The 44,336-nt window shown below is 46.8% G+C and carries 38 protein-coding genes and 1 tRNA gene; 22 read left to right on the top strand and 17 right to left on the bottom strand.

What is annotated here, in order from left to right:
- Positions 1–250 precede the first annotated feature (250 nt).
- Positions 251–547: a hypothetical protein gene (locus Q0394_RS01290; RefSeq protein WP_298945165.1), complete on the bottom strand. Its 297-nt coding sequence runs from the start codon at positions 545–547 to the stop codon at positions 251–253.
- On the opposite strand from Q0394_RS01290, the gene Q0394_RS01285 reads away from it, so the two are divergent.
- Positions 537–1,235 carry a hypothetical protein gene (locus Q0394_RS01285; RefSeq protein WP_298945163.1) on the top strand — a complete coding sequence of 233 codons (699 nt, stop codon included), beginning with the start codon at positions 537–539 and terminating at the stop codon, positions 1,233–1,235. The two genes, Q0394_RS01290 and Q0394_RS01285, sit on opposite strands and share 11 nt — an antisense overlap.
- A 131-nt stretch (positions 1,236–1,366) precedes the next feature.
- Here the strand turns inward: Q0394_RS01285 and Q0394_RS01280 are convergent, their stop codons facing one another.
- The 5 genes from Q0394_RS01280 to folE all read right to left on the bottom strand — a co-directional run bounded on the left by Q0394_RS01280 (position 1,367) and on the right by folE (position 7,033).
- Entirely contained in the window at positions 1,367–2,359 is a 993-nt protein-coding gene (locus Q0394_RS01280) for an iron-sulfur cluster assembly scaffold protein (protein WP_298945161.1), read from the bottom strand.
- A gap of 415 nt (positions 2,360–2,774) precedes the next feature.
- Positions 2,775–3,953 (bottom strand): NifS family cysteine desulfurase, encoded by a 1,179-nt coding sequence (locus Q0394_RS01275; protein WP_298945159.1) that lies wholly within the window; start codon positions 3,951–3,953, stop codon positions 2,775–2,777.
- Positions 3,954–4,339: 386 nt separating this feature from the next.
- Entirely contained in the window at positions 4,340–5,011 is a 672-nt protein-coding gene (locus Q0394_RS01270; protein WP_298945157.1) for a hypothetical protein, read from the bottom strand.
- Positions 5,012–5,126: 115 nt separating this feature from the next.
- Positions 5,127–6,431, bottom strand: coding sequence for a flagellar protein export ATPase FliI (gene fliI, locus Q0394_RS01265; protein ID WP_298945155.1), 1,305 nt, complete (start codon positions 6,429–6,431; stop codon positions 5,127–5,129).
- The gene (gene folE, locus Q0394_RS01260) at positions 6,431–7,033 is read right to left on the bottom strand and encodes a GTP cyclohydrolase I FolE (RefSeq protein WP_298945153.1); all 603 of its coding nucleotides are present in this window, start codon (positions 7,031–7,033) and stop codon (positions 6,431–6,433) included. Before folE ends, fliI begins: the two co-directional genes overlap by 1 nt.
- Before the next feature lie 139 nt (positions 7,034–7,172).
- Here folE and tig point away from each other — a divergent pair, with 139 nt between their 5' ends.
- From tig to purN, 7 genes are read left to right on the top strand one after another with little or no spacing between them, the layout of a single operon-like run.
- Positions 7,173–8,489 (top strand): trigger factor, encoded by a 1,317-nt coding sequence (gene tig, locus Q0394_RS01255; protein ID WP_298945151.1) that lies wholly within the window; start codon positions 7,173–7,175, stop codon positions 8,487–8,489.
- Positions 8,489–9,079 (top strand): ATP-dependent Clp endopeptidase proteolytic subunit ClpP, encoded by a 591-nt coding sequence (clpP, locus tag Q0394_RS01250; RefSeq protein ID WP_298792736.1) that lies wholly within the window; start codon positions 8,489–8,491, stop codon positions 9,077–9,079. The genes tig and clpP overlap by 1 nt, the downstream gene beginning before the upstream one ends.
- Before the next feature lie 10 nt (positions 9,080–9,089).
- A complete protein-coding gene (locus Q0394_RS01245) occupies positions 9,090–10,142 on the top strand; it encodes a diguanylate cyclase (protein WP_298945147.1) in 1,053 nt (350 codons plus the stop codon).
- On the top strand, positions 10,139–10,651 hold the full coding sequence (gene def, locus Q0394_RS01240) for a peptide deformylase (protein ID WP_298945144.1): 513 nt from the start codon (positions 10,139–10,141) through the stop codon (positions 10,649–10,651). The genes Q0394_RS01245 and def overlap by 4 nt, the downstream gene beginning before the upstream one ends.
- A complete protein-coding gene (locus Q0394_RS01235) occupies positions 10,648–12,168 on the top strand; it encodes a YifB family Mg chelatase-like AAA ATPase (protein WP_298945142.1) in 1,521 nt (506 codons plus the stop codon). Before def ends, Q0394_RS01235 begins: the two co-directional genes overlap by 4 nt.
- Positions 12,165–13,586, top strand: a complete 1,422-nt coding sequence (locus Q0394_RS01230) for an NAD(P)H-hydrate dehydratase (protein WP_298945141.1) — start codon at positions 12,165–12,167, stop codon at positions 13,584–13,586. Before Q0394_RS01235 ends, Q0394_RS01230 begins: the two co-directional genes overlap by 4 nt.
- A complete protein-coding gene (purN, locus tag Q0394_RS01225) occupies positions 13,568–14,149 on the top strand; it encodes a phosphoribosylglycinamide formyltransferase (protein WP_298792726.1) in 582 nt (193 codons plus the stop codon). The genes Q0394_RS01230 and purN overlap by 19 nt, the downstream gene beginning before the upstream one ends.
- A gap of 763 nt (positions 14,150–14,912) precedes the next feature.
- Here the strand turns inward: purN and Q0394_RS01220 are convergent.
- The 5 genes from Q0394_RS01220 to ccoG all read right to left on the bottom strand — a co-directional run bounded on the left by Q0394_RS01220 (position 14,913) and on the right by ccoG (position 22,764).
- Positions 14,913–16,289 carry an efflux transporter outer membrane subunit gene (locus Q0394_RS01220; protein ID WP_298945139.1) on the bottom strand — a complete coding sequence of 459 codons (1,377 nt, stop codon included), beginning with the start codon at positions 16,287–16,289 and terminating at the stop codon, positions 14,913–14,915.
- A complete protein-coding gene (locus Q0394_RS01215) occupies positions 16,282–19,419 on the bottom strand; it encodes a multidrug efflux RND transporter permease subunit (RefSeq protein ID WP_298945138.1) in 3,138 nt (1,045 codons plus the stop codon). Before Q0394_RS01215 ends, Q0394_RS01220 begins: the two co-directional genes overlap by 8 nt.
- Complete coding sequence (locus tag Q0394_RS01210; RefSeq protein ID WP_298945136.1) at positions 19,419–20,597, bottom strand: efflux RND transporter periplasmic adaptor subunit; 1,179 nt, start codon at positions 20,595–20,597, stop codon at positions 19,419–19,421. Before Q0394_RS01210 ends, Q0394_RS01215 begins: the two co-directional genes overlap by 1 nt.
- 119 nt (positions 20,598–20,716) lie before the next feature.
- Positions 20,717–21,349, bottom strand: a complete 633-nt coding sequence (locus tag Q0394_RS01205; RefSeq protein ID WP_298945134.1) for a TetR/AcrR family transcriptional regulator — start codon at positions 21,347–21,349, stop codon at positions 20,717–20,719.
- Positions 21,350–21,411: 62 nt separating this feature from the next.
- Positions 21,412–22,764 carry a cytochrome c oxidase accessory protein CcoG gene (gene ccoG, locus Q0394_RS01200; RefSeq protein WP_298945132.1) on the bottom strand — a complete coding sequence of 451 codons (1,353 nt, stop codon included), beginning with the start codon at positions 22,762–22,764 and terminating at the stop codon, positions 21,412–21,414.
- A 136-nt stretch (positions 22,765–22,900) separates the two neighbouring features.
- On the opposite strand from ccoG, the gene rpsU reads away from it, so the two are divergent.
- The 10 genes from rpsU (at position 22,901) to Q0394_RS01150 (ending at position 34,566) form a co-directional block, all read left to right on the top strand.
- Positions 22,901–23,113 carry a 30S ribosomal protein S21 gene (gene rpsU / locus Q0394_RS01195; protein ID WP_002951513.1) on the top strand — a complete coding sequence of 71 codons (213 nt, stop codon included), beginning with the start codon at positions 22,901–22,903 and terminating at the stop codon, positions 23,111–23,113.
- Between the two features lie 109 nt (positions 23,114–23,222).
- The gene (locus Q0394_RS01190; protein WP_298945130.1) at positions 23,223–23,876 is read left to right on the top strand and encodes a DNA-binding protein; all 654 of its coding nucleotides are present in this window, start codon (positions 23,223–23,225) and stop codon (positions 23,874–23,876) included.
- Positions 23,873–24,514 (top strand): UPF0323 family lipoprotein, encoded by a 642-nt coding sequence (locus Q0394_RS01185; RefSeq protein WP_298945127.1) that lies wholly within the window; start codon positions 23,873–23,875, stop codon positions 24,512–24,514. Before Q0394_RS01190 ends, Q0394_RS01185 begins: the two co-directional genes overlap by 4 nt.
- A gap of 2 nt (positions 24,515–24,516) precedes the next feature.
- Complete coding sequence (locus Q0394_RS01180) at positions 24,517–25,695, top strand: glutathionylspermidine synthase family protein (RefSeq protein ID WP_298945125.1); 1,179 nt, start codon at positions 24,517–24,519, stop codon at positions 25,693–25,695.
- Between the two features lie 9 nt (positions 25,696–25,704).
- The gene (locus Q0394_RS01175) at positions 25,705–26,634 is read left to right on the top strand and encodes a D-2-hydroxyacid dehydrogenase (RefSeq protein WP_298945123.1); all 930 of its coding nucleotides are present in this window, start codon (positions 25,705–25,707) and stop codon (positions 26,632–26,634) included.
- 2 nt (positions 26,635–26,636) lie between these two features.
- Positions 26,637–27,134, top strand: a complete 498-nt coding sequence (locus tag Q0394_RS01170) for a YajQ family cyclic di-GMP-binding protein (RefSeq protein ID WP_298945121.1) — start codon at positions 26,637–26,639, stop codon at positions 27,132–27,134.
- Between the two features lie 5 nt (positions 27,135–27,139).
- Positions 27,140–28,678 (top strand): hypothetical protein, encoded by a 1,539-nt coding sequence (locus tag Q0394_RS01165; protein WP_298945119.1) that lies wholly within the window; start codon positions 27,140–27,142, stop codon positions 28,676–28,678.
- Between the two features lie 264 nt (positions 28,679–28,942).
- Positions 28,943–30,307, top strand: coding sequence for a coproporphyrinogen III oxidase family protein (locus Q0394_RS01160; protein WP_298945117.1), 1,365 nt, complete (start codon positions 28,943–28,945; stop codon positions 30,305–30,307).
- Between the two features lie 154 nt (positions 30,308–30,461).
- Positions 30,462–32,726: a dynamin family protein gene (locus Q0394_RS01155; RefSeq protein ID WP_298945115.1), complete on the top strand. Its 2,265-nt coding sequence runs from the start codon at positions 30,462–30,464 to the stop codon at positions 32,724–32,726.
- Complete coding sequence (locus tag Q0394_RS01150) at positions 32,719–34,566, top strand: dynamin family protein (protein ID WP_298945113.1); 1,848 nt, start codon at positions 32,719–32,721, stop codon at positions 34,564–34,566. The genes Q0394_RS01155 and Q0394_RS01150 overlap by 8 nt, the downstream gene beginning before the upstream one ends.
- Positions 34,567–34,576: 10 nt before the next feature.
- Here Q0394_RS01150 and Q0394_RS01145 read toward each other — a convergent pair whose 3' ends face one another.
- The 6 genes from Q0394_RS01145 to Q0394_RS01120 form a co-directional block, all read right to left on the bottom strand.
- Positions 34,577–34,828 carry a hypothetical protein gene (locus Q0394_RS01145; RefSeq protein ID WP_298793172.1) on the bottom strand — a complete coding sequence of 84 codons (252 nt, stop codon included), beginning with the start codon at positions 34,826–34,828 and terminating at the stop codon, positions 34,577–34,579.
- 185 nt (positions 34,829–35,013) lie between these two features.
- Positions 35,014–36,741, bottom strand: coding sequence for an ATP-binding protein (locus tag Q0394_RS01140; protein ID WP_298945111.1), 1,728 nt, complete (start codon positions 36,739–36,741; stop codon positions 35,014–35,016).
- Positions 36,741–38,285, bottom strand: coding sequence for a fatty acid--CoA ligase (locus Q0394_RS01135; protein ID WP_298945110.1), 1,545 nt, complete (start codon positions 38,283–38,285; stop codon positions 36,741–36,743). Before Q0394_RS01135 ends, Q0394_RS01140 begins: the two co-directional genes overlap by 1 nt.
- A gap of 9 nt (positions 38,286–38,294) precedes the next feature.
- A complete protein-coding gene (locus Q0394_RS01130) occupies positions 38,295–39,542 on the bottom strand; it encodes an OmpP1/FadL family transporter (protein ID WP_298945109.1) in 1,248 nt (415 codons plus the stop codon).
- On the bottom strand, positions 39,543–40,382 hold the full coding sequence (nfo, locus tag Q0394_RS01125; RefSeq protein ID WP_298945107.1) for a deoxyribonuclease IV: 840 nt from the start codon (positions 40,380–40,382) through the stop codon (positions 39,543–39,545).
- Positions 40,379–40,858, bottom strand: a complete 480-nt coding sequence (locus Q0394_RS01120; RefSeq protein ID WP_298945104.1) for a hypothetical protein — start codon at positions 40,856–40,858, stop codon at positions 40,379–40,381. Before Q0394_RS01120 ends, nfo begins: the two co-directional genes overlap by 4 nt.
- A 69-nt stretch (positions 40,859–40,927) precedes the next feature.
- Between Q0394_RS01120 and Q0394_RS01115 the strand changes: the two genes are divergently transcribed.
- The 4 genes from Q0394_RS01115 (at position 40,928) to Q0394_RS01100 (ending at position 44,156) form a co-directional block, all read left to right on the top strand.
- Positions 40,928–41,002: transfer RNA gene (locus Q0394_RS01115), tRNA-Glu, on the top strand.
- 295 nt (positions 41,003–41,297) lie between these two features.
- Positions 41,298–42,035, top strand: a complete 738-nt coding sequence (locus Q0394_RS01110) for a TerC family protein (protein ID WP_298057560.1) — start codon at positions 41,298–41,300, stop codon at positions 42,033–42,035.
- A 130-nt stretch (positions 42,036–42,165) separates the two neighbouring features.
- Positions 42,166–42,834 carry a DNA alkylation repair protein gene (locus Q0394_RS01105; RefSeq protein WP_298945102.1) on the top strand — a complete coding sequence of 223 codons (669 nt, stop codon included), beginning with the start codon at positions 42,166–42,168 and terminating at the stop codon, positions 42,832–42,834.
- A complete protein-coding gene (locus Q0394_RS01100; RefSeq protein WP_298945100.1) occupies positions 42,831–44,156 on the top strand; it encodes an MATE family efflux transporter in 1,326 nt (441 codons plus the stop codon). The genes Q0394_RS01105 and Q0394_RS01100 overlap by 4 nt, the downstream gene beginning before the upstream one ends.
- The last annotated feature ends 180 nt before the right edge of the window (positions 44,157–44,336 follow it).

Below are 44,336 nucleotides of genomic sequence, written 5' to 3'. Positions count from 1 at the left end.
ATTATCGGAATTTTAGGTATTTTGATAAATGAAGTAGAAAAATTTAATTTCGTAAGTTGGGGTTTGGGGGAAATAGATTTTGGTGATGATATAGTTAAAATTTAGGCTAAAATAACAAAAAAGGAGGAGAAAATGCAAACTCAAAAAGATAAAATCGCCGTCGACATCAGTCAAATTCCGCAAGACGCTTTAAAAAGTTACGATAATTGGCGTTTTGGTAAGAATTTATTTATCGGGCTTTCCGCAACTTTTATAATGCTTCTTTTTCCTTTCTTGATAGATCCTGCGCACCCATCATCACCTTTTTTATTTGCTGTGGCGTTTGGCATGTCTGCTGCATTAATACTCTTTTCGTTAAGTCGCCTAGGCGCAAGCGATATAGCGTGTTTTTGTTTAGCGACGAAGGCAAAGCCTTTACCTTGATATGTACTGAAACTATCGCGCTCTTTTTCATTGCGGTGAGCTTATATGCGTTGTTTTTGGATGCGGCTTTTAGCACGCCAACGACCGTGCAGGCGATCTTTATCACGACAATTATGCTCCCCATCGCAATAATAGCCCACAATGCTAACGACGAATTTGCTGCCGATGAGACCGTGTATCTGCCGCAAAGAGTACTAAAATCGCAAGAGAAAATCAACGAGCTAGTCGCGGACGAAACGACTAATGGGCAAAATTTAAGCCAAGTGCAAGCCAATCAAAGCAACACAACCGAATCTGAGCCGAAATTTGAGTGCGCGAGCCATGAATCCGAGCCAAGCCAAAGCGACGACGAGGCCGAAGCGCTAGAATACGGCAAAGCTCTAGCTCAAATCCCCGAAAATTTAAAGCGCAGATATCAGCTTCATCGTTTGGTTAGATTTGCCTTCGTGAGCTTTGCGGCGATGGCTTTTTTGATTTTATTTTCATCTAATGTTGATAAATTATACTGGGTATTCATAGTTAGCGCCATTTGCGTAGGCGTATTTTTTATTTCGGAGCGCAGGTATAGCAAACTTTTCGTCGAAAATCCCGAAAAAAGCAATACGATTTTCGCGATAGAAAATTTTGCGATCATGACGCTGGTTTTGTATTATCCAGTGGGTTCGTTGTTTTTGGAAGGCAAGGCTGTTCATAGTAGTGATGCAGCAGCGACTTTTGTTTATTTGTATTTGCCACTGATACCGATACTGTTGATAACGACCGTTGTTTGTTTGGCTCGTAATTTAAGCTTTTATAAGGAAATAAAAGAGTGAAATTTAAAATGGCGAGACTAAATTTGGCGTTTAAATTTGTAAACAAGTAGAGCAGGGGCGGCTAAAATAACCGCCCGAATTTAATGCAAATTTGAGCCCTAAGCCGCGTCAAATTTGCCGTCTAAAGCAAATCAGATAGGTAGGACGCGGATATTTGGGCTGAGGTTTTCTTGAAGCACGTTTTCGATCGCGTATAGCGTGCCGGTCGCACCGCTCGCGCAGCCGCTGCAAGCACCCATATAGCGGATATAGACGTCAAATTTACCCTCGGCGTCTTTTTGCAAATCGAGGATTTCCATATTTCCGCCGTCCATCATCAGCATCGGGCGAACATCTCTATCTATGACGCTCTCGATGGCTTTTAGCTGGCCCACGACGGTCATATTTTCAAAGCTCACATCGTCAAATTTGCCAGAAACTTGCGCGTCGATGATGGCTTGCTTTTTCTCCTGCTCCATCTCGGCTCTGGTGTCTGTGAGGATGTCCACGAGATAATACTCGCGCTTTTCGTGTCCGCCCGGGCGTACGCAGGACTTGCAAAAGGCGCCTGCTTTGGTGTATTGCGTGATTTCTTCGACCGTGTGTAGATCGTTTAGGCGGATGACCTCTTTGATCGTGCCTAGGCTCACGCGCGCACACTCGCACACGATGATCTCGTCCTCGAAATGCTCAGGATCCACGCCCTTGTACTGCGCTGCGGCTGCCTTGATGACGTCGTAGGCCATGACCGAACAGTGCATCTTTTGCGGCGGGACGGCAGGGACGTCCGGGGTATCGCGCATGGCTTTTTCCACGTCGATGTTGGTGATTTTGACCGCTTCGTCCACGGTCTTACCGATGCAAAGCTCAGCCATCGTATCGGAGCTCGCCACCGCCGTACCGCAGCCAAAGCTCTTAAATTTAGCGTCCATGATGCGGTCGGTTTTCTCATCCACGAGCCAATATAGCCTCACCGCGTCGCCGCAACTCTCTGCGCCAAAGTCAGCTACGATGAGCTTGCCACCTCTTGCTTTTGCCTCGTCCTCGGTGATCTCGCCCATAAATTTGGGATTGTTCATGCGGTTTTGGACGTTTTGGGAGTATTCGTCCCAGATGGAGCCGCCGATTAAATTATTTTTTGCCATTTTATTTCCTTTTTAGAGGCGTTGTCTCGCGAGCGTCTTTGAATGAGTTTGCAAAAATATCGTTGCTGCAACCTACGTGGTTAGCTTTGCTCATTTTTGCTTTACACCATTCAAATCCATCTCGCGATACGGCCGCCTGCTTCCTTTTAAATTTAACTCAAATTTGGGCTTTCAAAGCTCAAATTTCAATTAAATTTAATCTTAAATTTGAACGCAAAACATTCAGGCGAAGTATTTTTCTTTTTACTTCGCGCAAGCGCTCGTAACGAGACTTCACTACGAAGAGACGAGGCGGAAATAAGCCGAGCGAGGGCGCGTATACGAAATACGTAACCGAGCTTCGGCGAAATTTCCTTCTGCTTGCAGTTGCGAGTGCAACGAAGCAAAGCGACGTATAAAGGAAAAAGACAAGCCGTTACTTGCCGTTAGGGTTGTAAGCGTACGTGCATGAAATAGCTCGCAACCTCACTACCGCCTTTTTGATATGCTCTATCGCATAGTCGATCTCTTCTTCGGTGTTAAACCTCGATAGCGACAGCCTTAGCGCCGTATGCGCCAGATCGCTGCTAGCTCCGATGGCTTCCATTATCGGGTTGCTTTCTAGAGTCTCGGACGCGCACGCCGAGCCCGTAGATGCCGCGATACCGGCCTGATTTAGATCCCACAGCATCGCCTCGCCCTCGACGCCTTTTATAGCGGCTAGGATGGTGTTTGGTAGCCTGTGAGCGCGCTCTCCCACGACCGAGACGTCGGGTAGCTGTAGTAGAGCGTCCTCGAGCTTGTCGCGCAGGCGTCTAACGTGCAGATTTTCAAACTCGATTAGTTTATTGCTATTTTCCAGTGCTTGCGCCATGCCGACGATGCCCGCGACATCGAGCGTTCCGCTGCGTCTGCCGCCCATGTGCTCACCGCCATGAAGCAGACTAGTTAGCTTTTGTGAATCCTTGATGTATAGGCCGCCTACGCCCTTTGGTCCGTGAAATTTATGCGCCGAAAAGCTCATAAAGTCCATGCCCATCTCGCGCACGTTTATCTTGATTTTGCCCACGGTTTGCGTCGCGTCGGTGTGAAACAGTGCGCCGTGCTCGTGAGCGATTGCCGCGCACTCTTTTATCGGGAAAATGGTGCCCGTTTCGTTATTTGCCCACATGATGCTAACGAGCGCGGTTTTGTCGTCGATTAGCTTTCTTAGGTCGTTTGGATCTAGCAGGCCGTTTTCGTTTACGGGCACGCGGCTAACGCGCACGCCGTATTTTTTGAGAAACTCGAATGTCGCCGAGATCGCCGGGTGCTCGACGGCGCTAATTATGACGTGGTCTTTGTCTTTATTTAATATATGATCGAAAAATACGCCCTTAGCCACCCAGTTGTTGCTTTCGGTGGCGCAGCCCGTGACCACGATGTCGTCGTTATCGCTCGCGTTTATGCCGGCATAGAGCTGATCCATCGCGCGGCGAAGCGCCGGGTGCGTCTCGGAGCCGAATTTATGCAGTGAGTTTGGGTTGCCGTATTTTTCGCAAAAAAACGGCTTCATAAGCTCGAAAGCTTCGGGATCGACCATCGTCGTGGCATTGTTGTCTAGATATACTCTCACGCTTGACCTTTATCAATTAGGATATATTTTATCCCTTTTATTTTCGCGACGATAATATAACAAATTTTATAAATTTTTGATTAAAATTTTAGCTTAGTTTTTTCAAATTTAAGCGGTTTTTGATAGAGTTTATATATTGAAATTCCTTATCAAGTAAGCAAAACATCGTCGTTTCGGTCAAATTTGATATAAAAAGATAAAATATATCCTAAACTTAGTTTGATTTCTTAAGGTTTTAGAAAATTTAAAAATTAAAATTTTTGTATTTTGAGTGAAATTCGGCGAAATAAATCCGAATTTTTCGCCGACTCGGGATAAATTTATATCTTTGCTCGGTTAAATTTGACGCACAATAAAGACGAGAGCGAGCGTCAAATTTAAGGCTGCTAAATGTTTCTGGCGTCGTAAAATTTGATCGTCCAAGGTACATCCGCGACGTCTGTGCACAGCTTTGACGCAAAATACTCACGCACCGCGGCGTAGTCTGATTTTGAGATGAAATAAATATTTATAACGCTCGTTTGGCTAAACAGGGCAAGGTTGTAAAAGTAGCTTAAATTTACGTCTTTGTCAAAGGCTCTGAGCACGCATCTAGCGAAAAAAATCAGCGCATAAAAAATAAATGCGGACAAGACGAACATAAACGGGATCACTACCGCGGAAAGCGGATTTTTCGGTATCGCTCCTAAAATTTGATAGGGCGATTTTCGCATTTCGCGGACATCCGTCAAATTTATCATTATTCCCTTTTTGGTTTGGAAAATTTTATCCTCGTAAGGGTAAACGAGCAAGGGATTTTTGAGTTTTTTGATTAGGTCGGCGGTGGCTAAAATATTCATAAGAATACCGCTACCAAACATCGAAGCAAACCTAGGGTCTCGCATCGCCTCTGCCCTAAAAACCTCCCAAAATGAGCCGCTTTGCCAATCTATCATGCCGCTAAAAAATATAAAAAACGTCATAAAAAGGTTAAAGCCGAGCAAGAATACGCAACTAAGCGCGATAACGTAAAAATCATCCTGTAAAATCAGCGGATTTTCGTCGTAGTTTCTGCTCAAATTTGATCCTTTGTGCGCCGTGCGATAAAAATATTCGGCTTAAATTTAACCCATCAAATTTAAGAACCGGCAGGATAAATCGTGCGCCAAATTTGCCCGAAAAGCCTAAAATTGACTAATTTATCCCGCCTAGCAGCTCTTGCGTCTGCTCGAAGCTAAAGCCCTCTTCGGCGTCTTGTTTTAGGAAGTTATCTATAAATTCTTTTTTCGAGATGGCAAGGTCTAGCTCCTTGTCGCTGCCTTTTTGATACGCGCCGATGCGTAGCAGGACCTCGTTTTCTTTGAGGAGCGAGTAGAGGCGCTTTAGCTTGGCGGCGTTTGCCCTGTGCTCTTTGGTCGCGATGTCGCTCATCACGCGCGAGGCGGAGTTTAGGATATTTATAGGCGGGTAGATGCCAAAGTCCGTCATCTCGCGACTAAGCACGATGTGGCCGTCTAGGATCGAGCGACTCTGGTCGGCTATCGGATCGCTCATGTCATCGCCATCGACTAACACGGTAAAAAAGGCCGTTATGCTGCCCTTGCCTTCCTCTTTGCCCGCACGCTCCATCAGTTGAGGCAGTAGGGTGAGCACGGATGGCGGGTAGCCCTTAGACGTCGGCGGCTCGCCCAGCGCCAGACCGATCTCTCGCTGCGCCATGGCAAACCTCGTCACGCTATCCATGATAAAAAGCACGTCTTTGCCTTGGTTTTTGAAGTATTCTGCCACGCTCATCGCGCAAAAGGCGCCGTATTTTCGCATCAGCGGGCTATCGTCGCTAGTTGCTACGATGACGACGGTGCCGCTTAGATCGCCGCGTAAATTTTTCTCGATAAACTCCGGCACCTCGCGGCCGCGCTCGCCGATTAGGGCGACTACCTTGATCGGAGCTTGCGAGTTTTTCACTATCATACCCATGAGCGTACTTTTGCCCACGCCAGAGCCCGCGAAAATGCCAAGTTTTTGGCCTTTGCCGCAGGTTAGTAGTCCGTCTATGCTTTTAACTCCGACGCTAAAAATTTCATCTATTAGTCCGCGCTTCATAGCATCGATCGGAGCGCGCATTATCGGGGCGTACTCGGTGGCGGCGATCGCGCCCTTGCCGTCTTTTGGATTCATAAAAGGATCCACCACGCGCCCCAAAAGAGCGTCTCCGACGGGTATTTTCATACCTTGGTCGCTCTGATAGACGAAGTCGCCGATCTTGTAGCCTTCTACAAAGCCAAAGGGCGAGATGAGCGCGGTATTTTGCCGCACCTCGGTCACCATCGCCAGTCCGCTTTTGCTCTTGTCTTTAGCGCAAATTTGCACGATGTCGCCGATGCTGGGGCGCAGTCCCGAGATCTCTATCGTCGTAGCAGAAATTCGCTCGATCACGCCAAAGACGCTAGAGAGCGATAAATTTGCGCCGAGTTTTGATTTTAAGCTATCTAAATTCACTAAAATCTCACTTCTTTGTGCGAATTTATGAGGGAGAAAAACTCGCGCCTGGTCTCGCTGCTCTTTAAAAAGCAACCTCGTAGCGCCGACGTGGTAGTTGTTGAGTTGATCTTGCCCACGCCTCGCATCTCCACGCACATGTGGCGCGCCTCGATGACGACGCCCACGCCTTTTGGCTTGATGACCTCTTGCACGGCTTCGGCGATCTGCTCGGTGAGCTGTTCTTGGATCTGCAAGCGGCGGGCGAAGATATTTACCATGCGAGGGATTTTGCTAAGGCCTACGACCTTGTGGTTTGGGATGTAGGCTACGTGCACGCGCCCGAAAAACGGCAACAAATGATGCTCGCAAAGGCTGTAAAATTCGATATCGCGCACGAGCACCATTTCGTTATTTGAGCTATCAAACAGCGCGTCGTTTAGCACGACTTTGGGGTCTTGCGAGTAGCCGCTCGTTAAAAACTCATAAGCCTTAAAAACGCGCTCGGGAGTTTTAACCAGTCCTTCTCTGTTTGGGTCTTCGCCGACTAAATTTAGCATCTGCTCGACGCAGCTTTCAAACTGTTCTTTTTTTAAATTCTCATTTTTTAAATTTTCTTGCATTTGCATTCCTGACTAATTTCGCTATCTAAATTTGATAAATGATTTTACTTAAATTCGCCTTTCGCGCGCTTAAATTTATACTATGAATAAGGAAAATTTTGCTACACTCTAGGAAATTTTTATTTTTTAAAGGAATTTAATGCAAATCAAAACCAAGGCAATCGACGCCGTAAATGCTTCGCTAAGTGCGAAAATACCGAGCGCGGACGTAAAATCCAAACTCGAAAACGCTGCTAAAAAAGCTGCGAAAAATATGAAAATAGACGGATTTAGAGCGGGCAAAGTGCCTGTGAACGTAGTGCTAAAACGTTACGAAAAAGAACTAACCGCCGATGCCGAGCAAGACGCGCTAAAAGACGCGATCGATGCTGGACTAAAAGAGCTAAATAGAAAATTTGAAGAGGTTATCGGCGAGCCGATCGTGACTAAATTTGACAGAGGCGAGAACGAGATCGACGCAGAAATCGAAATCTCGTTTAAACCGATCATAAACATCGACGGTTACGAGGAGCTGATAGAGAGCGTCAGCACTCCGCGCGTAACGAAAAAAGAGATCGACGAGAGAAAAAACGAAATTTTAAAGATGATGGCTCCGCTAGAAAAAGTGGAAAAAGCTGCGCTTGAAAAGGGCGATTTTGCTAAATTTGACTTCGAGGGCTTCGTGGACGGCGAGGCATTTGAGGGCGGCAAGGCCGAAAACTACCTGCTAGAAATCGGTTCAGGTCAGTTTATACCTGGCTTTGAGGACGGTATGATCGGGCTAAAAGTAGGGCAGGAGCGCGACGTAAAGGTTAAATTCCCGGCCGAGTACGGGGCTGCGCACCTTGCGGGCAAAGACGCGACGTTTAAAGTAAAACTACACGAAATCCAAGGCAAAAAAGTGCCTGAAGAGATCGACGAAGAGACGCTAAAACGCATCATGCCGGGCGAGGAAAAGGTAAGCGTCGAGCTATTCGAAGAGAGACTAAAAGAGCAGATCAAAGCCGAGAAGCACGCTAAAAACGTAAACGAGGAGCTAAAGCCTAAATTTGCCGACGCGATCGTGGCTAAATTTAACTTCGACGTACCAAAAAACATCGTAGAGCAAGAGATGGATATGCAATTCCGCAGCGCTTGGAGCAGCTTTACGCCTGAACAGATGGCTAAATTTAGAGAGGATAAAGACGCTCTAACTAAACAGCGCGAGACATACCGCGACGACGCCGTAAAAAGCGTGAAGCTAACGTTTATAATAGACGAGCTAGCACGCCGCAGAGATATCAAAGTAAGCGATCAAGAGCTGATCCAAGCGGTGTACTTTGAGGCGTATCGCTCTGGCATAGATCCGAAACAGCACCTTGAAAACTACAAAAATCAAGGAATTTTGCCTGCGATCAAAATGTCGATGATCGAGGAGAAGCTATTTAACGAGATGTTTGCGCTAAAGAGCGATAAGAAAGAGAAAAAGGCGGAGTAATGAGCTACTACATCCCCTACGTCATCGAGCGCACGAGCAAGGGCGAGAGAAGCTACGACATCTACTCGCGCCTGCTAAAAGACCGCATAATAATGCTTAGTGGCGAGATCGAGGACGGTATGGCGTCTGCGATCGTGGCTCAGATGCTGTTTTTAGAGGCCGAAGACCCGGACAAGGACATCTATCTATATATAAACAGTCCAGGCGGCGTGATAACGAGCGGATTTAGCATTTACGATACGATGAACTACATCAAGCCCGACGTCTGCACGATCTGTATAGGTCAGGCGGCGTCTATGGGCGCGTTTTTGCTTAGTTGCGGCGCGCAGGGCAAGCGTTATGCGCTGCCAAACTCGCGCATCATGATCCATCAGCCTTTAGGCGGCGCGCGCGGACAGGCGACGGATATAGAGATCCAAGCGAAGGAAATCTTGCGTATGAAAGAAATTTTAAACGCGATCCTAGCTAAAAATACGGGTCAAAAACTAACTAAAATCCAAAAAGATACCGACAGGGACTTTTTCATGAGCTCTGCCGAAGCCAAAGAGTACGGGCTTATAGATAAAGTTTTGGAGAAAAGCTTTAAGTAAAGAGTAGAATTTGATAAAGTTAGACAACAAAAAAAGCGAAAACGTAGCGGCAAATAACGCGTCTACTCAAAAGGTAGGCGCAACAGCCAAAAAGGACGAGTTTAACATTTACGGTTTTTCCGAGGCGATCATAAAAGAACTAACCGAGGAAAATATCCCCTCGATCCCGAAAAACTACACCGTTTTTTTTGAAAAGATGCTCGAAAAGCAGTCTGATGATTTTAAGAAAAAGGTCGGCGAGATCATAAAGATCGAAGACGAGATCGGCAAACTCGAGGACGATAGACAAATCAATATCGAGCGCGAGGTCAAAAATAGCTTTATGCAGATAAAAAGCATGCTACAGGCCGTTGCGCTCATATATAAAAATTTGGGAGTTTTAAAAACTATCATCAAAAAACGCTCGGAAAGCCTAGATCCAAATGTAAATTTGATCACGATACAAAGCGTCTTTAACTCTTTTAACGAAGACTTAAACAAGCTAAATTCGCTAATGGACAAGCATATCGAAGTTATCAAAACGAGCTACGAAGAGATTAGTAAGGTTTTTAAGCTGGTTGAAGAACAGTCTATATATGATGAAAAATTTGACGTATATAATAGAAAATTTTTCCTCAAGACGCTCGGTATCGAGTCTGAAAATATAAAAAAATACGACTATAAATCCTCCGTAATGTTGCTAAAACCAAAGGATAGCGCGCTGGACGGTATCGGGTCAAAAGGTAAGCTGGCCGTTTTAAAAAATATATCTCGCATGTTACTTCGCACGTCGAGGCGCAGCGATATCTTGTCGCACTACGGCGGAGGATGTTTTGCTATGCTGATGAAGCATACCGACATAAGCGGCGCACAAAAAGCCTGCAAACGTATAACCGATATGTTTTATGACACCTCTTTCATGCTAAATGGAGAGAAATACGAGTTTGATATGGAAGTGGTCACTTTTGATCTAAACATGACAAAAACTATCGAGGAGATGCTTTCTTTGGCGCTTGATTCGCTTGTAAACACCGGTAGAGACGGCGAACACTTTTTGGTACTAGAGGACAAGACTGAAAAATGATACTAGAAATCCTAACCTATCCGAACAAAAAACTCTTCGTCAAATCGCTTGAAGTTAAAGTCTTTGGCGACGAACTGCATAAATTTTTAGACGATATGTATGAAACGATGATCGCTAAAAACGGCATCGGACTAGCCGCTATCCAGACGGGCGAGGCTAAGCGAATTTTGATCGTAAATTTAGTAGACGAAGAGAGTAAAGAACAGCGCAAAGAGGATCTGCTAGAAATCATAAATCCCAAAATTTTACGCAAAGAGGGCGAGATAATCTACCAAGAAGGCTGCCTTAGCGTGCCCGGATACTACGAGGACGTAAAAAGAGCCGAGTTTATAACACTAGAATATCAAGACCGCTTTGGCGAGCGTAAAGAGCTCGAGGCCGACGGGCTTTTGTCGGTTGCCATCCAGCACGAGATGGATCACCTAGACGGTCACCTTTTTATCGAGCGTATCGGCTACAACAAACGCAAAAAATTCGACAAAGAGTATAAAAAGCAAAAAAACGTATGAAAGCCCTAAAATGCGCCACTTACAACGACGAATTACGGCTTGTGGACGTCGAGTCCAGCTTTAACCGCGGTTTGCCCGCACTTAATATCGTAGGTCTTGCGGGCGCCTCGATAAAAGAGAGCGCCGAGCGCGTAAAATCAGCACTTTTATCGTTAAACTTCTCTTTCCCGGCACAAAAAATCATCATAAATTTATCCCCATCTGATATGCCAAAATCAGGCAGTCACTTCGACCTGCCCATTGCGCTTTTAATCGCTTTGCAAAAAGAGCGCGACTTTGAGCCTATTTTTGCATTTGGCGAGCTTGGGCTTGACGGAGGAGTCAAAAGCACGGCGAGCCTGTTTTCTATTCTGCTTTTTTTGAGCGCGAAAGCGCCTGGTTCTCGCGTGCTGATCCCGCAAGAGATAGCGCAAAAAGCGGGCGCCATACCGAATTTAGAAATTTACGCCGTTTCAAATTTGGCCGAGGCGATCAAATTTTTCCTAGAGCCCGAATTCGCCGCCTCGCGCAAGGTTGGCGCCGTTCATCCGCTTTTTTCAAATTTGATCAAAATCGGCGAGAAAAGCTTCGTAAAAAATCAAAATTTCGAGCTAAATTTTAGCGACGTTAAAGGCCAGAGTAGAGCAAAAAGAGCCTGCCTGGTGGCCGCTTGCGGTATGCACAATATTATCTTTGAGGGTAGCCCCGGATGCGGCAAAAGCATGAGCGCCAAGCGACTGCGCTACATTTTGCCGCCGCAAAGCTTGGATGAGATTTTGCTCAGTTGCGCTTACAGCTCGCTAAATCAGCAAGAGAGCGAATTTTCCGCTCTGCGCGCCTTTCGTTCACCTCATCATACGAGCACACGCAGCTCGATATTTGGCGGCGGATCGAGCGCAGCTAGGATCGGCGAGGTTGGGCTGGCCAACGGCGGGATACTCTTTTTCGACGAGCTTCCGCACTTTGCGCCGCAAATTTTAGAGAGCCTGCGCGAGCCGCTGGAGGACTATAAAATCAATGTTTCGCGGGTAAACTCAAAGGTCACGTATGAGACCAAATTTATGTTTGTAGCCGCGATGAACCCGTGCCCTTGCGGTAATCTGCTCTCCAAAAATCTAGAATGCAAATGCTCGGAGCTCGAGATCAAGCGCTATAAATCGCGTATTTCGGCACCCGTACTAGACCGCATCGACCTTCACGTACAGATGGACGAGGTGGCCGCGAGCGACAAGAGCGACGTTACGAGCGAAGCGATGTGGCAAACTGTGCTGCGCGTGTTTGAGACGCAAATCTCGCGCTCTCAAAGCGAGCTAAACGGCAAGCTCGGCGACGAAGAGATAGCTAAATTTTGCATTTGCGACGACGAGGCGAGCGGCGTGCTAGATTTTGCTACGCAGAGATTTTCGCTTAGCCGCCGCGCTATCAATAAAACTCTAAAAGTCGCCCGCACGATCGCCGACATCGAGGGCTCGCGCATAATCAAAAAGCCCCATATTTTAGAAGCTTTGAGCTACCGAGTGAAGCAGGAGGGCGCATGAAAAAGCTATTTTGGGATACGGCGGAGCTTGACGCTAGAGCCGTGAGCGAGTTTGGGCTTAGCACCGAAGTTTTGATGCAAAACGCGGCTAACGCGTTAGCCAACGCCGTGCGAAGTAAGTTCAAAAAATCATCGACCAAACGCCGTAAAATTTTAGGCGTAGTCGGCAGCGGAAATAACGGCGCAGACGTGCTCGCCGCGCTTAGGCTTTTGGGCGGCAAATTTGATTGTTTCGCATTTTTAGCCAGCGACAAACAAAACGAAATCTCAAAAATAGAACTAACAAGGGCTCTAAAATGCGGCGTAAATTTGATCTCAAATTTGACGGAAGGCGGCGAAATTGACTGCATTATCGACGGGATATTCGGTACGGGGCTTAGCCGCGAGCTAAACGAACGAACGATAAATTTGATAAATCTACTAAATGCAAAACCCGGCTACAAGCTCACCTGCGACATCCCAAGCGGACTTGATAAAAACGGCGTGTCGCAAGGCGCAGTCTTTAAGGCCGATACGACCGTGACGATGGGTGCACTAAAACTCGCACTTTATAGCGATTTTGCAAAAGATTTCGTCGGGCGGGTAAAGGTCGCAAATTTGGGCCTTCCCCGCGAGCTGTACGAGACGGGGACGAGCTTTTATAAACTCGGTAAGAGCGATTTAAATTTGCCGTTTCGCGTAAAGCAAAACGCTAACAAAGGCGACTTTGGGCACGCGTTTGTCGTGAGCGGCGAAAAGGGTGGAGCGGCGCGTATAGCGGGACTTGCCGCGCTAACTATCGGTACGGGACTCGTTAGCGTCGTGGGCGAAAATTTAAATATCGAGCCCGTTTTAATGCAAAGCGCGCGCATAACGCCAAAAATGCGAGTAGGTGCCGTCGGAATGGGGCTTGGCGAGCTTGATGAGGCGCAAAAAGACGAGCTATTTAGCGAGCTAAAAACAAAAGACGCGCTCGTTATCGATGCCGATCTTTGCTACGAGCCGCGTACACTTGAGCTTTTAAACAGTGAAAAGGTTGTGATAACGCCACATCCAAAGGAGTTTGCGAGCCTGCTAGAGCTTGCAAATCTGGGTAAATTTTACGCTGGCGAAGTGCAGAAAAATCGCTTCAAACTCGCTAAAATTTTTAGCCGAAATTTTAAATGCGTGCTTGTTTTAAAGGGTGCAAATACGCTAATCGCGCAAGGCGGCGAGGTATACGTCATGACGCACGGTAGCGCCGCGCTCGCAAAAGGCGGTAGCGGAGACGCGCTAAGCGGTATCGTCGCGGGACTGCTCGCTCAGGGTTACGACCCGCTAAATGCCGCGATCTCGGGCACGCTAGCTCACGCTCTAGCCGCTCGCGAAATCAAAATCAACGACTACGCGCTCACGGCCGCGGACGTCATCAAAGGACTCAAATGCTTACGAAAAAAATAGCGGTTTTATTTAGCGGCGGCGGCTCGAATTTGGAAGCGATTTTAGAGAGGCTGCACGGCAAGGTTTTTGGCGAAACCAGGATCGAAGTCGCGCTAACGCTAACAAATAAAGCTAACGCCGGCGGCATCGCAAAGGCCGCAAAATACGGCCTAAAAAGCGTCGTTATCGAGCACGTTAATTTTGCATCGCGCGAGGAATTTGACGCCGCGGTCGTCCAGGAAATAAAACGCGCTAACGTAGATCTAACCGTGCTTGCGGGCTTTATGCGCATCCTTACGCCTGTTTTTACAAGGCAAGTTCGCGCTATAAATTTGCACCCGTCGCTGCTGCCGCTTTTTAAGGGCGCGCACGCGATAAAAGAGAGCTTTGAGAGCGATATGAAGGTGGGCGGCGTGAGCGTGCACTGGGTTAGCGAGGAGCTAGACGGCGGCAAAATCATCGCTCAGCGAGCATTTGAAAAGAGTGCGGGAATGAGTCTTGAGAATTTTGAAGCCAAAATCCACGCGATCGAGCATGAAATTTTACCTGAAACTATCGTACAAATTTTGACGGGCAAAGAGTAAAATTTAACGACTAAATTGACGAGTGTTTTTGGCTCTTGCTAAATTTAGAAATTTTGAGCTTGTTTTTATATTGCGTCAAATTTATGATTTTTGCGAAACAGGGCATAAATTTAGCCAAATTTTGACTTGCAAATTTCAAATTTTCGCACCTGTTTTTTATGCTGCGTCAAATTTAAGAATGCAAATTTGCGAAATCGTCGCGCGTTGCAAACTTCGCTTGGTGCTTAAAACATCAAAAACGTTAAATTTGGCCGATTTTGCTCTAATGCGGTACTTTCGCGTCTCTTGCTAAAATTAAAAATGAAATTTGGCAGCAGGTGTTTGCGCTAAATTTAAGCTCAAAATACATCTGTAAATTGATCGTAAATTGCCTACCTACTCGCAAATTTTGCCAAAAAACCGTAAATTTGAAGCAGTAAATTTATAAAACATACACTCCGGATAGGACGATGTAAATTTGACCGACTTGCCGCATTATTCAAATTTGAGATAAATTTACGCCTTTGAATGCCAATTTATCTCAAAAGTCGCAACGAAAATTTATCCAAAGTATCAGGCGCCTAAAAACAGGTTTATGGGGTCGCTCGAATAGCAAAAGCAAGCGCTCAATTTTAAAATTTGAAGGCCATAAAGCAAGATAAACTGCGGTAATAAAACGGGCTAAATATTTAAAATCTACAGACGACGTCGCGTCAAATTTAAAACTGAAAAGCAAAAGGAAATTCAAAAAGAAAAAGGCGGAAAGCTCCGCCCAAAAGTAAAATTATTCGGCTTTAAATCCGCCGCCAAAAGCCTTATAGACGTCCACGACCGAGTCGATGAGGCTCAAATTTGCCGCGATGTCTTGGAGTCTAACCGAGAGTAGGTTGCGCTGCGCGTCTAGTAGCTCCAGATGCCCCGTGTAGCCTTCCTCAAACTGATCCTTGGCCAGCTTATAGATTTTTTCTTGCGAGTGCAGGAGTTCTTTGACCTGATTTAGCGTTAGTTTGGCGTTTTTGCGATTGTTTAGCGCGTCTCTAACCTCGCCCAGAGCCTTTTTGACCGCCGCTTCGTAGGCTACAGCCGCGATTTGCTCGTTGGTTTCGGCGATGCGGACGTTGTTTTTGGTTCTGCCGTAGTCAAAAATTTTCTGCACCAAAGATCCGCCTATGCTCCACGTGTTGGCGTTGCTGATAAAGATATTTTCAAAATCCACGCTAGAAAATCCAAAAAGCCCCGTTAGCGAGATGGACGGTAGATAGTCGGCCTTTGCGACACCGATTAGCGCGTTAGTGGCGTTTAGATCGGCGTATGCTTTAGCTACGTCGCTCCTTCGCAGCAGTATGTCCGCACTCACGCCTGCGCTCACTTCGGGCTCTTTTGGTAGCATTTTAGCGCTTTGTACGGCGCCTTTTAGGATCTCGTCGTTTGACTTACCGGTTAGTACCGCTACTGACGTTAGAGCCTGAGATAGCGAGGTTTGCACCTCTAGCAGGCTTACTTTTGCGCTTTCGACGGCGGCTTTGCTTTGTAGATAGGTCGTCTCGTTTATGCCGCCTAGATCAAGCTGCGTTTTGCGAAGCGCCAACGTCTCCTCGTAGGTTTTTAGCGTATCTTTTAGCACGGCTTCGCGCATGTTTAGAGCCACGAGCGCGAAGTAGCTTTTAGCCACGCTAGAGCTTATGCTAAGGCGTGCGGTGGCGTAGTCTAGTTTGGTCGCGTTTAGACTGGCTTTAGCCGACTCGACGCTGTTCCTCACTCTGCCCCACAGATCTATCTCGTAGCTGAGACCCAAATTTACCTCGGAGTTTCGGTAGCGCGTTTGAGGCTGCTTGGTGTAGGTCTCGCCACTGCTTTTTGCTTTGGTGTAGCCGACGTTTAAATTTACGCTAGGAAAAAGATCGGCCTCAGAGATGCCTAAATTTGCGGCCGCTTTTTGTAAATTTAAATAAGCCGTGCGGAGGTCGGTATTTTTCTCTAGCGCGCTAGCTACGAGGGCGTTTAGATTTTCGTCGCCAAACTCCTTCCACCACTCGTCTCTGATGTCGCTAGTTTCAAATTTATACGTAGATTCAAATTTCGTATCGACCTCGGGCATCTCGGGGCGAAACGAGCAGCCCGCCAAAAATAGCGCCGCGGCTAAAGTTAAAATTTTATACATTTTTGACCTCCTGTGCTCCGCTTGGTTTTTTATCCCAGACTTTGTTGTTTAGCTTTTCTAGCAGATAGTAAAACATCGGTATGAAAAATATCGCTATCGTAGTGGCAGCTATCATACCGCCGACCACGCCCGTGCCTAGAGAGTGGCGAGACGCAGCGCCGGCACCCGTGCTGATAACCATCGGAAAAACGCCCAGGGTAAACGCGAGCGAGGTCATGACGATCGGGCGGAAGCGAAGCCTTGCAGCATTAACGGCCGCGTCAAATACGCTCTTGCCCGCTAGTCTTTCTTGCATCGCAAATTCTACGATAAGGATCGCGTTTTTAGCCGATAGACCGATGAGAAGCAGTAGTCCGATCTGGAAATAAATGTCGTTTGTTAGCCCTCTAGCCCAAACGGCGACTAGTGAGCCAAAAACCGCGAACGGAACGGCCGTGATAACGGCTAGCGGGATGAGCCAGCGCTCATACTGCGCCGCTAGGATCAAAAATACGAAAATCATACCGAAGATAAACGCCGTAGAGCCCGTGCCTTGCGAGCTAACCTCCTGATAGGCCGTGCCCGCCCAGCTGATGGAGTATTCTTCCATATTTAGCGTTTGTTCGACTACCTCTTGTATCGCTTTTATCGCGTCTCCCGACGTGTAGCCCGGTTTTGGGTCCCCTTGGATCTTAGCCGCCGGGAAAAGGTTAAATCTATCTACGATATCGGGACCCAAAATTCTAGTTAGAGTTGCGACGGAGTTTAGCGGTATCATCTCGCCGCCTTTTGAGCGGACGTAAATTTTACGCAAGTCTTCTGGGTTGTTTCTAAAGCGGTCCTCGCCTCTAGCGTAGACGCGGTAGGATTTGCCAAAAAGGCTAAAGTCGTTGATATAGTAAGAGCCGAAAGTCGAGCCTATCGCGCTAAAAATTTCGCTCTCGCTCACGCCAAACATCTGGGCTTTTTGCCTATCGACGTCGATTTTAAACTGGCGGTAATTAGTCTCTAGCGTAGAGCGCACGCTGGTTAGATCCGGGCGAGCGTTTGCCGCTGCGACTACTTTTTTTACATCCTCTTCGATCTGGGCGTAGCTTTTGCCGCTTTTGTTTTGCAGATACATCTCAAAGCCGCCCGTCATCGAAAGACCCATGATGGGCGGGACGTTTACGACAAAGCTCATCGACTCCTTCGAGCCCCAAAGCATACCGTTAAAAGGCCCAGTTAGCGCGCCTGCTTGGCTATCTGGCGTTTTTCTCTCGCTCCAGTCTTTTAGCTTGATAAAGCTGATGGCAGAGTTTTCTCTAAGAGCGCCCGCAAGCATATCATATCCGGCAAAGCCCATCGTAAATTCGACGTTTGGATTGCTTAGAACCATGTTGCTGATAGTTTTTACCTCTTCTTTGGTTTTTAGCATATTGCTTGACGGCGGTAACGACGTGATGACCATTAGCGCGCCCTTATCTTCGGACGGTACGAGACCGCTAGGGACTTTTTTAAACAGCTCGAAAGTCGCAAAACCCATAACGCCTATCAAAATAAGGCTGATTATCACGTGACGAAGCACTTTTGCAACGCCTGCGGTAAAAATTTTCGTACTCCAGTCGAAAAAGTCGTTAAATTTCTGCACGAACCAAAACGGTTTGCTCTCTTGTTTTTTTAGCATAACGCCGCAAAGCGCAGGAGTAAGCGTAAGCGCGACGAAGCCCGAGATACAAACCGAAGTAACCAGAGTGAGCGCGAACTGGCGCTGGATCACGCCGACAAAACCCTCCATAAAAGAAACCGGGACGAAGACGGCGGATAAAACCAGCACGATCGAGATGACGGGGGTTTGTACCTCCTCCATCGCTTTATATGTCGCTTCTTTGACGGTGATGTCTTTTTCCTCGTGTAAAATTCTCTCCACGTTTTCGATAACGATGATAGCGTCGTCCACGACGATACCGATAGCAAGGATGAGCGCGAAAAGGGTGATTAAATTTATACTAAATCCCATCGCGTACAGTCCGCCAAAGGTGCCGATGATGGACACGGGAACGGCTAGCATCGGGATCACGGTCGCGCGAAAGCTCTTTAAAAACATATACATAACGATGATAACTAAGATCATCGCCTCGATAAAGGTTTTTACGACCTCATGGATAGAGACTTCGATAAATTCGGTCGGGTTATATGCGATCGTATGCGTAAATCCCTCGGGGAAATTTTTGCTTAGCTCGTCTAGCTTTGCGTTTACCGCTTGCGCCGTAGCTAGTGCGTTAGCGTCGTTTTGCATAAAGATTAAAAGCGGCACGGCGTCTTGGCCGTTTAGCATCGCGTCTGATGCGTAGCTAGCCGCTCCTAGCTCCACGGTCGCTACGTCTTTTAGTTTTAGCACGGCTCCGTCGGCGCTTTTGATGATTATATCGCCAAACTGCGCGGCATTTTTGAGTCGTCCGCCCGTGCGAACGGAGTAAACGTAAGGATTATCCCCATCCGATGGCTGTTCGCCTATTTTACCCGCGGCGTATTGACTATTTTGGATTTTTACTTGGGCGATTACGTCGCTAGGGGTTAGCTTGTAGTAGGCTAGTTTGTCCGGTTTTAGCCAAATTCTCATCGAGTACTCTTTGCTGCCGATTAGCGCCGTGTCGCCTACGCCATTAACCCTTTTAATTTCGTCCGCGATGTTTAAATTTACGTAGTTATATAGCTCTACTAGGTCCATGTTTGCACTCGTAAAGCCGACTACCTCTAGGATCGAACCGCTACGTTCGCGTACGGTCACGCCCATGTTTTGCACCTCTTGGGGCAGCCTTGAGAGCGCGGCTTGGACGCGGTTGTTTACGTCGATCGTGGCTTGTTTGGCCGAGGTACCGATTTTGAAATAAACATTGATGCTTAGCGAGCCGCTCGAGCTTGAGGTGCTTTGCATGTAGAGCATGTTTTCTACGCCGTTTATCTGATCTTCTATCGCGCTAGCTACGGAGTCGGCGATAGTTTGAGCGTCGGCGCCCGTATAGACGGCGCTAACGGAAATTTGAGGCGGAGTTAGCTTAGGATACTCCTCGATAGGAAGCCCTTTTATCGCCATTGCGCCCGCGATAACTATGATGATAGATACTACGGTGGCGAATATCGGGCGGTCAATGAAAAATTTAGAAAACATCACTTAGCCTTTTCTTGCTCGTTTTTAGGCTCTAAATTTGCGCCTTTACCAAAGTTTTCGGTTAGGTCTTTATCTATCTCAACGGGCGCGCCTACGCCGATTTTTAGGAAGTTGTTCATTATGATTTTATCGCCTTCGTTTAGCCCTTCGCTAACGACTGCGGCGTCTTTGGTTTGGTAGGTGATTTTTACGTCTTTAGAGGCTACTTTGCCGTCAGCAACGACTAGTACGTAGGTCTTGACGTCGGTTTGTTGGAGTGCTACTTGAGGGATTTTAAAGCCGTCTTTTTGGTAAAATCCACCCATCGTCACGTGGCCGAACATGCCGGGTAGCAGCTTGCCTTCGTCGTTGTTAAATTCGGCCTTGGCTAAAACTGTGCCCATATTTGTATTTACGACGTTATCGATGAAATTTACCTTGCCGTTAAACTCTCCCGGGCCGACTTTAAGCACGGCGTCCGAGTTTGTTTGCGCCCAGAGGCCGCTTTCTTGCATTTTAATGCGGTTTAGATTATCTACGTCGGAGATATGGAAGTGGGCCTCGATCGGATTAATTTTGGTTAGGCGCACGAGCTGAGTCGTGTTTGCTACGACTAGCGAGCCCACGTCTACTAGGTTATCGCCCAAAACGCCGTCAAAAGGCGCGGTTATGCTTGTGTAGCCCAGGTCTATTTTGGCGTTTTTGGCGCTTGCTCTAGCGCTTAGTAAATTTGCATTTGCGATCTCGAGCGCCGAAACTGCCGCATCGTACTCTTTTTGCGAAACGGCGTTTTTCTTATATAAATTTGAGATTCTGTTAAATTCGGTCTGAGCGTTTTTTAAATTTGCGTTTGCTACGCCGATAGCGGCTTCAAGCGCGTCGTAGCTGGCTTGGTATTTTTCGGGATCTATCAAAAACAGCTTGTCGCCGGCTTTTACGTTATCGCCGGGTTTAAAAAACTGCTTGGTTATCGTGCCGCTTACTTTTGGAAATATGATTATGTCTTGCTGGCTCGTTAGGGTCGCGGTGTAATCAAAGCTAATCGGCACGTCTGATTTTTTAGCTACGAATATATCGACCTTTGACGGCGGCATTTGCCGTTGTTGCCCGGCCGCGTTTTTTTTATCATTACTATCAAAGCATGCCGTAAAAAGTAGCGACGCCAATAACAAAACCGAAAGGGTTTTAAAATTTCTCATAAATTTGCCTTTAATTTTTTGGGATATTATACAAAAATTTGGTATGTAATATTTGTTGCAAATAAAATCGGCTATTTTACTCTTATTTATACGAAAAGTCAAATTTTAGAGAGTAGAATTTAGCGTTTTTTTACGCCGTGCAAAAACATATCTATGCGCGTTTTTACGTGCTCTTTGCGCTCTTCTGCGCTTAGCGTTATGTCCTCGTTTAGCAAAATAGCATTATAATGATAAGGCTCTCTGACGACTGCGGCAAACGCCTTGGCCGCGACGTAAGGAGAGATACATGGATTTAGTTGGACTCTTATGTCTTCGCGCTCAAAAAAATCGATTAAAATTTTATCGATTTTGCTTAAAATTTGATCCAAAAATTCTTTACCTAAAAGGCCGTCATTTTTCGCGCCTTCGCTCATCATTACTCTTGAGATTAGCGTGGTTTTCTTTTCGCAGATGATGTCGAAAAATATCATCGCGAATTTGGTTAAAAAATCATCCAGCTTATGCGATAAATTTAGATCTATTTTCTCGTCTATTTGCGTCCTAAAGTCGTCAAATCCACGCTCTACGATAGCGCGAAAAAGTCCTTCTTTATTTTCAAAAAATTTGTAGATGCTCGCCAGCGACCCGCCGCTTTTTTTGATGATATCCGTTAAACTCGTGTTTTCGTAGCCGTTTTCGAGGAAAATTTCAAGTCCGGCTTGGATGAATTTCTCTTTTCTCTCGGCGCTTCGTTTCGTCGGTTTCGTATTCATTTTTCTAGCCCTCAAATTTCAAAAAATCTTAAAATATGATTATACTATAAAAAAATAATTTTTTACTCACTTGGATGGGCAAAAATCGTCCGTCTCTTAACATTTATTTTTTCTTTGTTATCCGCTGCGTAGGCGGAGATTTCTATCTTCGTCGTTTGCTCGCCGGTCTTAGCAAATGCCGATTTAGGCGCGCTTAGCACGACTACGACTCTCTTTTTTTCGCCCGCCTTTAGAGGGATTTGATCCCTTGGGCGCTCGATTTTTATCAGCGCTTTAGCTCCGTCCGCGCTAACGTCAAAATAAAACTCATGCGCCTGCACGTCGGTGTTTTCAAACAAAAACACGTAAGCGTTTTCGATTTCGCCGCTTTTATTTATCTTATACAGCTCACTCGTGCGGTTGATATTTAGCAGCATGCTCTCTTTTTTGGCACTCATTAGCGTTAGCGCGGTCGCGGCGATAGCGATGGCGGCGCAGTAGCCGATAGTTTTAAAGCGCAAATACCGCACTTTTTGCTTGGTTTTTAGGGAATTTGAGCTCGTCCAGCTAATGAGGCTAGGCAAATTTAGCCCCGACATCGTTTTGGTGCAGGCATCTACGCACTCTAGGCAGTTTATGCACTCTAGCTGCATGCCTTTTCTGATGTCGATGTGTGTCGGGCAAATTTTCACGCAGGCTTCGCAGCCGGTGCATTCGTTTTGCGGATCGGGCGGCTTTTTCCAGAGTTTGGTTTGACCATCATAAATTTTACCGCCGCGCGTCTCGTCGTATATGACCTGCACGCTGTCAGAATCGATCATCACGGACTGCACTCTAGCGTACGGGCAGACGTAAACGCAAAAATTTTCGCCCAAAAACGCGACGTCAAATATCAAAAACGCCGCGATAACAAGCCAAGCTCCGAGTAAAATTTTATGTTCGGCGGGATTTGAAATTTGAGCGAAAAAGTCCTGCGGCGGAACGAAAAACCAGAGAAAATTTGCCGCCGCGATAAAAGCCAAAACGCTCCAGATCGCGACTGCTAGCGCGTTTTTAGCGCCGCCCTCGGCGAGTGTTTGTTTATTTGAGACGCTTTTGCGGATTTTTAAAATTTTAGTTTGGATGAGGTCACGGTAGATCGCGCGAAATATCGTCTGCGGACAGCTCCAGCCGCACCAGACGCGGCCGCCTAAATTCGTCATAAAAAATATAAAAATAAAAAAAATGATGAGCACGAAAGGCATCAAAAACAGCTCTTGGACGTTAAATTTGGCAAAAAACAGATGCAGCTCGCTGCGCTCAAAGCTTAATAGGAAAAATTGATTTCCGCCGATGGTTATAAAAGGCAAAATGAGCGCGGTACAGGTGATCAGGATGTAGGCGATATAGCGTTTGCTAGCAAATTTGAAATAATTTTTATAGTCTTCTTTGGTCATAATTCATCCTGATTACAAAGTAGTGATAATTTTTGATAGATTATAGTTTTAATGCGATTAATTTTTTATAAATTCTCAAATTTACTAAATTTCTGCTATAATCGCCGTCTATTTTAATTGAAAGGTGGTGAGGACGTTGCCTGGTATTAAGGTACATCCTAACGAGTCTTTTGACGAAGCTTACAGAAAGTTCAAAAAGCAAACCGACAGGAACCTTGTCGTGACTGAAGTTCGCGCAAGACGCTTTTTCGAGCCTATGACCGAGATCCGCAAAAAACAAAAAATCGCGGCTCGCAAGAAAATGCTTAAACGTCTATATATGCTTAGACGCTACGAGTCAAAGCTCTAACCAAAAGGGTCGCTTCGGCGGCCTTTTCTTTTTTCAAACACCCGTTTAACTCGCATCAAAGCCAAAATTTGCCATAATCTACGCCAAATTTAACGATCAAAGGAAAAATATGTCCAAAGTGCCCGTGAGCGAGGCCGCGGAAATCTTAGGCGTAACCAAGGAAGCCGTCTACAACCGCATTCGTCGCGGAACGCTAAAAACCTTTGAAAAAGACGGCGTAAAATACGTGGTTTTGGATGGCTACGAACCTCAAACCGCGCCCAAAACTTCAAAATCCGCTAAAAGCTCAGAGTCAAAAAAAGCCGCTAAAACCGGCGAATTTGACGTGAACGAATTTCTACTCTCGCAAATTAGCGAACTAAAAGAACAAAATCAAAATTTGCAAGCCGATAAAGATAGGCTTTTTCGCGAAAAAGAGCAAATTTTGCTAAACAATAAAACCGAAATAGCTCAAATTTACCGCGAAAGAGACGAGAAACTAAGAGGATTTTTAAGTATGCTCGAGCGTCCGCTGCTAGCTCGCCAAAACGGCGAATACGTAGCCCCCATCGACGTAGAATTTGTCGAGAGCAAGCCCGAAAATGAGGGCAAATGGACGAGCCTGGCCGAATTTCTAAAATCGCAAAATTTAAGCGGTAAGAGCCTCAAAAAAACGCAAAATAAAATCATAAAAAACATCGGAAAATCAAAATTTATCAAATTTAAAAAAGGCGTGATAATGGTAAAAAGCAAGAAAATTTCAAAGGAGCTAGATAAAAAATGAGAGTTTTTAAGCATATCAAAAAAGTAGCCAGCTACGCTGCTGTTGGCGGATTTGGCGCGGTGGTAGCGGCCGGGCTGGCAGGCTGCGGCAGCGATAACGGCGGCGAGTCAAGCGCGCTAAACGAAGCGGCGCAAAAAACGGGAGCGTTTGTAATCATCGAGGAGACCGCACCTGGCAAATATAAAGTCCTAGAGGAGTACCCAAGCAGCGAAACGCGCGTCGTGTTAAAGGACATAAACGGCACCGAGCGCGTGCTGAGCAAAGAGGAGATGGACAAGCTAATCGCCGAGGAAAACGCTAAAATCGACGCCGGAACGTCGAATTTAACCGGCTCGAACGCTCAAAACGCGCAACTTTCAAGCGGCGGTATGAGTCTTGGCGAGACGCTTCTAGCCTCGGCTGCGGGCGCGATCATCGGCAGCTGGATCGGCAACAAGCTATTTAACAACCCGGGCTATCAGTCGCAGCGCCAAAGCGCGTATAAAAACCCAAGCGCGTACTCAAGGAGCGTTGATAGCTTTAACAAAGCCAAAGCCACGAGCTCGGCGGGTAAATCAAGCGGCGGAAAGAGCGGATTTTTTGGCGGATCTAGTAGCTCAAGCTCGAGCTCAAGTTCAAGTTCAAGTTTTGGAGGTTAATCATGATAAATTTAAAAAAAATCAGCCCGCTAAATAACGAATTTTTAAGCGAAATCGGCTTTACGTGGCATACGGATCCAGACGGCAGCGACTACGTAGCAGACGAGCTAGTCGAGGTTAGCGAGGCGCAGGCCGAGGCCTACTACAACGCCGCAAACGAGCTATACGATATGTTCGTCGCAGCCGCCCAGTACGTCATCGACAACAACCTCTACCACGAGGTCGGCATCCCGTTTAATCTCGTAGATCTCGTGCGCGAAAGCTGGGAAAACGACGTACACTGGCATCTCTACGGTAGATTTGACCTTGCAGGCGGGCTAGACGGAAAGCCGATAAAACTCATCGAATTTAACGCCGATACCCCGACGGCCGTGTTTGAGACGGCGATCATCCAGTGGGCGGCGCTTAAATTTAACCGCATGGACGAGAGCGCGCAGTTTAACGACCTTTATGACGCGTTAAAGCAAAATTTTAGGCGCCTCGTGACGCTAGATGAGGAGACCGAGAGCTTTAGCGAGCACTACGAGGGTTGGAAAATTTTATTTAGCTCGGTGGCCGGCAGTAGCGAGGACGAGCAGACCGTGAAGCTACTGCAGTATATCGCCGAGGAGGCGGGCTTTCACACGGCGTTTGCTTACGTCCACGAGGTCGTATTTAACGACGAGGAGGGCGTGTTTTTTGACGGCGAAAACTACGAGTACTGGTTTAAGCTCGTGCCGTGGGAGGACATCGCCGTAGAGGAAGGTGAGCTAGCCATCATCCTAAAAAACATCGTCCAAAATCAAAAAGCCATCATCCTAAATCCCGCATACACGCTGCTTTTCCAAAGCAAAGGTATCTTGAAAATTTTATGGGATTTATATCCGAATCACCCGCTTTTGCTCCAAGCTAGCGACAAGCCGATCGCGGGCAAAAAATGCGTGAAAAAGCCGGTTTTCGGCCGAGAGGGCGCAAACGTGAGCGTGATCGAGGCGGACGGCAGCGTGAGCTCGCAAAACGGCGGCGACTACGGTCAAAATCGCGCGATCTATCAGGAATTTTACGAATTTAACAAAGACGCCGCCAATAATAGCTACCAAGCGGGCGTGTTTTTCGCCTACGAGGCGTGCGCGCTGGGATATCGCAGGGGCGGCGAAATTTTAGATAACTACTCCAAATTCGTAGGGCACTTTATCAAATAAGGACGCAAAATGAAAATAGTCTGCCTCGATGCCGCGACGCTTGGAAGCGACGTAAATTTAGACGTTTTTAAGCAGTTTGGAGAGTTTGTTAGCTTTGAGACGACCGCCGCGGCCGAGCGCGTAGAGCGACTAAAAGGCGCGGACGTCGTCATCACGAACAAGGTCGTCATCGACAAAGAGACGATGGACGCGTCAAATTTAAAGCTAATCTGCATAAGTGCAACTGGCATGAACAACGTCGATCTTGCGCACGCCGTAGCAAAAGGCATCGCGGTAAAAAACGTTGCGGGCTACTCCACCGCTAGCGTCGTGCAGCATACGTTTGCTTGCCTTTTCGCGCTGACGAATCGAATCAAATTTTACGATAACTACGCGCAAAGCGGCGAGTGGGCGAAGAGCGAAATTTTTACGAATTTAGACCGCAGTATCGGCGAGATAGCGGGCAAAAGCTTTGGCGTCATCGGCCTTGGCGAGATCGGCAGAGGCGTGGCGCGCATCGCGGCGGCTTTTGGCGCGGGGGTGAGCTACTGCTCCACTAGCGGCGCAAACGCAAACGCCGAGTTTAAAAGGCTAAATTTGGGCGAGCTTCTGGACGGCTGCGACATCGTGAGTATCCATGCTGGGCTAAACGAAAAAACGCGAAATTTGATCGGCGAGCGGGAGCTAAATTTGATGAAAGAGGGCGCCATACTGATGAACTTCGGACGCGGCGGTATCGTGGACGAAAACGCCGTAGCTCGCGCGATAGACGGGCGAAATTTGCGATTTGCCTCGGATGTACTAGAGACCGAACCTATGCGCGCAGATCATCCGCTGCTAAATATCAAAAACAAGGAAAATTTGATACTTACTCCGCACGTAGCATGGGCGAGCTTTGAGGCTAGGCAGCGGCTAGTAGCGATGATCGCGGAAAATATAAAAGAATTTTTGAAAGGATAAAAATGGCAACTGAGCATAGTTTTGATATAAGCGCGGCGGTCGATATGATGGAGGTCAAAAACGCACTGGAAACGGCGAAAAAAGAGATCGCTGCGAGATATGATTTTAAGGGGCTTGCGGCCGAGGTGGAGCTAAACGAAAAGGAAAAAATCATCACGCTTCTTAGCTCTAGCGACAACAAAATCGACGTGCTAAAAGACATCGTGATCTCAAAGCTCATCAAGCGAAACATCCCGCCGGTAGCCGTGACTGAAAGCAAACGCGAGAGCGCGAGCGGCGCAAATTTAAAGGCGACGCTAAGACTAAACGACATCCTAGATAGCGAAAACGCGAAGAAAATCACCAAAGCGATCAAGGACGCAAAGCTAAAAGTAACTGCGACAATCCGCGGCGAAGAGGTGCGAGTAAGCGGCAAAAGTATCGACGATTTGCAAGAGTGCATAAGGCTTGTGAAGGGGTTAAATTTGGAGTTGCCGATTAGTTTTAAAAATTTGAAGTAAATTTAATGGATAATTTTAAAAAGTTAATCCAAGAAAAAAATAGCGCCATAAAGGAGTACGGCGATTTTATTAAAACGCTTAAAAATAAAGAGTGCGACAAGGACGTCTCGGGACTAATCGGTCTGTTAAAAGATAGACTGGCTAAATTTGAAAACCTTAGCTGCGATAATTATTCGCAAACGGCTGCGGATATAGACGAGCTAAACGACAGAATTTATCGCCAGGTAAATTTGCTTGCGAATTTGGATAAAATAAGCCGCGATTCGGACGTTTACAAAAAATATAACGAAGTATATAATCAAAAGCGTATCAAGCTTTTCGTCTCGGAGCAAATTTGCCGCGTGAAAAAATACTATCAGTTTCTAATCGCGCTTTTGGGGCTGATTCCGTTTATAATATATTTTATATTTTGGCAAAATGTCGGATTTTTCTCGGTAGTCGGCAGTGACAGCATCTTTTCGTTACTTAGCGCGCTAGCGATATCGGGTTTTGGTTTATTTGTTATTTTATATATATTTCCTGCTTTGCATTTGGTTTTGATCGTTTCTTACGACGGTGGCGAAAAAAACGAAACGCCTTTTTACGCGATTTATCTGATAGCTACGCTTGCGGGCATAGCATTTGTCGGTGTAGGATATTTTTGCCCGAGCGCGGTAGATTTTTTAAATTCTTATTTCCTGTTGATTATAGCGGCGATAGTCATATTTTGCCTACTTTGCAGCTTTAAAAACAGTAAATTTGACATTCCTCTTTCATTTTTTATGATATCGCACGGATTTTTATCCTTCGCGACTCCGTTTATGGTAGCTCTGCTTGTCTACGTCCGCGTAAGCGAGGATGGGTTTACTACCGCTTTTTTGATGCTTTTTATGGCATTTTTCGCCGTTTTGTTTAGTGCGCTTATAACATCTAAGGATATAGATGATTTTAAGATAATTTTTTGGTCTTTGATAATCATAAATTTAGTCATCGTCGCGGTTATGAGCGGTAAAATCGTCCAAGTAGCCGATCTGGGAAATATAAACTACAAAATGCTATTGCTCAAAAAAGACGCCTTAAACGCTTTGCCAAAAAGCGTTTGCCAAAATAATCAAAATGGCTGCATCGGCGCGGGAGCGAAGGACGGCTGCTACGCAAAACAAAAGGCGCAAATCGTCTCGTACAATAAACAAAAGGCCGAGCTAATCGTAAAAGACGGCAACGAGACGTATATTTTTAGCGGAGTAAACGACGAGATGAAATTTATAGACGCTAACGGCGCAGATATAGGCGTTGCTTTTAGCGATGAGGTCGTTTTTGAAAACTCGGTTTTAACGTACGATAAAAACGGCACGCGTAGCGGCCCGCTCAAGGCAAGCGCCGTAAATCTCTATCCAGTCTGCAAAACGTACGCTTTAAGGCAAGACGACGCCGTAAAGCTCTACAACGTCAAAGTCCTATCGGCTCTGGGTAAATTTTACTATCTGCAGACTAAAAGCGGAGAGAAATTTGAACTGGACTCAAGCCTGATAATCTCGAAACAAAAGGCGAGCGATATCCGTTAAACGCGGTAAATAAATATGAATCACTACCCGCAACCGCTACGCTAAATTCTACGCAAGCTGTAACTTGGCGGCGAATTTTGCGCAAAGCAAACAAACACCAAGGATATGCAGGTAGATTTTTGCTTCAAAATACGAGCCCAAATTTTAAATTTTACGCCCGATTTTGATAAAACTTCGGCAAATTCAGCCCTTTTCAAGGCGAGATTAATAAAATTTTAGATATCCTTACGAACATAAATTTGGATTTACTGGAGAAAATTAATTATGGGATTTAAGAATATTATAGAAAAGTTTGCAGTAAATTACGCTCATAATTCTATTCAAAAATCACTATACAACGAATTTAACATAGACATTTTGACCACAACTTACACTAAAACTCCAAAAAAAGACAAAAAATACATGCTCTACGCACACGTTCCCTTTTGTCACACTTTTTGCCCGTATTGCTCGTTTCACAAGTACCACTACGAGCAGGAGCTTGCGAAAATTTACTTTGAAAATTTACGCGAGGAGATGAGGCAGGTTAAGGAGGCCGGCTTTGATTTTAGCTCGCTTTACGTGGGCGGCGGCACAACGCTTATAAACGAACCCGAGCTAGAAAAGACGCTAAAACTCGCAAAAGATCTCTTTAGCATCGAAGATATCTCGGCCGAGAGCGATCCAAACCACATCTCGCCAGAAAGCCTCAGCCGTTTTGACGGGCTTATCGACCGCTTAAGCGTAGGCGTGCAAAGCTTTGACGATGAGACGCTAAAAAGGGTTGGCAGATACGATAAATTTGGCTCGGCTGAGGAGACAAAAAGAAAGCTAGAGCAGGCTCTTGGCATGATCCCAGTTATCAGCCTTGATCTCATCTTTAACCTGCCAAATCAAACAAAAGAGCAGCTCATAAACGACATAAATGTCGCAAAATCGATCTCTCCGCAGCAAATCACCTTCTATCCGCTCATGAAATCAGAGCTAACAAGAGAGAACATCGCTCGCTCGCTCGGCGTGTCAAACGTCGATAACGAGCGCGAATTTTACGAGATAATCGTGAGCGAATTTGCTAAAAGCGGCTACAGACAAAGCAACGCCTGGGGGTTTTCAAATGAAAAAAGCGCAGACCTTCGCGACGAATACGTGGGGTCAAATTTAGAGTACGTTGGCGTTGGTAGCGGTGCATTTAGCTTTTTAGACGGCGAGCTCGTGATAAACGCATTTAACCTACTTGACTACGGCAGAAAGGTCAAATATAGACAAAGTCCTGTCATCGCAAAATGCGCATTTAGCAAAAAAGAGAGGCTAAAATATACGTTTTTAACAAGGCTTTTTGACGGCGCAGTCGATATCAAAGCCTACAACGAGCAAAATGACGCAAACATCAACAAAGACCTATTTGTCGAGCTTAGCTTGCTAAAGCTAGTGAACGCGATCTATGAAGAAAACGGCGTCATAAAGCCGACGTTTTTTGGCAAATATATCTGCGTCGTGCTCATGCGCGACTTTTACGCAGGCATGGACAAAGTGCGCGCGATATTTAAAAACGATGCAAAGATCAAACGCAGCAAAGTACTTCACATCATGAGCGAAGACACCGAGCAAAAAATTGATCAAAATATTATCCAGCCGCGAGCCGCTATGTAAATTTGACGCGATTTTACCGTCAAATTTGATCCTCTTACAGACTTCTTTAAATTTATCACGAAAATAACCCGCCCAAGCTTGTTTAAATTTAATTTATGCTAAATTTCGCCACGAAAGCGACCTTGCGGACGCGAATTTTATCAAAGGTGAAGCCGTGGATACGGATAAATTTTTAAGCGAAATTTGGGGCGCTCTCAAGCTCTTTTTGGATCCCAAAACGCAAATTTTCGCAGACGAGCGAAGCCTCGCTGTTTTACTCGCGGTAGATGCTGAAAATTTCGATAGATTTATGGCGCTAAAGGAGTTTAGAGATATCCTTCACGCGCTTGGGCTAAAGGCTGATATATACAGCCTCCAGTGCGCCCAGCTAGGCGCGATAAACGCTCTAAAAGCCGCAAAAATCTCAAAATCAAAACTACTCGCCGCACTGGAAATCCTGCAAACCGAAAATATAATCTCCGCCGCGCATTTTAAGCGGCTTTCGGCGTTTTTGCGCTCTCTTGGCGCAGATTTGACCGCAGGGAACGAGCAAGAGGGCGCAGATTTTAAAAAATCAGACGTCTTTCATCAAAAAATAGACGCGCTAAACGATATCTGCGAGCGAATTTTGTCGCTAAACCCGGGCGCGCACGTCGCAAACGCGGCGACAAAAGCGAGGCAAAAAGCGCATGAGCTCGAGTTTAACGTCGCGGTCACTGGCGTCATAAATGCGGGCAAATCAACTCTGCTAAACGCGTTGCTGGGCAAGAAAATCCTGGGCGCTTCAAACGTGCCCGAAACCGTAAATTTGACCGTGCTAAAATACTCGCCCGAGCCTTTTGCGAAGGTAAATTTTTGGAGCGAAGCGGAGCTAAGAGAGCTTGACATAGCAAAAGATCAAGACGACGAAATAGTCAAAATTTACGGCGGCGCGGGCGTCAAATTTGAGAGCGAAACGGCGCAAAATTTAAGCGGCAAATTTGACGCGGAGGGCGGCGAATCAAAAGCCACATTTAAAAGCCCTAACGCGAGCCAAATTTGCTCCGATCAGCCCGCTAGCAAAACGGTAAAAACTGACGAGATCAAGCTCTACACCTCGGCGGACTCCAAATACGCTAAATTCGTAAAAAGCGTCGAACTTTACGAAAATTTGGAGCTTTTAAAGGATAACGTGCGCATCATCGACACGCCCGGCATCGACGACGCGGTGGCTGCGCGCGAGGAGCTGGTGCGGAGATTTATGCGGGAGTGCGACCTCATGGTGCACCTGATGAACGTCTCGCAAAGCGCCACGCAAAAGGATCTGGACTTCATCGTTGCAAGCCTGCAAAACTCCCACGCCGTGAGGCTTGCTGTGCTACTCACGCACGCGGACGTGTTAAAAGAAGGCGAGCTAAACGAGGTCGCAGCCTACGCCAAAAAGAGCGTCGAGGAGCGCACGCGGGAGCTGTGTATAGGGGCGGAGTTTTTCGCCGTGAGCGCCAAAAACTACTTTGAGGGCGGGCAAAACAGCGGCGTCGAGGAGTTTAAGCAGTATCTTTACGAGACGCTTTTTGGGCCTAATAGCCAAAAATCTCGCCTTGGCATCGAGGCATATAAAAAGGAGCTAGGCCGCGTCTGCGCGCAGTTTGTGGCGGATACGCAAAGCGAGATCTTAAAGCTAACGGGCTCAAATTTGAGCTTATCGCAAAGGCTTGCTGAACTAAACGAGCAAAAATCCGCGTTAGCTAGCCGACTAGAGGAGGTAAGAGGCGCGGTAAAAGAGGAGCTAGAGCGCCTAGATACGGCTAAAACCGCGGCTAGCTACGAGCTTGGGCTGCGGTCTTTGGCGCAAACGCTAAAGCAGCGCGTCGCAGATGACGTAAACTACGCGACCGCCAAAAAACAAAAGATCGACCCGCAGCGTCTGGCTCGTATCGCGCAAACTACGATCAAAGACGGCGTTGCCGCCTTGATGCGTCAAAACCGCAACGAGATCATGCGGCAGATCGCTGCGTGCGCACAAAATATTGCGCTAAAATTTGGCGAATTTGATGACAAAACGGCGGCGGCCGAGGTCTTTAGCATAAACGACTATCTGCAATCAAAAGGGATAAATTTAGAGTGCGCCCAGGTCGCAGATGCGGTGGCAGTCGCGGCAAGCTCGGGCGCACAAAGCGTATCCGAGGCCGCCAAAGTAGCCGCGGAGGAGTTTTTGGGCGCCCAGAGGATCAAAAATTTCGTTTTCGAGCTTAGCGAATTTGAAAAAAGCGAGTTTAAAAAGCAAATCGAAGTTGCTCTAAAAGAGCAAGAGAAGACGCTAGCAATCAGCGAAGAAGCCCTAAAAAACGAGCTTGCCGAGCTAGCGAAAACTAGCGGTCGAGACTCGCGCGAGCTAGAGCGACTAAACTCGCAAAGCGAGGCGATAAATGCTATAAATTTGGAGCTGCAAAGTGTTTGAGGAGTTTATAAACGCGTATAAAACGCGGTATTTTAAGATATTTTCGGACGATTTTCACGGGCGATTTAGGCGGCTGCAAAATGAGCTAACCGAGCCCAAATTTCACCCGAGTGCCGAGCTAGAGCGCGAGCTAAATAAACTCGATCTGTTTTTATCTAGCCCGCTTACAGTCGCTATAGTTGGACAGTTTTCTAGCGGCAAATCTACGTTTTTAAACGCGCTTTTGGGTAGCGAGATTTTACCGTCTGGCCTAACTCCCGTGACTTCAAAGCCGACTTTTATCAGATACGGCGCCGCGCCGGGGCTTAGCGTGCTTTACGAAAACGGCAGAGAGTTGTATCTGGGCGTCGAGGAGATAGGGCGCTTCGTCGATCAGCGCGTGTTTGGCGATGATGTTAGCAGGCTTTGCGTCTACGCGCCCTCTGAAATTTTAAAGCTGGTAAATTTCGTCGATACGCCGGGGCTAAACTCGCTCTCAAAGGCCGATACCGCCGTCACGCACAAAGTGCTAAAAGACGTCGCGGGCGTCATCTGGCTAAGCCTTGCCGACAATGCCGCGCGCGCTAGCGAAGCCGCGCAGATCGATGAGTTTTTAGCGGACGGGGGCAAAACGGCGATCTGTTTGCTAAATCAAAAAGATAAGCTAAGCAAGGACGAGCTTGAGCGCCTCAAAACTCACGCGCAAACGACCTACGGACGATTTTTCGAGCGTATTATCGCTGTTTCTGCCAAGCAGGCCGTAACGGCGCAGGCAAACGGCGACGCGGTACTTTTGGCGGAGTCAAATTTTAGCGAGGTGATAAGCGCGGTCCGCGAGCTTTTTGGCGGCGAAGAGATAAAAGAAAAGTTCGTACGCGAAAAGTGCGCTAGACTGGTTGCCGTAAATGCTGCTCAGCACGAGCGAATTGCTAAAATTTACGAAAAAGCGGGTGAGATAATCGCTAAATTTGACGCCGAGCTAGAGTCAAATTTAAGAGCCGTGCAAGAAAATTTTAAACCGAAAATCGAGCTAGCCTTTAACGAGCTAAAACACGTCGCAAAGCTCGTTGCAGACGAGATCCTAGCCAGCTCAAAAAGCGTGAAAAAGTATAAATACGCGCCGCGAAAAACGCTGCTAAAGGGCGAGTATTTTGAAGCTAGCTCGTATGAGGCGGTAGATTTTGACAGCGACGAGGTGTTTTCAAAACTCATCTACAACGACGTGAAATTTGCCAAATTTTTTAGGACGTATAAGCGCGGCTTAAGTGCGCTACAAGAGGAGATCGGCGCGGCGCTGGATGAAATTTATGCTCGGCTGGAGCGCGAATTTATGATTTATAAATCAGAATTTGAAAACGCGCAAAAAGAGGATGAAACGCACTCCGATACCGTGTTTGCCGATGTTAGGACGTATGCGGGGCAGGTGTATAGGACGTTTTTGCGAGACTATGAGACGGCGAAATTTAAAGGACTGCAAAAGACGGCGCTGTTTTTTGAAAAGCTAAATCTCAAAGTCGCCGCAAACTACGAAAATGCCGTCAAAATCGCCGTGTATTTTCTAAAAGAAAAGATCGCGGGTTCGATGCGCGCGCACGAGCAAAACGGCTTTGCGCTCTTTATCCCGAGCTTTGACGAGGTGCAAGACCGCGTTTTGACATCGCTAAATTTGTATGAATTTGAAAACGAGATGCTGGGAAACGCGTCATTTTTAAATAAAATTTTATCGGCTCTAAAGAGCGAATTTGTGCAGATAAAGAGCGAAAAACTAGCCAAGATCGCTGCTCTATCGGCCGGACACGAGAAACTAAGGGATGAAATTTTAAAAGCGGGCGAGAGGTTTGGTGAGCAAGATCTCGTTTAAGCGCGTCGATCTAAACTATATTTGAAAGCCAAGTTAAAATTTGCTCCCAAACGGGCTTTTTGTTCTCGTCCTTGAAGCCTAAAAGTAGCTTGATGAATTTAAAAACGAAAACAACGAGCAGGAAAATATACGTGATGAAAATGCCGACTAAAATTTCATCAAAATACTCTTTTGATATGAAGTAGATGACCGTGCATAGCGGAGCGCAAACGGCTGCGATACCTAAAAATAGCTTGGTTTGGCGTAGTAAAAAATCACTCATGCTTGATAACCTTTTCAAATTTGAGTATCTGGGGCTGCAATAAATTTGAATCGCTTGTCAAATTTGCACCCGTAGAGCTACGAATTTAACGCTTAAATTTGTAAGAATGCGCGATAAAGCCTTGCAAGCGGCGTAAATTTAGCAAAACGCGTCTTAGCCAAACAGCAAGCCAAATTTAGCCGAATTTACCCATCAAACCCAACCTTCTTATCCTCGCCGAAATTTGAGCTCATCTCGCGTTTGATCTCGCTTTCAAAGTCGCTCATCGTAAATATCCCGTCCTCGCGCACGGCAACTTTTAGCGCTGTGTTTTTGAGCGCGAGCATGATTTGTGCGCCGCTTAGTTCAAATTTAGCTAGCTGTTTGACGTCAAAATTTTCCTCAAAACTCGCATTTTCGGGCAGCACTTTGCGCCAGATCGCAAGACGAGCGGCGAGGTCGGGTTTTTTAAACTCGATCTTATAGTCAAACCTGCGAGAAAACGCGATATCTAGGCTTTGCAAGAAGTTCGTCGTGGCGATGAGCACGCCCTCAAAGCGCTCGATTTGCTCTAAAAATATATTTTGCATTTGATTGTGCATCTTGTCCGCGCCGCTGCCGCCCTCGACGCGCGTGCTTAGAAACTGATCGGCTTCGTTTAGCAGCAGCACGGGCTCGCTCTTGCTTTTGGCACAGATTTCTTTGTACGTGTCGAAAATTTTACGCACGTTTTGCTCGCTTTCGCCGACGTATTTACTCAAAATTTTAGAGCAATCAAAGCTAAGAACCTGCTTTTTTAGGCTCTTTGCGAGGCTTAGCGCACTCATGGTTTTGCCCGTACCCGGCGGCCCGTAAAAGATGATTTTGGCGTCCACGTTTTTGCGCGATTTGATCCCCCAGCTAGATAGGCGCGCCAGCACGCGGCGATCTACTTGCTTTAGGATCGCATCTAGCAGCTCTTTTACCTTTACGTCCAGTACGACGTCGTTTATGTCGGTCGAGGGCTCGATGAGCTCAAAGATCTCCTGCTCTTTTACGAGAGTTTCTAGCGCTAGTTTTTTGCTTTTGCTCTCGGTTTTTGGGTGCATTACGCTTTGTAAGATTTCGTCGGTTATGTAAAACGTCCTGCTAAAGCCGCCGTAAGTGTTTAGCGACTCGTCGTAGTCGATGAGGCCGTTTTCGATTAGTTTTGAGCCTTCGTCCAGTAGGGCGCGGTTTTTGATGCGCTCAAATTCATCCGCGCTTAAAATCCCGACAAGCGCGTTTAGATCGCGGTTTGCGTCTGTTTCGCCGACGTATTCTTCCTTTAAAAGCGCGAGGAAAATCAGCTGCTCTTTGTCGTTTAGCGAGTTGTCTTTGAAAATTTGTTCGACGGAGATCGAAATTTTGCTTAAATTTAGCCGTTTTTCGATGATGGCTTCTAGTTCTTTTACATCTTTTTCGAGGCGGCTTTTGGCGTCGCTTGAGACGTTTTTGCTAAAAAACGAGAGCTTGCCGTAAAGCTCCACGCGCAAAAACTGGTCTTTTAGATAATCAAGATGATCGGCGTAGGGCGCGACTGCAGGCAGCGTAAGCCCAAACTCGCCCTCTTCTAAAATTTTTAGAAAAAGCGGCGAGAGCGAGATCTCGCTGTGAAGCAGACCGAGCAGATTTGAGCCGGAGCCCTCTGCGCCCTGGTTTTTAAATATAGAAAAGCCCTGCACGATCCAGCCGCTTTCTAACAGGTTTTTTACGTCCGCAAGGCCTGCTAAAAATTTATACTCCTCGCTACCAAAAACCGCGCAAAGCACGTCGTAAGCGCTACTTTGCGGAGTGCCTTCGACGTAGCTTTTGCTCAGGTGACGTAAAATTTTCCCCTCGTTTTCGCTGCATTTTATGAGCGATGAAATTTTAGAATTTTGCTCGCCGCCGATAAACTCTATCAAAAACCGCACTAAATTTCATCCTTTATCTGCTCTTTTAAAACGCGTTTGAGCACCTTGCCCGTCGCGTTTTTAGGCAGTTCGTCTTTAAAATAAATCGTCTTTGGAATTTTAAAATTCGCCAAGTGTTTTTTGAGGTGCGCGCGGATATCTTTTTCGTCCAGGCTCATGTTTTCTTTAAACTGGATAAACGCCGTGACCTCCTCGTCTGCGTGCTCATCTCTGACGCCGATAACGGCGGCTGCCTCGACTTGGGGCAGTTTAAATAGCACCTCCTCGATCTCGCGCGGGTAGATGTTGATGCCCTTTGAGATGATGAGGTCTTTTTTGCGGTCTACGATAAAGATATAGCCCTCCTCGTCGATCTTAACGAGATCGCCCGTGCGCAGCCAGCCGTTTACGATCGTTTCGTCGGTAGCGTCTGGCATATTTAGGTAGCCCTGCATCACGCAGTCGCCTTTTACGATGAGCTCGCCGACCTCGCCTGCGGGTAGCTCCATCATCTCGTCGTTTATGCATTTTACTTCGTAGCCCGGCAGCGGCAAGCCGACGCTTGAGATTTTTTGTTTTTGCATCGTATTTGCCGATACGATAGGCGAGCATTCGCTAAGGCCGTAGCCCTCTATCAGCACCGCACGCGGAAATTTGACGCGAAAATCCGCGATAGTCTGCTCGGCCAAAGGCGCTCCGCCGCTGATGAAAATCCTAATGCAGTTAAACCAGCGAAAATACCACGGGATTTTGGCCTTGCCGATAGCCGTATAAATCGCGGGCACGCCTAAAAATACGGTCGCGCGTTTGAGTAGGACTTGTTTTAGGACGTTTGAAAACGGGAAAATGGACTTTACTAAAATAAGCGAACACGCCGAAAATATCGGTAGCAGCACCATCGCCGTGAGAGTAAAGCTGTGAAACATCGGCAAAAACACGGCAAATCTATCCTTCGTGCGTACGTGAAAGACCTCGTGCGCGCCCCGGACGTTTGAGATGAGGTTGCGGTAGCTGATCATCGCGCCCTTTGGCTTGCCCGTGGTGCCTGATGTGTAGATGATGTGGGCTAGGTCGTCGATACTCGGTCGGTCGGTCAAATTTAGCTCTATACGGCAGTTTAGCGCGTGCGCGTAGGCGATATTGTTTCCGTCAAATTCGGCTCTATCGCCGATCCAGACGATCTTTTTTATTGCCGTTTTGCTATCTAGCCCTTTTATCTCTTTTGCGAGTTCGACCGAGGCGAAGAGAAATTTTGCCCCGCAGTCGTTTATGATGTACTCAAATTCTTCGTATTTTAAGAAGGTATTTATCGGCACTGCCACGGCGCCAAGTAGCGTGATGGCAAAGTAACTAGCGATAAACTCGGGCGAGTTATTTACTATCATCGCGACTCGGTCACCTTTTTTTACGCCCATGCCTTGCAAAAACGCAGCCAGCGTAAAGGCGTCTGCGCGTAGCTGATTGTAGCTAATCTTGCTAGTTTCTGTATAGATCGCGATACCGCCGCCGTTTTTATCGACCGCGGCGTTTAGCATATCCTCGAAATTTTCGTAAGGGTAGTTCATGACTGGGCCTTAAAATTTATATTTCACGTTCAAATTTATCGCCTGAGCGTTACCGCGTTCAAATTTGCCGTTTGGATAGAGTCCCGACGCGTTTGAGTAGTAGCTCACGTCGCGCGCTTTTCTGTCTTGGTAGAAGTAGCTAGCTCCCAGCTCCAAAGCGTCTGTAAATTTGTAGTTAAAGCCCGCTGCGTAGATGACGGCTTTGGTATCTGGCAGGTCAAAGCCCGTGGTGTCGGCTCTGGATGCGGCCTCGTCAAACGTAACAGCGCCCATCAGGCGGAGTTTGTCCGTCGCGTCGTGCGCTACGCCGATGCGGTAGGCGTTGCTGTCCTTCCAGTCGCGCTTTTTAGGCGCGTCAAATGCCGCAAAAAACGGGTTGCGATAGTGTGCGGCCGAGGCGCCAGGGTAGTTGAAGTCAAGCTCTTTCCACGCAGACCAATAGGTTCTTTCAAAGTCAAATAACAGCGTCGTTTTTGCGATTTTGTACGATAGGGCTAAATTTAAGCTCGCAGGTAGCGGTACGGATAGCTTTGCGCTGCCGCTATATGAGCCGTTAGGAAATAGCCCCATCGGGTGTGCCGGCGCGCTGATGCCCGTGTCGCCTTTTAGATTCATGTTTACTTTTGAGCGGTAGGTGGCCGCTAGGCTCAAATTTGAAGTAGGTTTATAGGTGATTGCCGCGTTGTAGCCGAAATTTATGCGGTCGCCTTTGATATCCTGCGAGGCGGGTAGGGCGCCTGAGACCTCCTGCACGGCCTCTCCTCTGGCGTAAACGGCGCGCAGGCCAAAGCCTAGCGCGATGTTATCGGTTAGCGCGTAGGCGACGCTAGGGTTTACCTCGATCACTTTTAGATCAAATTTTTTAGAAGTGGCCTTAGGTAGTCTTTCGTCCCATCTCATCGACATTCCCGCAGGTACGACGACTGATAGGCCAAAGCGCCAGTCGTCAAACTGCGGCGTTATGAAGTGAAACGTAGGCACGAGCGCGTTCGCTCTTTTGGAGGTGAGTTTGTCGCCGTTATAGTGCCTATACTTCGTCTTTGACATGCGTAGGTAGGTTAGCGAGCTCTCGAGGTAGTGTCCGCCGTCTAGAAATATCATATTTGCCGGGTTGTTATAGGCTGCGTCGGGGCCGAAGCTCGTCGCGACGTTTGAGTTTAAAAGCGCGATGCTATCGCCGCTTTGCTCGGGGATTTTAAAGCCCGCCGCATTTAGGCAGCAGCAAGCCGCTAGGCAAACGCCGATATATTTTCTCATTTATTCTCCTTTAAAGTTTCTTAAAATTTTTATCTCGTCCGCCCAGATGCTTTCGTCGATCGTCTCTAAAACTAGTGGGATATCGTCCGTGCGGGGGTCGTCTATGATGTTTTCAAATGTTTTTAAGCCCAAAAAGCCTTTGCCTAGGCTCTCGTGGCGATCCTTTTTACTGGCTAGGTCAAATTTCGTATCGTTTAGATGCATACCGCACAGCATTTCGCGCCCGACTATCTCGTCAAATTCGCTCATCACGCGCTCGTAGTCGTCTCTGATATCGTATCCCGCGGCAAAGGTATGACAGGTATCGAGGCACACGCCGATCCTGCTTTTGTCGGTACAGCGTTTGATGATGTAGGCTAGGTGTTCAAATTTGAAACCCAAATTTGAGCCCTGGCCGGCGGTGTTTTCGATGACTAGCTTTACGTTTTGGCTATTTTCTAACAGGAAATTTACCGAGTTTGCGATATTTTCTAGGCAAATTTCGGGCGAAATTTCATTTAGATACGAGCCCGGGTGAAAATTTATCATCACTAGACCGAGCGCTTCTACGCGGTAAATTTCGTCCAAAAAGGCGTTGATAGACTTTTGGCGCTGCTCTGGGTTTGGATGGCCTAAATTTATAAGGTAGCCGTTGTGCGGCAAAACGTGCCTTGGCTCGATGCCGGCGGCTTTTAAATTTTGTTTAAATTTGGAGATATTTTCTGGGGTTAGCGGCTTGGCCTCCCATTGGCGCTGATTTTTGACGAACATCGCAAAGGCGTTTGCGCCGATGTTTGCCGCATTTAGCGGAGCGTTTTCTACGCCGCCCGCGATGCTGACGTGCGCGCCGATAAATTTCATTGAAGCTCTTTTATGATGATTTTTATGCGGTTTTTAGCGTCGAAAAAACTGATATTTTTACCGCAAACTTCGTATTTTATTGAATATTTACTTATATCTTGTATAAAACCGCACGAATTTGTCATTACATTTATGCCGTCATACAGCGGCTTGCGCTCCAAAATTTCCGCGAAAAAGTCGTCGTATCTCTCCTCTAAAAAGAACTTTTTGTTAAATTCTTTTTTCTCAAAACATGCGCCGTTCATGCAAATTTTGTCGTTTATTTTGAGATTTACCGTATTTACGCCAGAGCTATAAATTTGCAAATTTAGCTGATTTGCGTTTTTATGCAGGAAGCCTACGTCGTTGATTTTTAGCGGCGGAGTGAGGATGGTGACGGTAAATTTGTCTGATGATTTTTGGCTTTGCAGCGCAGCGCAACCGCTAAATGCAAGGCACGCGAGCGCAGCTAAAGCAAATTTAGAAAATTTTTTCATGATTTTTTATCCTTGGTTTAAGCTATTTTTTATTATCTTTAATGTAAAATCCCATTTCCGCTAATTTGTGGCCCCTTCGTCTAGCGGTTAGGACATCGCCCTTTCACGGCGGTAACACGAGTTCGAGTCTCGTAGGGGTCACCACTTCATTTTAAATTTCACAAAAGATTTTAATTTTATCCGCTTATCGCTTAAACGCCCTTTATCTAAATATAATTTTTCTTAAATTCGGATTTTCTAAAATTTAACCTCAAAACCGTTTGCGCCGTATTTTGTAAACCCAAATTTCATTGCGTCAAATTTTAATCTCCGCCAAATAAACAAAGCCAGCCAAATTTAATCGCAAAATTTGATCCCGAAACGCCCATTCCCGCTCGCTCAATCAAATTTAAACCCGTTTTGGCTATAATCGCGCCCTAATTTATAAAAAAGGAAAAAAATGTTCGATTGGATTTTTTCGCCCGAGGCGTGGCTGTCGCTCGTGACGCTAACGGGGCTTGAGATCGTGCTCGGTATCGATAACATCATATTTATCGCGATCCTAGTCGGCAAGCTACCGCCCGAGCAGCGCGACAAAGGCCGCATTTTAGGGCTTTCGCTCGCGATGCTAACGAGGATTGCGCTACTGCTTTCGTTATTTTGGATTATGAAGCTTACCAAGCCGCTATTTAGCGTGTTTGATTTTACGATCACAGGGCGCGATTTGGTACTGATTTTGGGCGGGCTTTTTCTCATCGGTAAGTCCACGCTCGAGATCCACTCAAGCGTCAGCGGCGAGCACGAGGAGCACTCGGCGAGCAAAGGGCATGCGAGTTTTTGGGTCGTTATCGCAGAGATCGCCGTGCTTGACATCGTCTTTTCGCTCGATAGCGTCATCACCGCAGTGGGCATGGCAAACCACATCGAGATCATGATTTTAGCAGTGATACTTGCAGTGGGCGTGATGATGTTCGCGTCTAAGGGCATTTCAAATTTTGTCGATAATAACCCGACGATCAAGATTCTAGCACTTGCGTTCTTGATCCTGATCGGCTTTACGCTAGTGGGCGAGGGGCTCGGTATGCACGTGCCTAAGGGCTACGTTTACTTTGCGATGGCGTTTTCTCTGGGCGTGGAGCTCATCAATATCTACGCTCGCAAAAAGTCGGCAAAACGCGCAAAAGAGGCTCAAAAGTAAAATTTGAGCCTTTAAATTTGCTTTTGGGCGCGCAGGGCGGCAAATTTGACGCTTCGGCTTTGTTTTTTGAGGCGTTAAATTTAGGCAGGGACGAATTTGAGTGGTAAATTTAAAAAGCAAAGGAGCTAGCGTGGACGTAAAAGGCGAATTTTTAGAGATTTTGGAGGGACTTAGGAGCCAAAAGCTAGCGGCGTTTTCGCAAAAACTTATCAAAAGCCCCGAAATTTTAGGCGTAAAAACTCCCGAGCTAAGACGTCTGGCAAAGCGAAATTTCGCTCGGTTAAATCTAAAGCAGATCGCCGAATACGAGCCCTTTTTTCACGAGGAGTTCATGCTAAAGGGCTTTTTGATAATGCTCGTAAAAGACGACGAAGCTAAATTTAAGCTAGCGAGCGAGTTTATCAAAACGATGCCAAACTGGGCGGTGACGGACGGCTTTGAGCCTAAATTTAGCGATCCGCGCTACGTAGATGCGCTGCTAAAGCAGGCTCTAGGCTCAAATTTGGAATACGAAAAGCGATTTTTCTACGTTTATTTTATGCGCAATTTTAACGCGCTTTCGCTGGAGCGGTTTTTTGAAATTTGCGCCGAGGAAAAAGACGAGCGCTACTACGTGCAAATGGCGGCTGCTTTGTGTTTAGCCGAGGTTTTTATCAAATTTGACGGCGCGGGGCGAGAGCTGCTAGAGAGCGGGCGACTGAATAAATTTACCCACAACAAAACGATCTCAAAGATCCGCGACAGCTACCGCGTGTCAAAAGACGTAAAAGACGCGCTTTTGGAGCTCAAAATCAAGTGAACCTCACAAAAGAGCCCGTAAACAAGCTCGTGCTGCGCCTAGCCGCGCCCGCGGGCGTCGCGATGAGTTTTAACACGCTTTATAACGTGACGGGCGTGTTTTTTGCCGCGCGCATATCGACTCAGGCGCTGGCGGGCTTTTCGATGAGTTTTTTACTCTACATCAGCGTCGTTGGCGTTGGGCTTGGCTTTGGCTCGGCGCTAACGGCGCTTGTGGGCAACGCACTTGGCGGCGGCAAAGAAAAACTCGCTAAAATTTACGCCGCAAAAGGCGTATTTTTCGTGTTTCTTTGCGCGCTTTTTATGGGGCTTTCGGGCTTTATTTTTACGCCGCATTTGCTTAAAATTTTAGGCGCGAACGAGGAGTTTTTACGCGAAGCCATGGCGTATAACCGCGTGATATTTCTTGCCTCGCCATTTTTCTTGCTCATCAAATCGCTAAACGGCGTGCTGGTGGCTACGGGCGATACGAAGAGCCTGCGAAACTGGCTTTTTGCGGGACTTTTTATAAATTTGGGCTTTTGCTTTTTTTATGTGGATTTTTGTGGACTGGGTATCGGCGGGATAGCGCTGGCGACGGCTTCGGTGCAGCTTTTAGGCTCGTTATTTTTAGGCGTCAAGGTTGCAAAAACCGGCATGATAAATTTTTTAAATTTACGCTCATTTGCGCCCGAACTCGCCATCTACAGCAAAATTTTAGCCCAAGCCTTGCCAGCGTGCCTAAACTACCTCTCGATGTCGCTTGGCGGGCTCGTGCTCATGCATTTTATCAGCCGCTACGGCACGCAAGTGGTCGCAGGCTATGGGCTAGCTCTTCGTATCGAGCAGATCGTTATGCTGCCCACGACGGGCATCGCATCGGCGGTGCTGGGTATCGTGTCGCAAAACTTCGGCGCACGCGAATACGCTAGAGTGCGCGGATGCTACGCCTATGCGGTCAAATTTTTGGCGGTTTACTGCATTTTTGCGGCGGCTTTTTGCCTTGGGCTCGGCGGGATTTTGGTTGGGTTTTTTGACGAGACGCCTGAGGTCGTGAGTGCAGCAAGGGGTTATTTTGCCGTAAATTCGCTAGCGTTTATAGGCTACGCGCTCATAAACCTCTCCGGCTCGACGCTTCAAGGCGTAAAAAGGCCCGCGGCGGTTTTTGTTTTAAATTTTACTCGCCAGATAGTGCTACAAATGGCGCTCTACTCGCTTGTAGCCGATGTTTTTGGCGGCGAGTTGCAAGATATTTTTAAGGCGATGTTTTTTAATGTTTGGCTGATCGGGCTAACTTTTTTCTTTTATACCAAATTTGTTCTTAGCCGAATTTGCACGGCTTAAATTTGAAAATTTTCGCAAATTTTCAAATTTAAGCTTATTTTTCTTGACATAGCGTATTTTTTTGGCTACAATGCGCCTTTTCAATAAGTAGGCTAAACTCGCAATGCCTCGGGGTGTAGCGCAGGCTGGTTAGCGCATCTGGTTTGGGACCAGAGGGCCGAAGGTTCGAATCCTTTCACC

The organism is uncultured Campylobacter sp. (genome assembly GCF_938039205.1).
Classification (GTDB): Bacteria; Campylobacterota; Campylobacteria; order Campylobacterales; family Campylobacteraceae; genus Campylobacter_A.
Note: the sequence above shows the minus strand (reverse complement) of the source record. Positions and strands in the feature narration are given on the sequence as shown.

What these genes read in the sequence shown, in the direction of transcription:
- Q0394_RS01285 (WP_298945163.1), top strand. Translation starts at nt 537, where the DNA reads ATGCTCCCCATCGCAATAATAGCCCACAATGCTAACGACGAATTTGCT.
- Q0394_RS01290 (WP_298945165.1), bottom strand. Translation starts at nt 547, where the DNA reads ATGGGGAGCATAATTGTCGTGATAAAGATCGCCTGCACGGTCGTTGGC.
- Q0394_RS01280 (WP_298945161.1), bottom strand. Translation starts at nt 2,359, where the DNA reads ATGGCAAAAAATAATTTAATCGGCGGCTCCATCTGGGACGAATACTCC.
- folE (WP_298945153.1), bottom strand. Translation starts at nt 7,033, where the DNA reads ATGCAAGAAAATTTAAAAAATGAGAATTTAAAAAAAGAACAGTTTGAA.
- tig (WP_298945151.1), top strand. Translation starts at nt 7,173, where the DNA reads ATGCAAATCAAAACCAAGGCAATCGACGCCGTAAATGCTTCGCTAAGT.
- clpP (WP_298792736.1), top strand. Translation starts at nt 8,489, where the DNA reads ATGAGCTACTACATCCCCTACGTCATCGAGCGCACGAGCAAGGGCGAG.
- def (WP_298945144.1), top strand. Translation starts at nt 10,139, where the DNA reads ATGATACTAGAAATCCTAACCTATCCGAACAAAAAACTCTTCGTCAAA.
- Q0394_RS01235 (WP_298945142.1), top strand. Translation starts at nt 10,648, where the DNA reads ATGAAAGCCCTAAAATGCGCCACTTACAACGACGAATTACGGCTTGTG.
- Q0394_RS01230 (WP_298945141.1), top strand. Translation starts at nt 12,165, where the DNA reads ATGAAAAAGCTATTTTGGGATACGGCGGAGCTTGACGCTAGAGCCGTG.
- purN (WP_298792726.1), top strand. Translation starts at nt 13,568, where the DNA reads ATGCTTACGAAAAAAATAGCGGTTTTATTTAGCGGCGGCGGCTCGAAT.
- Q0394_RS01220 (WP_298945139.1), bottom strand. Translation starts at nt 16,289, where the DNA reads ATGTATAAAATTTTAACTTTAGCCGCGGCGCTATTTTTGGCGGGCTGC.
- Q0394_RS01215 (WP_298945138.1), bottom strand. Translation starts at nt 19,419, where the DNA reads ATGTTTTCTAAATTTTTCATTGACCGCCCGATATTCGCCACCGTAGTA.
- Q0394_RS01210 (WP_298945136.1), bottom strand. Translation starts at nt 20,597, where the DNA reads ATGAGAAATTTTAAAACCCTTTCGGTTTTGTTATTGGCGTCGCTACTT.
- Q0394_RS01205 (WP_298945134.1), bottom strand. Translation starts at nt 21,349, where the DNA reads ATGAATACGAAACCGACGAAACGAAGCGCCGAGAGAAAAGAGAAATTC.
- ccoG (WP_298945132.1), bottom strand. Translation starts at nt 22,764, where the DNA reads ATGACCAAAGAAGACTATAAAAATTATTTCAAATTTGCTAGCAAACGC.
- Q0394_RS01190 (WP_298945130.1), top strand. Translation starts at nt 23,223, where the DNA reads ATGTCCAAAGTGCCCGTGAGCGAGGCCGCGGAAATCTTAGGCGTAACC.
- Q0394_RS01185 (WP_298945127.1), top strand. Translation starts at nt 23,873, where the DNA reads ATGAGAGTTTTTAAGCATATCAAAAAAGTAGCCAGCTACGCTGCTGTT.
- Q0394_RS01180 (WP_298945125.1), top strand. Translation starts at nt 24,517, where the DNA reads ATGATAAATTTAAAAAAAATCAGCCCGCTAAATAACGAATTTTTAAGC.
- Q0394_RS01175 (WP_298945123.1), top strand. Translation starts at nt 25,705, where the DNA reads ATGAAAATAGTCTGCCTCGATGCCGCGACGCTTGGAAGCGACGTAAAT.
- Q0394_RS01170 (WP_298945121.1), top strand. Translation starts at nt 26,637, where the DNA reads ATGGCAACTGAGCATAGTTTTGATATAAGCGCGGCGGTCGATATGATG.
- Q0394_RS01165 (WP_298945119.1), top strand. Translation starts at nt 27,140, where the DNA reads ATGGATAATTTTAAAAAGTTAATCCAAGAAAAAAATAGCGCCATAAAG.
- Q0394_RS01160 (WP_298945117.1), top strand. Translation starts at nt 28,943, where the DNA reads ATGGGATTTAAGAATATTATAGAAAAGTTTGCAGTAAATTACGCTCAT.
- Q0394_RS01145 (WP_298793172.1), bottom strand. Translation starts at nt 34,828, where the DNA reads ATGAGTGATTTTTTACTACGCCAAACCAAGCTATTTTTAGGTATCGCA.
- Q0394_RS01135 (WP_298945110.1), bottom strand. Translation starts at nt 38,285, where the DNA reads ATGAACTACCCTTACGAAAATTTCGAGGATATGCTAAACGCCGCGGTC.
- Q0394_RS01130 (WP_298945109.1), bottom strand. Translation starts at nt 39,542, where the DNA reads ATGAGAAAATATATCGGCGTTTGCCTAGCGGCTTGCTGCTGCCTAAAT.
- nfo (WP_298945107.1), bottom strand. Translation starts at nt 40,382, where the DNA reads ATGAAATTTATCGGCGCGCACGTCAGCATCGCGGGCGGCGTAGAAAAC.
- Q0394_RS01120 (WP_298945104.1), bottom strand. Translation starts at nt 40,858, where the DNA reads ATGAAAAAATTTTCTAAATTTGCTTTAGCTGCGCTCGCGTGCCTTGCA.
- Q0394_RS01110 (WP_298057560.1), top strand. Translation starts at nt 41,298, where the DNA reads ATGTTCGATTGGATTTTTTCGCCCGAGGCGTGGCTGTCGCTCGTGACG.